Annotated in this window: 48 protein-coding genes, 1 tRNA gene and 1 rRNA gene (1 of these 50 only partly in view); 15 read left to right on the forward strand and 35 right to left on the reverse strand. The window is 70.7% G+C overall.

The features are described from left to right. On the reverse strand, positions 1-807 hold the start of the coding sequence (locus tag ACIPY8_RS18370) for a pyruvate carboxylase (RefSeq protein ID WP_400821321.1). 2,601 nt of this gene lie to the left of the window's left edge; 807 of the gene's 3,408 nt are visible here — the first part of the coding sequence; its start codon is at positions 805-807; its stop codon lies beyond the left edge, outside the window. A gap of 93 nt (positions 808-900) precedes the next feature. Here ACIPY8_RS18370 and ACIPY8_RS18375 point away from each other — a divergent pair, with 93 nt between their 5' ends. After that, complete coding sequence (locus ACIPY8_RS18375) at positions 901-1,713, forward strand: ParA family protein (RefSeq protein ID WP_400821324.1); 813 nt, start codon at positions 901-903, stop codon at positions 1,711-1,713. Positions 1,714-1,796: 83 nt separating this feature from the next. Here the strand turns inward: ACIPY8_RS18375 and ACIPY8_RS18380 are convergent, their stop codons facing one another. The 3 genes from ACIPY8_RS18380 to ACIPY8_RS18390 all read right to left on the reverse strand — a co-directional run bounded on the left by ACIPY8_RS18380 (position 1,797) and on the right by ACIPY8_RS18390 (position 3,612). Then, positions 1,797-2,342 carry a MerR family transcriptional regulator gene (locus tag ACIPY8_RS18380; RefSeq protein ID WP_050723717.1) on the reverse strand — a complete coding sequence of 182 codons (546 nt, stop codon included), beginning with the start codon at positions 2,340-2,342 and terminating at the stop codon, positions 1,797-1,799. Between the two features lie 98 nt (positions 2,343-2,440). After that, on the reverse strand, positions 2,441-3,127 hold the full coding sequence (locus ACIPY8_RS18385) for a MerR family transcriptional regulator (protein WP_400821328.1): 687 nt from the start codon (positions 3,125-3,127) through the stop codon (positions 2,441-2,443). Then, entirely contained in the window at positions 3,127-3,612 is a 486-nt protein-coding gene (locus ACIPY8_RS18390; RefSeq protein ID WP_400821331.1) for an FHA domain-containing protein, read from the reverse strand. The genes ACIPY8_RS18385 and ACIPY8_RS18390 overlap by 1 nt, the downstream gene beginning before the upstream one ends. 99 nt (positions 3,613-3,711) lie before the next feature. Here ACIPY8_RS18390 and ACIPY8_RS18395 point away from each other — a divergent pair, with 99 nt between their 5' ends. Further along, positions 3,712-4,386: a copper resistance protein CopC gene (locus tag ACIPY8_RS18395; RefSeq protein ID WP_400821333.1), complete on the forward strand. Its 675-nt coding sequence runs from the start codon at positions 3,712-3,714 to the stop codon at positions 4,384-4,386. 9 nt (positions 4,387-4,395) lie between these two features. Beyond that, positions 4,396-5,793, forward strand: coding sequence for a dihydrolipoyl dehydrogenase (lpdA, locus tag ACIPY8_RS18400; protein ID WP_400821336.1), 1,398 nt, complete (start codon positions 4,396-4,398; stop codon positions 5,791-5,793). A 72-nt stretch (positions 5,794-5,865) separates the two neighbouring features. Here lpdA and ACIPY8_RS18405 read toward each other — a convergent pair whose 3' ends face one another. The 6 genes from ACIPY8_RS18405 to ACIPY8_RS18430 all read right to left on the reverse strand — a co-directional run bounded on the left by ACIPY8_RS18405 (position 5,866) and on the right by ACIPY8_RS18430 (position 9,499). Continuing rightward, complete coding sequence (locus ACIPY8_RS18405) at positions 5,866-6,582, reverse strand: methyltransferase domain-containing protein (protein WP_400821339.1); 717 nt, start codon at positions 6,580-6,582, stop codon at positions 5,866-5,868. Beyond that, positions 6,579-7,730, reverse strand: coding sequence for a type III polyketide synthase (locus ACIPY8_RS18410; protein WP_400821341.1), 1,152 nt, complete (start codon positions 7,728-7,730; stop codon positions 6,579-6,581). Before ACIPY8_RS18410 ends, ACIPY8_RS18405 begins: the two co-directional genes overlap by 4 nt. 51 nt (positions 7,731-7,781) lie before the next feature. Further along, on the reverse strand, positions 7,782-8,426 hold the full coding sequence (locus ACIPY8_RS18415; RefSeq protein WP_400821343.1) for a CYTH domain-containing protein: 645 nt from the start codon (positions 8,424-8,426) through the stop codon (positions 7,782-7,784). Next, positions 8,419-8,634 (reverse strand): response regulator, encoded by a 216-nt coding sequence (locus ACIPY8_RS18420; RefSeq protein ID WP_400821346.1) that lies wholly within the window; start codon positions 8,632-8,634, stop codon positions 8,419-8,421. Before ACIPY8_RS18420 ends, ACIPY8_RS18415 begins: the two co-directional genes overlap by 8 nt. 34 nt (positions 8,635-8,668) lie before the next feature. Continuing rightward, on the reverse strand, positions 8,669-9,139 hold the full coding sequence (locus tag ACIPY8_RS18425; protein WP_400821348.1) for a prepilin peptidase: 471 nt from the start codon (positions 9,137-9,139) through the stop codon (positions 8,669-8,671). Between the two features lie 69 nt (positions 9,140-9,208). Continuing rightward, entirely contained in the window at positions 9,209-9,499 is a 291-nt protein-coding gene (locus ACIPY8_RS18430; RefSeq protein ID WP_400821350.1) for a DUF1905 domain-containing protein, read from the reverse strand. A 114-nt stretch (positions 9,500-9,613) separates the two neighbouring features. Between ACIPY8_RS18430 and ACIPY8_RS18435 the strand changes: the two genes are divergently transcribed. From ACIPY8_RS18435 to ACIPY8_RS18445, 3 genes are read left to right on the forward strand one after another with little or no spacing between them, the layout of a single operon-like run. Beyond that, positions 9,614-10,390, forward strand: coding sequence for a hypothetical protein (locus tag ACIPY8_RS18435; RefSeq protein ID WP_400821353.1), 777 nt, complete (start codon positions 9,614-9,616; stop codon positions 10,388-10,390). After that, a complete protein-coding gene (locus ACIPY8_RS18440) occupies positions 10,387-11,925 on the forward strand; it encodes a DNA polymerase Y family protein (RefSeq protein ID WP_400821355.1) in 1,539 nt (512 codons plus the stop codon). The genes ACIPY8_RS18435 and ACIPY8_RS18440 overlap by 4 nt, the downstream gene beginning before the upstream one ends. Continuing rightward, the gene (locus ACIPY8_RS18445) at positions 11,925-15,389 is read left to right on the forward strand and encodes an error-prone DNA polymerase (protein ID WP_400821356.1); all 3,465 of its coding nucleotides are present in this window, start codon (positions 11,925-11,927) and stop codon (positions 15,387-15,389) included. The genes ACIPY8_RS18440 and ACIPY8_RS18445 overlap by 1 nt, the downstream gene beginning before the upstream one ends. A gap of 23 nt (positions 15,390-15,412) precedes the next feature. Here the strand turns inward: ACIPY8_RS18445 and ACIPY8_RS18450 are convergent, their stop codons facing one another. Then, on the reverse strand, positions 15,413-15,808 hold the full coding sequence (locus tag ACIPY8_RS18450) for a hypothetical protein (protein ID WP_400821358.1): 396 nt from the start codon (positions 15,806-15,808) through the stop codon (positions 15,413-15,415). Positions 15,809-16,101: 293 nt separating this feature from the next. After that, positions 16,102-16,722, reverse strand: coding sequence for a TetR/AcrR family transcriptional regulator (locus tag ACIPY8_RS18455; protein ID WP_400821360.1), 621 nt, complete (start codon positions 16,720-16,722; stop codon positions 16,102-16,104). 187 nt (positions 16,723-16,909) lie between these two features. On the opposite strand from ACIPY8_RS18455, the gene ACIPY8_RS18460 reads away from it, so the two are divergent. Genes ACIPY8_RS18460 through ACIPY8_RS18470 form a run of 3 tightly spaced genes read left to right on the forward strand, consistent with a single transcriptional unit; the run spans position 16,910 to position 20,276 of the window. Further along, positions 16,910-18,145 carry an MFS transporter gene (locus tag ACIPY8_RS18460; protein WP_400821363.1) on the forward strand — a complete coding sequence of 412 codons (1,236 nt, stop codon included), beginning with the start codon at positions 16,910-16,912 and terminating at the stop codon, positions 18,143-18,145. Continuing rightward, entirely contained in the window at positions 18,142-19,731 is a 1,590-nt protein-coding gene (locus ACIPY8_RS18465; protein ID WP_400821365.1) for an amidohydrolase, read from the forward strand. The genes ACIPY8_RS18460 and ACIPY8_RS18465 overlap by 4 nt, the downstream gene beginning before the upstream one ends. A 41-nt stretch (positions 19,732-19,772) precedes the next feature. After that, complete coding sequence (locus ACIPY8_RS18470) at positions 19,773-20,276, forward strand: hypothetical protein (RefSeq protein ID WP_400821367.1); 504 nt, start codon at positions 19,773-19,775, stop codon at positions 20,274-20,276. Between the two features lie 34 nt (positions 20,277-20,310). Here the strand turns inward: ACIPY8_RS18470 and ACIPY8_RS18475 are convergent, their stop codons facing one another. The 3 genes from ACIPY8_RS18475 to ACIPY8_RS18485 form a co-directional block, all read right to left on the reverse strand. Further along, on the reverse strand, positions 20,311-21,588 hold the full coding sequence (locus ACIPY8_RS18475; RefSeq protein ID WP_400821370.1) for a sodium:proton exchanger: 1,278 nt from the start codon (positions 21,586-21,588) through the stop codon (positions 20,311-20,313). A gap of 364 nt (positions 21,589-21,952) precedes the next feature. Beyond that, complete coding sequence (locus ACIPY8_RS18480) at positions 21,953-22,306, reverse strand: hypothetical protein (RefSeq protein ID WP_400821373.1); 354 nt, start codon at positions 22,304-22,306, stop codon at positions 21,953-21,955. Positions 22,307-22,387: 81 nt separating this feature from the next. After that, positions 22,388-22,464 (reverse strand) — tRNA-Pro (locus tag ACIPY8_RS18485). Positions 22,465-22,582: 118 nt separating this feature from the next. Between ACIPY8_RS18485 and ACIPY8_RS18490 the strand changes: the two genes are divergently transcribed. The 6 genes from ACIPY8_RS18490 to ACIPY8_RS18515 are packed head-to-tail and all read left to right on the forward strand — an operon-like array spanning position 22,583 to position 26,442. Further along, positions 22,583-23,167, forward strand: coding sequence for a GNAT family N-acetyltransferase (locus tag ACIPY8_RS18490; protein WP_400821376.1), 585 nt, complete (start codon positions 22,583-22,585; stop codon positions 23,165-23,167). Beyond that, complete coding sequence (locus ACIPY8_RS18495; protein WP_400821378.1) at positions 23,164-23,358, forward strand: hypothetical protein; 195 nt, start codon at positions 23,164-23,166, stop codon at positions 23,356-23,358. Before ACIPY8_RS18490 ends, ACIPY8_RS18495 begins: the two co-directional genes overlap by 4 nt. Positions 23,359-23,378: 20 nt before the next feature. After that, positions 23,379-23,834, forward strand: a complete 456-nt coding sequence (locus tag ACIPY8_RS18500) for a hypothetical protein (protein ID WP_400821380.1) — start codon at positions 23,379-23,381, stop codon at positions 23,832-23,834. Between the two features lie 37 nt (positions 23,835-23,871). Beyond that, positions 23,872-24,558 (forward strand): lysoplasmalogenase family protein, encoded by a 687-nt coding sequence (locus tag ACIPY8_RS18505; RefSeq protein WP_400821381.1) that lies wholly within the window; start codon positions 23,872-23,874, stop codon positions 24,556-24,558. Beyond that, positions 24,558-24,953 carry an RNA-binding S4 domain-containing protein gene (locus ACIPY8_RS18510; RefSeq protein WP_400821382.1) on the forward strand — a complete coding sequence of 132 codons (396 nt, stop codon included), beginning with the start codon at positions 24,558-24,560 and terminating at the stop codon, positions 24,951-24,953. The genes ACIPY8_RS18505 and ACIPY8_RS18510 overlap by 1 nt, the downstream gene beginning before the upstream one ends. Before the next feature lie 28 nt (positions 24,954-24,981). Beyond that, positions 24,982-26,442, forward strand: a complete 1,461-nt coding sequence (locus ACIPY8_RS18515; RefSeq protein ID WP_400821385.1) for a DUF222 domain-containing protein — start codon at positions 24,982-24,984, stop codon at positions 26,440-26,442. A gap of 30 nt (positions 26,443-26,472) precedes the next feature. On the opposite strand, the gene ACIPY8_RS18520 is transcribed toward ACIPY8_RS18515, so the two are convergent. The 20 genes from ACIPY8_RS18520 to rrf form a co-directional block, all read right to left on the reverse strand. Further along, positions 26,473-26,994, reverse strand: coding sequence for a hypothetical protein (locus ACIPY8_RS18520; RefSeq protein WP_400821388.1), 522 nt, complete (start codon positions 26,992-26,994; stop codon positions 26,473-26,475). Further along, positions 26,991-27,935: an NUDIX domain-containing protein gene (locus ACIPY8_RS18525; RefSeq protein ID WP_400821390.1), complete on the reverse strand. Its 945-nt coding sequence runs from the start codon at positions 27,933-27,935 to the stop codon at positions 26,991-26,993. Before ACIPY8_RS18525 ends, ACIPY8_RS18520 begins: the two co-directional genes overlap by 4 nt. A gap of 87 nt (positions 27,936-28,022) precedes the next feature. Continuing rightward, positions 28,023-29,543, reverse strand: coding sequence for a ribosome biogenesis GTPase Der (der, locus tag ACIPY8_RS18530; RefSeq protein ID WP_400821392.1), 1,521 nt, complete (start codon positions 29,541-29,543; stop codon positions 28,023-28,025). Then, a complete protein-coding gene (gene cmk / locus ACIPY8_RS18535) occupies positions 29,536-30,240 on the reverse strand; it encodes a (d)CMP kinase (protein ID WP_400821394.1) in 705 nt (234 codons plus the stop codon). The genes der and cmk overlap by 8 nt, the downstream gene beginning before the upstream one ends. Next, positions 30,233-31,384, reverse strand: a complete 1,152-nt coding sequence (locus ACIPY8_RS18540) for a prephenate dehydrogenase (protein ID WP_400821397.1) — start codon at positions 31,382-31,384, stop codon at positions 30,233-30,235. Before ACIPY8_RS18540 ends, cmk begins: the two co-directional genes overlap by 8 nt. Beyond that, positions 31,381-32,178, reverse strand: a complete 798-nt coding sequence (locus ACIPY8_RS18545; RefSeq protein WP_400821400.1) for a pseudouridine synthase — start codon at positions 32,176-32,178, stop codon at positions 31,381-31,383. The genes ACIPY8_RS18540 and ACIPY8_RS18545 overlap by 4 nt, the downstream gene beginning before the upstream one ends. Positions 32,179-32,245: 67 nt before the next feature. Next, on the reverse strand, positions 32,246-32,854 hold the full coding sequence (scpB, locus tag ACIPY8_RS18550) for an SMC-Scp complex subunit ScpB (RefSeq protein WP_400821402.1): 609 nt from the start codon (positions 32,852-32,854) through the stop codon (positions 32,246-32,248). Then, positions 32,844-33,605 carry a segregation and condensation protein A gene (locus ACIPY8_RS18555; RefSeq protein WP_400821442.1) on the reverse strand — a complete coding sequence of 254 codons (762 nt, stop codon included), beginning with the start codon at positions 33,603-33,605 and terminating at the stop codon, positions 32,844-32,846. Before ACIPY8_RS18555 ends, scpB begins: the two co-directional genes overlap by 11 nt. A 115-nt stretch (positions 33,606-33,720) precedes the next feature. Further along, a complete protein-coding gene (locus ACIPY8_RS18560; RefSeq protein WP_400821405.1) occupies positions 33,721-34,611 on the reverse strand; it encodes a ParA family protein in 891 nt (296 codons plus the stop codon). A 128-nt stretch (positions 34,612-34,739) separates the two neighbouring features. Further along, complete coding sequence (xerD, locus tag ACIPY8_RS18565) at positions 34,740-35,642, reverse strand: site-specific tyrosine recombinase XerD (RefSeq protein WP_400821407.1); 903 nt, start codon at positions 35,640-35,642, stop codon at positions 34,740-34,742. A gap of 2 nt (positions 35,643-35,644) precedes the next feature. Further along, entirely contained in the window at positions 35,645-36,241 is a 597-nt protein-coding gene (locus ACIPY8_RS18570; RefSeq protein ID WP_400821409.1) for an NUDIX domain-containing protein, read from the reverse strand. Next, positions 36,234-37,928 carry a CTP synthase gene (locus ACIPY8_RS18575; RefSeq protein WP_400821412.1) on the reverse strand — a complete coding sequence of 565 codons (1,695 nt, stop codon included), beginning with the start codon at positions 37,926-37,928 and terminating at the stop codon, positions 36,234-36,236. Before ACIPY8_RS18575 ends, ACIPY8_RS18570 begins: the two co-directional genes overlap by 8 nt. 17 nt (positions 37,929-37,945) lie before the next feature. Further along, on the reverse strand, positions 37,946-39,637 hold the full coding sequence (gene recN, locus ACIPY8_RS18580) for a DNA repair protein RecN (RefSeq protein WP_400821414.1): 1,692 nt from the start codon (positions 39,635-39,637) through the stop codon (positions 37,946-37,948). Next, complete coding sequence (locus ACIPY8_RS18585) at positions 39,634-40,548, reverse strand: NAD kinase (RefSeq protein WP_400821417.1); 915 nt, start codon at positions 40,546-40,548, stop codon at positions 39,634-39,636. Before ACIPY8_RS18585 ends, recN begins: the two co-directional genes overlap by 4 nt. Continuing rightward, on the reverse strand, positions 40,545-41,342 hold the full coding sequence (locus tag ACIPY8_RS18590) for a TlyA family RNA methyltransferase (RefSeq protein WP_400821420.1): 798 nt from the start codon (positions 41,340-41,342) through the stop codon (positions 40,545-40,547). The genes ACIPY8_RS18585 and ACIPY8_RS18590 overlap by 4 nt, the downstream gene beginning before the upstream one ends. Further along, the gene (locus ACIPY8_RS18595) at positions 41,339-41,515 is read right to left on the reverse strand and encodes a hypothetical protein (protein ID WP_400821423.1); all 177 of its coding nucleotides are present in this window, start codon (positions 41,513-41,515) and stop codon (positions 41,339-41,341) included. The genes ACIPY8_RS18590 and ACIPY8_RS18595 overlap by 4 nt, the downstream gene beginning before the upstream one ends. A gap of 90 nt (positions 41,516-41,605) precedes the next feature. Continuing rightward, complete coding sequence (locus tag ACIPY8_RS18600) at positions 41,606-42,643, reverse strand: HAD-IIA family hydrolase (RefSeq protein ID WP_400821426.1); 1,038 nt, start codon at positions 42,641-42,643, stop codon at positions 41,606-41,608. Next, a complete protein-coding gene (locus ACIPY8_RS18605; RefSeq protein ID WP_400821427.1) occupies positions 42,644-43,456 on the reverse strand; it encodes a hypothetical protein in 813 nt (270 codons plus the stop codon). A gap of 38 nt (positions 43,457-43,494) precedes the next feature. Further along, positions 43,495-44,568 (reverse strand): hypothetical protein, encoded by a 1,074-nt coding sequence (locus ACIPY8_RS18610; RefSeq protein WP_400821430.1) that lies wholly within the window; start codon positions 44,566-44,568, stop codon positions 43,495-43,497. A gap of 176 nt (positions 44,569-44,744) precedes the next feature. Then, positions 44,745-44,831: ribosomal RNA gene (gene rrf / locus ACIPY8_RS18615) — 5S ribosomal RNA — on the reverse strand; the annotation flags it as partial.

The raw sequence follows: 44,831 nt of genomic DNA on the forward strand, positions 1-44,831 counted from the left end.
CTCGTAGCCGATCGACCGGGCGAACGCCACTGCGTAGCCGTGCAGAGCGGTGCGGATGGAGTCGTCGAGGTTCGGCGCGGGCGCGATCTCCACGACCTTCTGGTGACGACGCTGGACCGAGCAGTCACGCTCGAACAGGTGCACGGTCTCGCCGGTCTTGTCGGCGAGGATCTGCACCTCGATGTGCCTCGGGCGCACGACCGCCTGCTCCAGGAACATGCGGGGGTCACCGAAGGCGCTGGCGGCCTCGCGCATGGCCTCGGCGAGAGCGGGGGCGAGCTCGGCGGCGGTCTCGACGCGCCGCATCCCTCGTCCTCCACCGCCGGCGACGGCCTTGGCGAACAGCGGGAAGCCGATGTCGTCGGCCTGCGCGACCAGCGCCTCCACGTCGTCGGAGGCCTCGGTCGATCGCAGCACCGGGACTCCGGCCTCGATCGCATGGCGCTTGGCCTCGACCTTGTTCCCCGCCATCTCCAGGACCTTCGCGGGAGGCCCGATGAACACGATGCCGTTCGCGGCCGCCTTCTCCGCCAGCTCGGGGTTCTCGGAGAGGAAGCCGTAACCGGGGTAGATCGCGTCGGCACCGGACTCCCGGGCGACGCGGATGATCTCGTCGACGTCGAGGTAGGCGCGGACGGGATGACCGCGCTCGCCGATCTCGTACGCCTCATCGGCCTTGAGGCGATGGACCGAGCCCCGGTCCTCGTGAGGGAAGACCGCGACGGTCCTCGCTCCCACCTCGAACGCCGCACGGAAGGCTCGGATCGCGATCTCGCCGCGGTTGGCCACCAGGATCTTCTGGAACATGCACACCTCTGAAAGCTCGATGCGCGACGTTTTCGGCACGCACGGGGCGGGGCTGAGTGTGCACCCAGCCTAGGGGAAGGTAACGTGGAGTCCGTGCACGTACTCAGCGTCAGCTCTCTCAAGGGAGGCGTCGGCAAGACGACCGTGACTCTCGGACTGGCCTCCGCGGCCTTCGCCCGTGGTGTTCGCACTCTCGTCGTCGACCTCGACCCCCAGTCGGATGTGTCCACCGGAATGGACATCCAGGTAGCCGGTCGGCTCAACATCGCCGATGTCCTGGCGAACCCGAAGGAGAAGGTCGTCCGCCAGGCGATCACCTCCAGCGGATGGGCCAAGGTCCACCCGGGCACCATCGACGTGCTCATCGGCAGCCCGTCCGCCATCAACTTCGACGGCCCGCACCCGAGCGTCCGCGACGTGTGGAAACTCGAGGAGGCGCTGGCCGCCGTCGAGGCCGACTACGACCTCGTCCTGATCGACTGCGCGCCCTCGCTCAACGCCCTCACGCGCACCGCGTGGGCCGCGAGCGATCGGGTCATGGTCGTCACCGAACCCGGCCTGTTCTCGGTCGCGGCCGCCGACCGCGCGCTCCGCGCCATCGAGGAGATCCGCCGCGGACTCTCTCCGCGCCTGCAGCCGCTCGGCATCGTCGTGAACCGCGTACGTCCACAGTCGATCGAGCACCAGTTCCGCATCAAGGAGCTGCGCGACATGTTCGGCCCCCTCGTGCTCTCCCCGCAGCTGCCCGAGCGCACCTCCCTGCAGCAGGCGCAGGGCGCGGCCAAGCCGCTGCACATCTGGCCGGGCGACTCGGCGCAGGAGCTCGCGGCCGACTTCGACCAGCTGCTCGACCGGATCATCCGCACCGGCCGCATCCAGGTCCCGGAGACCGGCCCGCAGGCCTGACTCCCGCACGTCGCGCACAGCAGAACGGCCATCCTCTCGCGAGGGTGGCCGTTTCTCGTGTGCAGCGGGGCGCGCTGGTGTCGTCAGGCGGAGCGCTTGGCGCGACGGGCGCTGAGCTCGTCGACGGGATCGGGCGCCGTCGGGTCGAACTCGACGAGCGTCGACTCGACCTCGCGCAGGACCTTGCCGACGGCGATGCCGAAGACTCCCTGGCCGCGGCTCACGAGGTCGATGACCTCGTCGTTCGAGGTGCAGAGGTAGACGGACGCGCCGTCGCTCATGAGCGTGGTTCCGGCGAGGTCGCGGATGCCGGCGCGGCGGAGCTCCTCGACCGCGGTGCGGATCTGCTGCAGCGAGATGCCGGTGTCGAGCAGGCTCTTCACGAGCTTGAGCACGAGGATGTCGCGGAAGCCGTAGAGACGCTGCGAGCCCGAGCCGCTGGCGCCGCGCACGGTCGGCTCGACGAGCTCGGTGCGGGCCCAGTAATCCAGCTGGCGGTAGGTGATCCCGGCCGCACGGGCGGCGACCGCACCGCGGTAGCCGACCTCGTCGTCCATGGCGGGCAACCCGTCGGTGAAGAGGAGTTCGGTCACGAACCGCGGGTCGCCTGCACGCTCATCCGCATCCATCTGAATCCTCCTCGGGGCTGTTACCTCCACGCTAGAGCAGGCCCCCGGCAGCGGCAATGACATCCGCGTGGGCGTGAAGGTGTGTCGCAATCAGTTCGTTACGAAAGCAGGCGGGTCAGCGCGTCCTTGACGAACAGCGCGCGCACCTCGTCGATCGTCGCCGCCAGCGTGGGCGCCATCTCGCTCGCCTTGGCACGGGACGCGGCGTCGGTGCGACGCAGCAGCGCTGACATGGCGGACTCGATCAGCGCGACCTCGCGGTCGGCGCCCTGACGCAGCGACCGGAGGTGCCGGGGCTCGATGCCGTGACGGTCGAGGGCGACCAATCCGCGCAGCAGCGTGACGGTCGCCTCGGGGTACGACTCCTGCGCCGCGATGACACCGGTGCTGATGGCGTCGTTGAGCAGCTGGGGTCCGGCGCCCGCGGCGGAGAGCAGCTCGTCCCGCCGGTAGCGACGGGGGGTGGGCGTGATCGACGGCGGCGGCACGAGCGCCGCCGACTCGCCGTTCGCCTCGGCCTCGTCGAGCTGCTCCCTGATCACGCTGAGCGGCAGGTAGTGATCGCGCTGGAGCGTGAGCCCGAGGCGGAGGCGCTCGATGTCGGGGCCGGAGAACTTGCGGTAGCCGGACTCGGTGCGCGAGGGCGTGACGATGCCCTGGACCTCCAGGAAGCGGAGCTTGCTCGAGGTGAGGTCGGGGAACTCCGGCGTGAGCCTCGCGAGCACCTGACCGATGCTCAGAAGGCCCGCGGACGCTGAGCGTTCGCGGGCGGGTGAGGCCGCCATCAGCCGTTCGCCGAGACTCGATCGACCGGGGATGCGAAGAAGTTCAGGCGGAACTTGCCCACGCGGAGCTCGGAGCCGTCGACCAGCACGCTGCGATCGACGCGCTCGCCGTTCACGTAAGTGCCGTTGAGGGACCGCTGATCGATGATCTCGAACGACGAACCGGTGCGCGTGATCTCGGCGTGACGACGCGACACGGTCACGTCGTCGAAGAAGATGTCGGCCTCCGGGTGACGACCCACGGTCGTCACATCGGTGTCGAGGAGGTACCGCGCTCCCGCGAGCGCACCGGAGCGCACCAGCAGCAGGGCCGATCCCGCGGGCAGCGCTGCGATCGCGCTCTGCTCCACCTCCGTGAGCTCCACGCCGAACGGCACGAAGGAAAGATCCGAATCGTGCCCGAACGTCTGGGTCACGTCGTGCCTCTGCTCGCCGGAACGGTGGATCGCGGCGTCTTCCGCCGGTCGGCTCTCGCTGTCTGTCACTGTGCCCTCCTGACAACCCAGACTAACGGATGCGGACACCCTCGCGGGAGGCCGGTTCCCACTCAGCCGCCACAAACCGCGGACTCCTAGGCTGGAGACGTGAAAACCGCAGCCCGACGCCGTCCCGTCGCCCCCGTCGCCCTCGCCGCCGCCCTGTTGACGGCGCTCCTGATCCTCGTCTCCCCGCTGTCGGCGTCGGCGCACGACTCCCTGCTCGCCTCCTCCCCCGAGGCCGACGGCACGGTCGACACCCTGCCGGCGTCGCTGACCCTCACCTTCAGCGCCAAGCTGATCGACGGCGAGGGCGCGACCGAGGTCGTGGTGACCGACGCATCGGGCACGTCCGTGACGGACGGCGCCGCGACCGTGGACGGCGCGATCGTGACGCAGCCGCTCGTGTCCGAGGCCGCTGCCGGCGCGTACCACGTGGTGTGGAAGATCGTGTCCAGCGACGGCCACCCCACTTCCGGCGAGTACTTCTTCACGGTCGCGAACAGCACTGTTCCCGACCAGCCCGCCGAGACGCCGTCGACGACCCCGAGCGCCGCGGAGACGATCTCCCCCACCGCCGAGACGCCCGCGCCCACGCCCGCCGCGACTCCGGACGAGGGCTCGTCGGCGTCGAACTGGATCTGGCTGCTCGCGATCGTCGGGGTGCTGGTGATCGCCGTCGCGGTGGTCGTCGGGTTCGCCCTGCGGGGTCGCCGCGGCAGCGCGGACGAGGGCTCGGCGGACGGCCCGGCGACTGATTCCGACGACCCGGCGGAGCGCTAGGCTTAAGGCATGCCACACTACGACGTCGTCATCCTTGGTGCAGGTCCTGGCGGATACGTCGCTGCGGTTCGCAGCGCGCAGCTCGGCCTGTCCACCGCGATCATCGAGGAGAAGTACTGGGGCGGTGTGTGCCTCAACGTCGGCTGCATCCCCTCCAAGGCGCTCCTGAAGAACGCGGAGCTCGCGCACACCCTGAAGCACAAGGCCGACTTCTTCGGCATCTCGGGTGACTTCACGGTCGACTACGGCAAGGCGTTCGACCGCAGCCGCGTCGTCGCCGAGGGCCGCGTCAAGGGCATCCACTTCCTCATGAAGAAGAACAAGGTGACCGAGTACGACGGCCGCGGCACCTTCACCGGCCCGAAGGCGATCTCGGTCGCGAAGGCCGACGGTACGACCGAGGAGGTCACGTTCGACAACGTCATCATCGCGACCGGCTCCCGCGTGCGCCTGCTGCCCGGCGTCGAGCTGAGCGAGAACGTCGTCACGTACGAAGAGCAGATCATGACCCGCGACCTCCCGGAGTCCATCGTCATCGTCGGCGCCGGCGCCATCGGCATGGAGTTCGCCTACGTAATGACGAACTACGGCGTGAAGGTCACGATCATCGAGTTCCTCGACCGGGCCCTCCCCAACGAGGACCCCGACGTGTCGAAGGAGATCACGAAGCAGTACAAGAACTACGGCGTCGACATCCTCACCTCCACCAAGGTCGAGACCGTCGTCGACAACGGCTCGTCCGTCACGGTCACCTACACGGGCAAGGACGGCCAGCAGTCGTCGATCGAGGCCGGCAAGGTCCTCATGTCGGTCGGCTTCGCCCCGAACGTCGAGAACTTCGGACTCGACAAGACCGGTGTGAAGCTCACCGAGCGCGGCGCGATCGACATCGACGACCACATGCGCACGAACGTCGAGGGCATCTACGCGATCGGCGACGTCACCGCCAAGCTCCAGCTCGCGCACGTCGCGGAGGCGCAGGGCGTCGTCGCCGCCGAGACCATCGGCAAGGCCGAGACCCAGACGCTGGGCGACTATCGCATGATGCCCCGCGCGACGTTCTGCTCGCCGCAGGTCGCGTCGTTCGGGCTCACCGAGCAGCAGGCCAAGGACGAGGGGCACGACATCAAGGTCGTGACGTTCCCGTTCATGGCGAACGGCAAGGCGCACGGCCTCGGCGAGCCCGTCGGCTTCGTCAAGCTCATCGCCGACACCGAGCACCTCGAGCTCCTCGGCGCCCACATGATCGGCCCCGACGTCTCCGAGCTGCTCCCCGAGCTGACCCTGGCCCAGAAGTGGGACCTCACGGCGCTCGAGCTCGCGCGCAACGTGCACACGCACCCGACGCTGTCCGAGGCTCTGCAGGAGGGCTTCCACGGCCTCGCGGGTCACATGATCAACTTCTGATGCGGCGCGCGAAGGGCCCGGGTCGCCACGGCGGCGCCGGGCCCTTCGTCGTTCCCGGCGGCCGACGATCGATCAGCCCGCCGGCTCGTTCCAGCGCAGTTCGAGCCGTGCGGGCAGCGCTCGGCGCACGGTCCACCCCGGGGGCGCTACGGCGCGGAGCTCGCGCGGCGTGTACGAGCGGCGGATGCTGAGCAGGCCGTCGATCCGGATGAACGATCCGCGCAGGAACGTCGGAGCGAGTGCCCCGGTGGCGACGTCGAACAGCGTGTAAGCGGCTCTGCTCCGCGCGATGTCGCGGTGCACGACGACGCCGTCCGGGCGCACGAGGCGCCGCGTGTCGTCGAGCATCACCTGTCGCTCGGCGTCCGTGAGGTGGTGGAGCACGTGGTTCGAGAACACCACGTCGTACCGGTCGCCCTCCGCCACGAGCTCGGCGGCCAGCGCCCGGCGGTAGCGGACTCCCGCTCCGGCGTCGTTCGCCGCAGCCCAGCGCACGGCCCGATCGTCGGCGTCCAGCGCCGTGACCTCGGCATCGAGCCCCGCCCGGCGCAGTCGTCGCGCGATCATGCGGCTCACGTCGCCGCCGCCGGCACCGACGTCGAGGATCCGCACGCGACCGCGACGCGCGCGCGGGAGCACGTCGCGGCGCAGAAGGAGGTCCGGTCGGGCGACCGCGGCGTTGACGAAGCGGAAGCGGTCGTAGGTGCGTTCGAGCATCGCGAGGTCGGCCCCGGGATCGTCCATGAGCTCGACGAGCCCGTCGGCCCGCGTCGAGAGATCGACCCTCATCCGTCCGCCACGACCGTCAGGAGCGCGCTCTCCGCGGTGAGCCCTGGCCCGAAGGCCATCGCCGCGACGCGCGACCCGTCCGCGGCGCCGCGTTCGAGGATGTCTCGGATCACGAACAGCACGGTCGCGCTCGACATGTTCCCGTAGTCGTGGAGCACGCGGCGCGCGGGTGCCAGCTGGTCGTCGCTCAGGTGCAGCGCGCTCTGCACCCGGTCGAGGATCGCGCGGCCGCCCGGATGCACCGCCCAATGCGACACCGCGCGGGCGATGCCTCCGTCGTCGAACGAGCGGAGCAGCTCCCGGTCGGCGTCGAAGAGGGGACGGATCGCGCCGATGACGGTCTCCCCGATGATGTGCGGGACCCGTGTCGACAGGATCATCTCGAAGCCGGTGTCGCCGATCGTCCACGCCATGTCCTTCTCCCCCTCGGGGGCGATGGCGGTGTGGAAGCGGTCGAGGGCGACGGCGGCGGTGCGGGTGGGCAGGTCCCGCGCGGTGACGATGCCCGCGGCCGCGCCGTCGGCGAACAGCGAGGAGGCCACGATCACGTCGGGGTCGTCGGAGGAGCGCAGATGGAGCGTGCACAGTTCGACGCTGACCACGAGCACCACCGCGTCGGGGTCGGCGAGGCAGAACTGCCGGGCGGCCCGCAGCGCCGGCATCGCCGCGTAGCAGCCCATGAAGCCGAGGTGGTAGCGCTGCACGGAGTCGGCGAGACCGAGCGCGCGCACGATCTCGTAGTCGGGTCCCGGCGCGTGGAAGCCGGTGCACGACGCCGTGACGACGTGCGTGACGTCGGATGCGGCGAGGTCGGGGTCGGCCGCGATCGCCCTCCGCGCGGCCTCGACGACGAGTCGGGTCGCCTCGCGGGCGTAGAGGTCGTTGCGAGCCTTCGTGCCCGGTGCGAGCAGCAGACCCGATCCCCGGTCGTAGAACACCGGTTCGTCGACGTGCACCGACGACGAGAGCTCCTCGACCACGGTGTGTCGCGTGGCGATTCCCGACTCGGTGAACGAGGCCCCGATGAGGCGCTGCGCCAGGCGTCCGATCCCGGGTTGCGACGCGAAGATGTCCCGCACCTCGTCCTGGGGGATCACGGTCTCGGGGACCGCCGTCTCGATCGAGCGGAGGAGGGCGGGACGGATCATGGTGTCACTCAAGCACGCGGGGCTGGACCGGGGAAGGGGCTTGCGCCCGCGTCAGAATCCCAGCGCTCTCGCGAGCTTCGACCCGGATGACGCCTCGCGGCCGCCCGCGGCGGCGACGGCGCGCTCCACAGCGGCGAAGAGCTCCGCGCGGCCCGCGCTGTCGGCAGGGGCCCCCGGTCCGAGCTCGAACTCCCACTCGCGCCAGTCCCGCTCGACGCCGGCGCGGAGGTCCGTGGCGCGGACGTGGTCGTCGACGAACTCGGCGACCACTCCGCCGGGGCCCAGGAGGAGGAACGCCGTGCGGCTGTTCTCGATGCGGGCCAGGGGCAGCAGCTCCCCCGTCGTCCAGCGTGCGAGCGTCTCGGCGACCGCGGACGGCACGTCCTCGCCGTCACCGAGGGGCCAGCCGATCTCGAGACGGCCGTCGCCCTCGCGCGGGCCCTTGATGTGCCAGCCGGCGTCGGGTCCGCCCGTCCGTCGTCGCAGGGCGACCCCGGAACGGGAGAGCTCGGCATCGGCCGTGTCGAGGTAGCGCGCGTCGAGTTCGCGCAGCTCCCCCGGGGAGACCACGTCGACCCCGGGGAGGTCGGTCCAGTCGGGCAGCGGCGTGTCGTCGTCGACGTCGTACTTGCGCTCGACCTCGACGACGCGGGAGGGCTCGTCCGCGGAAGCGGCGTCGTGGTGCGGGTCAGTCATCCGCGGGATTGATGTCCTCGAGCGACTCGTCGTACCAGTAGTCCACCTCGGTGGGACCGTCGTCATCGCCCGTGTTCTGCGGCTCGCCGCGGCGGTTGTAGACGATCTGCGTCTCGCTGTAGGGGACGATCAGCTTGTCGTCGGCGTCAGCGTCGAGGGGGATGATCTGCCCGTCGAGCGGGCCTCCGTGGAGTCGTGCGAGTGCCATGTGCCCACCCTAGCCCCGTCGTCCGTGATCACGGTCACGCCACGAGCACGCCGAGCACGGCGCCGGCGATCATCCACGGCCCGAAGGCTATGCGCGTGTGACGGTCCGCGCGACGGAGCAGCAGGAGGACCGCGGCGTGCACGGCGCCGAGCACGAACGCCGATGCGGCGCCGACCGCGAGCGGCTGCCAGCCGTGCCATCCGAGGAGCAGGCCGATGGCCGCCGCGAGCTTGACGTCTCCCCCACCCATGCCGTCGCGGCTGAGCAGGCGCAGCGCGGCGTAGAAGCCGCCCAGCACCAGCAGCCCGCCTCCGGCGCGGAGCAGCGGTGCCGTGTCGGCGGTCACGAGCGCGTCGATCGCGATGAGGACCAGGAGCACGGCGAGCGTGGGCAGGACGACCCTGTCGGGCAGACGGTGCGTGCGCACGTCGATCACGACGAGGCGCACGGCGACGACGAGGAGCACCAGGTGCACGAGGACGATGAGCACGGTGCGCGGTTCCATGCGGGGAAGGCTAGGAGATCCCGCGGGGCGCCGAGTCGGCCGTGTGGATAACCGGGTGCGCGTCGGGGCTCAGAGGTCGATGACGTCGAGGTCGACGAGCACGACGTCGCCCTCGGAGATGTCCTGCGCGGTGCGGATGGCCTTCTTGAGCGGGAGCACGAAGGCCGCGCCGTCGAAGAAGATCGAGGTGTTCCAGATCGAAGCGCCGATCCGCGCCTGCACGCGCAGCGAGCCGAACCCTCGCGGCGGCGCGGGCAGCTCGCGGAGTTCGACGGAGATCTCCTCCGGCATGGTCGCGAAGAACCAGTCGTCGACGCGCTTCTCCCACCGCGTGACGGCGCTCTCGAACTCGATCCGCATGCTCTCAGCGTAGCGACGGCCGCCGACGTCCTCGCCGCGACGGCGATGTCGGAGGTTCGAATTAGCGTTGTTCCTCCAGTTGAAATATTAGAATATACGTTCGAGGATGGATGTATGGCGATCGATGCGATGGCGGCGATCTCTCCCGCGGGCGACTCCCGCGCCGGAGAGGTGCTGCGGCTGCGCCGCGAGATCAGTCGCATGCAGCGCCGCCGCAGCGAGCATCCGCTGCTCCCCCTCGACCCGGCGTTCTCCTCCCTGCTGCCGGAACAGGGGCTGCAGACCGGCACCGCCTACACCGTCTCCTCCTCGCCCAGCCTGGTCCTCGCACTCCTCAGCGCCGCCTCCGGGAAGGGGCTCTGGTGCGCGGTCGTCGGGATGCCGACGCTCGGCGTCGAAGCGGCGGCGGCGTTCGGCATCGCCCTGCCCCGGCTGATCCTCGTCCCCGATCCCGGTGAGCGCTGGCTCGCCGTGACCTCCGCCCTCGCCGAGGTCGTGCCGTTGATCGCCGTGCAGCCGGGAGGGCGGGTGCGCGACGCCGAGGCGTCGCGGCTGAGCGCCCGGTTGCGCGATCGCGGGACCACCCTGCTCGTCGCCGAGTCCGAGACCGCAGGCTCCTGGCCGCAGAGCGAGGGGTCGATCCGTCTGCACGATCAGCGATGGCAGGGCATCGGCGAGGGCTGGGGGCTGATCGAGGGGTCCACCGCGACCGTCACGGCACGCACCCGGAGCAGTCCGCTGGCGTCGAGCGTGCACGTGCGCCTGCCCGGCAGCACCGGCGCCGTGGAGGCCGTGCCGGAGGAGACCGTGACGGAGCTGGTCACGCTGCCCGCGCTGCGCGTCACGGACGCCGCCCCGCCCGAACGCCCCTCCCTGGCGGTGGCCGGATGAGCAGCCCTCTCCGCGTCCTGGTGCTGTGGTTCCCCGACTGGCCCCTGCGAGCGGCGCTGGGCGGCGCTCCCCCGCATCCGCCGACCGCTCTCGTGCATGCGAACACCGTCATCGCCTGCACGGCCTCGGCGCGCGAGCACGGCGTGCGGGCGGGGCAGCGCCGACGCGAGGCGCAGGGCTGCATCTCCTCACTGCGCGTCCTGCCTCACGACCCCGCCACCGACGAGAGAGCGTTCCTCCCCGTGCTGCAGCTCATCGAGAGGCACGCCCCCGGTGTCGCGCTGCTGCGTCCGGGACTCGCGGCGCTCCGCGCCCGGGGCATCTCCCGGTACCACGAGGGCGAGGAGGAGGCGGGGGCGGCGTTGATCCGCATCCTCGCCGAGGCCGGCTATCCCGAGGTGCGCGTGGGGGTCGCCGACGGTCCGTTCACGGCCGAGCTCGCGGCCAGGGGCCCGGGCCCCTGCACGGTGATCCCGGCGGGACGCGCCGAGGAGTTCCTGCATCCGCTCCCCGTCCGGGTGCTGCGCGACGAGCAGCTCACCGGCCTGCTCGTGCGCCTCGGGGTGCGCACGCTCGGCGACTTCGCGGCCCTCGACGAGATCGAGGTGCGCGACCGCTTCGGCGAGCGCGGCGCCCGCCTGCACGCCCTCGCGGCCGGCGCCGACTCCCGGGCGGTCGTCGCACGTCCTCCCGATCCCGAGCTCGTGCGCGCGGTCGAGTTCGACTCCCCGCTGGCCGGCGCCGATCAGGTGGCGTTCGCGGTGCGGCAGACGGCGGATGCGGTGCTGCTGGCCCTCGCCGACGCCGCGGTCGTGTGCACCGAGGTGCGCATCGACCTGACCGACGACGACGGACGGGTGCATTCGCGCACCTGGCTGCATCCGACGTGCTTCGACGCCGCCGACCTCGTCGACCGAGTGCGCTGGCAGCTCGAGGCCCTCGCCGCCGAGTCCGCGAAGGAGCCGGTCGACGAGGCCCGCGCCTTCGGCGGCATCGCGGCGGTGCGCGTCGTCCCCGTGGCCGTCGACGACGCCGCCCACCACCAGCCCGGCCTGTTCGGCTCCGGCACCGATGAGCGTCTGCACCATGCGGTGTCCCGCGTGCAGACGATGCTGGGCCATGAGGGCGTCGTGACCGCGGCGCTGTCCGGCGGTCGCTGGCTCGCCGACCGCCAGGTGCTCACGCCGTGGGGCGAACGGAGCGTCGCGCCGCGCGACCCCGACCGCCCCTGGCCCGGCAGCCTGCCCGATCCGCTGCCCGCCGAGGTGTTCCGACCGCCGCGGCCGATCGGCGTGCAGACCGCGAACGGCGAGACGGTGGCCGTCGACGAACGGGGCGCTCTGTCGGAGGCGCCCGCGCGGATCGACGGCGACGAGGTCCGCGCCTGGGCCGGGCCCTGGCCGATCCACGAGCGCCGGTGGGAGAGCTCGGGCGGCAAGCGGGGGCACCGCCTGCAGATCGTGGACGGTCACGACCGCGCCTGGCTGGTGTTCTCGGCCGGCGACCGGTGGTGGGCCGAGGGGCGGTACCGCTGATGGGCTGGCACAATCCTCCGCAGACCTGGCGCGAGCTCGAGCGCACGCTGAGCGGCGAGGAGTCGCCGTACCCGATCGGCGGCCCCGAGCCTCGACTCGACCGTCCGGATCCGGGACCGGTGAGCATGCGGAAGAAGCGCACGCCTCCGACCGTCGTCGACCGCCCCGAGGACGCCGTGCCGTACGCCGAGCTGCACGCGCACTCCTCGTACTCCTTCCTCGACGGAGCGTCATCGCCCGAGGATCTCCTCGCCGAGGCCGAGCGGCTCGGACTCTCGGCGCTGGCGCTCACCGACCACGACGGCTTCTACGGGGCCGCGCGCTTCGCCGAGGTCGCCGAGCTCATGGAGGTGCACGTGCAGACCGTGTACGGCGCCGAGCTGTCGATCGGCCTCGACGCACCGCAACGGGGCGCCGCCGACCCGATGGGCGACCACCTGCTCGTGCTGGCCGACGGGCTCGAGGGCTACCACCGGCTCTCCGCCGCGATGACGGCCGCCCATCTGCGCGGCGGGGAGAAGGGCCGACCGGTCTACGACCTCGACGAACTCGCCGCGACGGCCGAGGGTCACTGGACGATCCTCACCGGATGCCGCAAGGGCGGTGTCCGCCGCGGGCTCGAGGGCAGTGACGCGCTGACGCCGCTGCGTCGTCTGGTCGACCTGTTCGGACGGGATCGCGTCGCGGTCGAGCTGTTCGACCACGGCGACCCCCTGGACACGCGGCGCAACGACGCGCTCGCCGACCTGGCCCGACGGCAGCGCCTGCCCGTCGTGGCGACCAACAACGTGCACTACGCGACCCCCGATCGCGCCGCGCTCGCGGAGGCCGTGGCCGCGGTGCGGGCGGTGCGCAGCATGGACGACCTCGACGGCTGGCTGCCCGCGCACGGCGGCGCGCATCTGCGCAGCGGCGCCGAGATGGCCGCGCGGTTCCGTCGCTACCCCGGGGCGATCTCGCACGGGCTGGAGCTCGCCGCGGCCTCCGCCTTCCCGCTGCGTCGTGCGCGTCCGGCGCTGCCGCGTCAAGAGGTGCCGGAGGGGCACACGCCGATGACGTGGCTGCGCCATCTCGTGTGGGAGGCCGTGCCGACCAAGTACCCCCGCCTGGACGACGACGGCCGACGCCGGATCCACCGCGAGCTGGACGTGATCGAGGAGAAGGACTTCCCGGGGTACTTCCTCATCGTGCACGGCATCGTCTCGGAGGCGCGGGACCGCGGCATCCTGTGCCAGGGGCGGGGCTCGGCCGCGGCGAGCGCCGTGTGCTACCTGCTGGGCATCACCGCGGTCGACCCGATCCTCTACCGGCTGCCGTTCGAGCGCTTCCTCGCGACCACGCGCTCGGAGGAGCCCGACATCGACGTGGACTTCGACTCCGACCGGCGCGAGGAGATCATCCAGTGGGTGTACCGCGAGTACGGCCGGGAGCGTGCGGCGCAGGTCGCGAACGTCATCCAGTACCGTCCCAAGAACGCGATCCGCGACATGGCCAGGGCGCTGGGCCATTCCCCCGGGCAGCAGGACGCGTGGTCGCGGCAGGTCGACGGGTGGAGTCACGGCCTGGAGATGGCCGAGGAGCACGACATCCCGGCCACCGTGATCGAGTACGCGGGAGAGCTGCTGAAGGCGCCGCGGCACCTCGGCATCCACTCGGGCGGCATGGTGCTCACGGCCCGCCCCGTCGGCGAGGTCGTGCCGGTCGAGCACGCGCGCATGGAGGACCGCACGGTCATCCAGTGGGACAAGGACGACGCGGCGTGGATGGGGCTCGTGAAGTTCGACCTGCTGGGCCTCGGGATGCTCGCCGCGCTGCAGCACTGCTTCGACCTGATCCGCGACGCGACCGGCGAGGAGTGGACGCTGGAGACGCTGCCGAAGGAGGAGCCCGCCGTCTACGACATGCTGTGCCGTGCGGACTCGATCGGCGTGTTCCAGGTCGAGTCCCGTGCGCAGATCGGTCTGCTCCCCCGGCTGCAGCCCCGGTGCTTCTACGACCTCGCGATCCAGATCGCCCTCATCCGTCCCGGTCCCATCCAGGGCGGGGCCGTGCATCCCTTCGTCCGCCGCAAGATGGCGAAGGACGCGCTCGACGAGGAGAACCGCGCCCGCACGGCCCGAGGCGAGGAGGCGGTGGTCCTGGACATCCCGTACCCGCACAGCGACCTGCAGCCGATCCTGGAGCGCACGCTCGGCATCCCGATCTTCCAGGAGCAGCTGATCCAGATGGCGACGGCGATCGGCGACTGCACGGCCGACGAGGCCGACCTGCTGCGGCGGGCCATGGGCTCCAAGCGCGGGCTCGAGAAGATCGAGAAGGTGCGCGACAAGCTCTACGCGGGGATGACGCGGCGCGGCCTCTCGAAGGATCAGTCCGACCGCATCTACGCGCAGATCCAGGCGTTCTCGAACTTCGGGTTCGCGGAGTCGCACTCGCTGTCGTTCGCGCTGCTCGTCTACGCGAGCTCGTGGCTCAAGCTGCACTACCCCGCGGCCTTCCTCGCGGGGCTCCTGCGATCGCAGCCCATGGGGTTCTACTCGCCGTCGACGCTGACCTCGGACGCGCGCCGGCACGGGGTGGAGGTGCGTCGCCCCGACCTGCACGCCTCCGGAGCGACCGACATCCTCGAGGCGCTCGACGAGTCGCCCGTGCGGATGCCGACGGGCCTGGCCTCCTGCGGCGACCACGACCAGCCGGAGGTTCCGAGGTATGACCGCTCCCTCCCTGACGAGTCGGCCGCGCATCGGCGCGACGGCGGATACGCGGTGCGCCTGGGCCTCAGCGGCGTGCGGGGCATCGGACTCCCCCTGGCGCAGCGGATCGTCTCGGAGCGCGAGGAGCACGGTCCGTATCGCGACCTGCACGACCTGGTGCGGCGCACCGACGCCACCGCCGCGCAGTTGGAGTCCCTCGCCACTGCCGGCGCCTTCGAGTGCCTGGGGCTGCAGCGCCGGGAGGCGATGTGGCTCGCCGGCGCGGCGGCCGACGACCGCTCCCGTTTCCTCCCTGGCACGACGGTCTCGGTGCAGCCGCCCTTGTTCGCCGATCAGTCCAGCTACGAGCGGCTCTCGGCCGACCTCTGGGCGACGGGTGTCTCGACCGACGACCATCCGATGGCGCACTTCCGCGCGGCGCTGCGCGACCGGGGCGTGCTCTCCTCCCGCGATCTCCAGGGGCACGAGACCGGACGGCGCGTCGAGGTGGCCGGGCTCGTGACGCATCGGCAGCGGCCGGCGACCGCGGCGGGGGTCACGTTCCTGAACCTCGAGGACGAGAGCGGGCTGGTCAACGTGATCTGCTCGACGGGCGTGTGGGGGCGGTACCGGCGGGTGGCGCGCGACTCTCCGGCGCTGATCATCCGCGGCATGCTCGAGCGCTCGCCCGAAGGAGTCATCAACATCCTCGCCGACGCGTTCGAGGATCTCCGCACGGGGGTCGCGCATCGGTCGCGCGACTTCCGGTGAGCGGTGTCACCGGAGGCTCGCTGTCACCAGAAGCGCTCGGGCTCCGGCTCGGGGAGGCGGTCGCCACCGCCCCAGCGGTCGGCCTCGGCTTTCGCGGCGTCGACCGCGGCATCCGCTCCGTGCAGGGCGGTGCGCGCGCCGGTCGCCCCGGCGCCGCCGGCCTCGACGTCCGCGTCGACGCGCAGCGTGGTGTGCACGCCGGGTCCGCCGAAGGTGACCGTGCAGTCGACGACCCGGCCGGTCCAGCGCACGATCTCGCCGCGCAGCTCCTCGACGCGGCGGTAGCGGATGCCGGTGTCGAGATCGACGATCGACAGCACCGACGACTCGCCGGTCGTCTCGTCGACGTGCTCCGTGACGTCGACGCGATGACCGCTCGGGAGGGCGAGCTGGGAGTGCAGCACGAGCCTTCTGTCCATGCATCCACTCTAGAAGCGCGTGCCGCGAGGGCAAGCGTGAATGCGAACTCTCAGAGGACGCGCAAAACTCGGTAGAAACATTCGTAGATTTCTTTGTCCCCCAAATGGCGGACAAGACGAAATCGCGATATTCTGCTACGAGTAGCGGGGGCTACCGTCTGGAATCTGGGGAGATCCAGTCGATGGAAGCAGCGAGATCTTCGCCGCCTCCCCTGCCGTCCGGGAAGGGCGGTGCGCCCTCTCGAGCGATCCAACTGGGGCGGATGACTCGAGAGGGCTACCAGTCCGCATCCTCAGGGGGAGGATGCGGGTCGGGCACGCAGCAGGGCACGCAGCGAGTCGATCAGCAGCTCGACCCCCAGGTCGAAGGTGCGATCGGCTCGCGCGTCACCCCGCTCGGCATCCTCGAGGATCCGCCCGAGCGTGCGCGTGTCGCCGCCCGGCTCCCAGACGTCGTCCGGCGACGCGAGGTCGAGCCCGAAGCCGATCGCGAACGCGTCGATGATCGCGATGACCGTGAGCACCCGAGCCTCGGGGAAGCCCCCGTCGACGAGCACGGTCGCGAGATCGTCGTAGGCCGCGATCACGGCCGGATACGTGATGGTCTTGCCGATCAGCAGCGGCACGAGCTGCGGGTGATCGGCGTACATGCGGCGCTGCGCGCGCAGCAGGCTCACGACGAACCGGTCCCAGGCCTCCCCGTCCGGGACGACGCGGTAGTCCTCGACCAGACGTCCGCGCATGAGCTCGACGATGCCGTCCATGCCGTCCACGTGGTTGTACAGCGACGAAGGGCGGACTCCCAGGTGACGGGCGATCGCGTTGACCCCGAACGGGCGGCCGGAGCGCGACAACTCGAGCCCGGCGGCGCCGATGATGTCGGGCGACAGCAGGGGACTCGACGGGCGGGGCATGGTCTCTCGCTTTCGTTCGCGCGGATGCCGTGGGGAGAAGACGCTTCCCTCCGGTACTCCTCCTGTGCATAATAGTGAACACCGTTCGTTGACGAACACCATTCGTTTTCGCGACATGCGCCCGACGCCGGGCGCCTCCGGCCTCACACCCTCCGCACAGCGACGTGCTCTCTCCCTCTGGAGCCCCATGACCACCATCGACCTCAGCACCCGAGTCCCGCTCCGATTCCCGACCGCCTCCGCGACGTTCGCGATCGGGATCGCCGGCTACCTCGGTGTCAACCTGTCTCCCTACATGATCACGGCGGCGCAGAGCGGCCTCGGCATCGACGTGCTCGCCGCGAGCTGGCTCGTGACCGCGACGCTCCTCCTCACCGCCGTCACCGGGCTCGCGATCGCTCCCCTGTGCGCCGGCGCGCATCGCCGCACCGTGGCGCGCGCGGGACTCGCCCTCGCCGCCCTGGGCTTCGCGACGGCCGCCCTGGTCCCGACGCTCCTCCTCACCGCCCTGCTGCTGGGCGGCGCAGGTGCCGGTGGAGCGGTCGCCGCGTCCGGCGCTGCCCTCGCCGCCTTCCGCAACCCCGACCGCGTCGCCGGGTTCAACGGTCTCGCGAACCGCGGCGTCATCACGATCGTTCTCGCCGTCATCCCGCTCGTCGGCCTCGCCCCGATCGACGTGTTCGGCGCGCTGGCGCTGTTCGCGGTGATCGGCCTCGCCGTGTCGGCGTGGCTCCCCGCGGCCCCGGTCGTCGATCCGCAGGCCGCTGCCGCGGTGGGCGACGCCATGCCGATCGAGATCCCGCCGACCGGCACCGTGCGCACGGCACCCGCGAGGTCGCGCACCGTCACGATCGCGGGTTTCGGCCTCCTCCTGGTCTTCGCGCTGTGGGCGGCGAGCGAGGACTCGCTGTGGGCCATGGCCGGCGTCATGGGCGCCGAGCAGGCCGGCCTCACACCCGAGGGACTGGGCCTCGCGTTGAGCGGTGCGACGGCGGGAGGGCTCCTCGGCTCACTGCTGCTCATGATCGTGGGCGCCCGTCTCGGTCGGGCCCTGCCGCTGCTGATCCTCCTCGCGGCGGGCGGCGTCCTCAAGATCGTCGAGGGCTTCACGACCGACGCCACCGCGTTCATCGTCGTCTTCATCGCGTGGAACACCATCTACGCGATCGCGTTCATGTACTTCGTGTCGACGTCCGCAGCGCTCGACGCCGACGGCCGCTGGTCGGGTCCGCTCCTCGCGGTGTACCTGGTCGGCTCGGCGCTGACCCCGGTGATCGGCGCCGCCCTCGTGGGTGTGCTCGGCTTCCAGGGGTTCGCGATCGCGCTCGGCATCGCGAGCTTCGTGCTTGCCGTGCCCGCCGGAGCGATCGCCCTGCTGTCCACGCGCCTCGAGCGCGCCGTCACCCCGGAGGTCGTGTCATGACCCGCACCCTGTATCGCAACGCCCGCATCCTCACCGCCGACGACCCCGGATGGGTCGACTCGCTCGTGGTCGACGACGACGTCTTCGTGTTCGCGGGGGCGGTGGCGGACGCTCCGGAGGCCGATCACGAGGTCGACCTGGAGGGCCGCCTCGTGCTGCCGGGGTTCACCGACGCGCACACGCACCTGCTCATGATGGGCGAGGCGCTGGGTCAGATCGGCCTCACCGACGCCCGCTCTCTGACGGAGATCCAGAACCGGCTGCGGACGGCGCGCGCCGAGTCCGACGGTGTGCTGCGCGGACGCGGCTGGCTGTTCGACGCGGTGCCCGGTGGCGCGCCGACCGCTGCGATGATCGACGAGGTCGTCGCGGACGTGCCGGTCTACCTCGACGCGAACGACTATCACTCGTGCTGGGTCAACACCGCGGCCCTCGCCGCGCTGGGGATCGACCGCGACACCCCCGACCCGATCGGCGGCCGCATCGAGCGCGATACCGACGGCGAGGCGACGGGGATGCTGTACGAGACCGCCGCGCAGCAGTACGCGTGGGCGCACCGCGACGCGACGACCACCGACGCGCAGCGCGATGCCGCCGTCGACCGCGTCGTGCAGGCGTACCTCGCATCCGGGGTCGTCGGAGCCGTGGACATGGCCTTCGACGGGCTCGGCCTCGCCGCTCTGCAGAGGGCCGCGGCTCGCGGCGCGCTGCCGCTCCGCATCGCCGCGCACTGGTTCGTCGCGAACACGGGAGACGACGAGGCGAATCTCGCGCAGGTCGTGCAGGCCGCGGAGCACGCGGCGCAGGAGACGGCCGGCGTGCGGGTGGTCGGCATCAAGCTCGTGCTCGACGGCACGATCGACGCCTGCACGGCCGCGATGCGCGATCCCTACGCGAACGGCACGAACGCGGGGCCGATCTGGCCGGCGGATCGCCTGTTCCCGGTGGTCGCCGCGGCGGACGCGGCCGGCCTGCAGGTGGCGATGCACGCGATCGGCGACGCGGCGAGCACGCTCGCCCTGGATGCGCTCGAGCACGCGATCGCCGTCAACGGCGACCGCCAGCGACGTCACCGCATCGAGCACCTCGAGTACGCGGCGCCCGGGACCGCCGAGCGCATGGCCGGGCTCGGCGTGACGGCGTCGATGCAGCCGGTGCACGCCGATCCGGCGATCTTCACGAACTGGGCGGCGCAGCTGGGAGACGACCGCGTCGACCGTGCGTTCGCCTGGCCCGAGTACGAAGACGCAGGAGCGCTGCTCGCGTTCTCGACCGACGCGCCGACCGCCCCGCACGAGGCGCTGGCGAACATGTACGTCGCGGCGACCAGGGCGTCGGCCCTCGACCCGCACGTCGCCGCGGTGCAACCGCAGTTCGCGCTGCCGCTGGATCGGGCGATCGCGCACGCGACCAGGGATGCCGCGGCCTCGGTCGGCGACGGAGGCTGGCGGGGACGCATCGCGGCCGGGCAGGCGGCGGACTTCGTCGTGGTGGCGGATGATCCGTTCGTCGACGGCGAGGACGCGCTGCTCTCGACCCGCGTCGTGCGGACGGTGATCGGCGGCCGTACGGTGTTCGACGGCTGACGGGGCTGTATTCTCGGGCGCATCGCCGGGATCATGGGCGCATGGCATTCGACATCCAGGACGGTCCGCGCATCGAGGCGCGCGAGGCTCGGCCGACGCTCGGCATCCGTCTCGTCACCCCGTTCCGCGGCATGCTGGCGGTGCGCGACGCGCTGATCGCCGAGCTCGCTCTGTGGTGCGCCGATCACGGGGTCGAGCCGGGCGGGCCGTTCTTCCTGCGGCTGCACACGGTCGACATGGCGGGTGACATGGACATCGAGGTGGGCGTGCTCGACACGCCCGCCGTGGATGCCGAGGGCGGCCGTGTGCGCGGCGGTGAGGCACCGGCCGGGGACTACGCGCTGCTCGCGTACCGCGGCAGCTCGATGTCCGCGAACAAGACGCTGCTCGCCTGGGCTCCGGAGCAGGGTCGGGTGTTCGACAGCGACCCGGAATCCGGGGCCTGGGCAGGACGGTTCGAGATCCTCCGCACGGATCCGCGTCTCGAGAAGCGCAAGACCGCGTGGACGATCGAGCTCGCGTTCCTGCTGTCGCCCGCGGGCTGAGCACGCCACTCGCCCGCGGGCCGTCGGTCGGCGGTCAGCGGCCGACGGGCACCGTTCCGGTTTCGGCTGCGCGCTCATCCGCCGCCGCCTCGTCGCGAGCGATGGGTGCTGCTCGCCGGAAGGGGGCGGCGAGCGTGGGCAGGATGTCCTTGCGGTGCAGGACCAGCAGCCCCACGGCGATCGCGACCTGGATGATCGACAGCACATAGCGCCCGGTCGTGTCCGTGACGAAGAACTGCACCGCGAAGATCGCCGCGAGAGCGACGGCCGACCGCCAGTGGAAGCGCAGAGCCATGATGATCGCGACGCCCATGACGGTCTGCGTGCCCGTGAGCACGAACTCCTCGATCTGACGCGCGTCGAGGGGCAGGTCTCCCCCGCCGCCTCCGAAGAAGTGCGCGACCGGCAGCGACCCCACGAGCAGGCTCCACTGGTTGACCTTCGAGGCGATGAGGGTGCCGATCGCCGCCGCGCCCATGCCGCGCAGCGCGAAGAGCACGGCGATGATGAACTCGGGCGCCTCGGAGGCGAGCGGGGCGAGCCACTGCACGAGGAAGTAGCTGTCGATGCCCAGCGACGTACCCGAGTCGACGAGCGCCGTCGCGAACGGTTCGGCGCACGCGAGGATGATCGCAGCCGAGACGACGAACATCGTGACGACCGTGATGCGGCGGGCGCGTGTCGGCATCCCGGCGATGTCGGCCGCGGCGCCCACGAACTCCTCCTCGCCGTCGTCCTCCACGCGGCTCGCACGCCAGAGGTAGAGCACGAACCCGGCGATCAGCACGAGCCCGAACCAGATCGGGATGGTGCCGAGCAGCGGGATCGCGAACGCCAGCACGGCGAGGATCGCGAGGAAGCCGACGTCCAGTCGGGCCGTGACCGCGAGGCCGAGGCTGGAGACGCGGCGCCTGTCGCCCCGTTTCAGGCCGCGGTTGGCGACGAGCAGAGCGACGATCACGACGAGAGGCCAGCCGAAGCCGAGCAGCAGCCGGTTGGAGCCGGTCATGTTCGCGGCGGCGTACTGGGCGTAGTCGGGGTCGGAGCCCGAGCGGAAGGCGTAGTACAGGTCGACCGCGTACTCGGGGAGCACGGCGATCAAAGCGAGGATCGCGATCGCGAGCGCGCCGGAGATGTCTTTCTGGGCCGCCTCGGCCGCCCAGGCGAGCAGGAAGCTCGCCGCAACGACCGCAGCACCGAACACGATCAGGTCGATGACGGGATGCGGGTGGAATCCGAGGATGCGGAAGACGACGGCCGGCGCGGCGATCGTGAGGCACAGCACGACGCGGCTGATGAGGGCGCGAGGCATCGCGCTCTCCTTTCGGTCTGGGCGCGACCGAAGAGACGACACAGCGGAGCTCCGGCCACACAGAGGGGCCGAAGGTCTCGCTCATCCCGGATCGGGACGGGGCACCGGACGATCTCCGTGAACGTCAGTATGTCGATGCACCCTCGGGTTCGAGGACCCGGAGCTACTCCCCTTCGTTACCTCCAGTCTTCCGGGATGCCGGGACGCGATCCAAGCCAGGAGAAGGGATTCGGAGGGTTTCGGGAAGCCTGAAGCGGAATTCCGCGGGCGGGATTCGGGCGGTTCTTAAGGTTTCGGGGAGGCGAAACGTGGGATGCCTGGCGTGTCGAGATCTCGTCGTCACGTTGTCGTCTCGCGGGTGGCGTCAGAGGGCGAACCCGGGCGACCACGCGACGACGGCGTAGGAGACGAACGGGGCGATCGCGAGGAGGACGACGCCGGCCGTGGTGAGGATGTGCGCTCGTGGGGGAAGGATCGCGGCGAGGAGGGTGAGGACGTAGAGAGCGACGACGACGAGGGTCATGATCAGGGCGCTGCCCTCACGGTTTCCGGCGAAGCAGTTGAGCGGCGCCGGGTAGATCGCCGGGCAGACGACGGGGCCGACCGGAACGGCCACGAGCCACAGGAGCGCGACGGTACCGACGGCGAGGATCGTCGCCACGGTGAGGCGCATCCACGGGATGCGGTGCGTCGTCGCTGTCTCCGCAGTCTGCGTCATGGGGACAGGGTACGGGGTGGGGCCGGTGCTTCGGCGGGTATGCAGAAGGCCCGGAGACTCTCGCGAGTTCCGGGCCTTGCGTGGTCGGGCTGACAGGATTTGAACCTGCGACCCCTTGACCCCCAGTCAAGTGCGCTACCAAGCTGCGCCACAGCCCGTTGTTCTGCACTCTCGCGCAGGCAACTCACCCATCTTACCCTGACTCGCGGCGCCTCCGCGAACCGACGGTCCGCCGGGCGTTGCACAGTGTCGGAGGCCGGGCGTAGCGTCGCGTGCATGGCGACGATCACGACAGAGGTGGCGACGACCGCCCGATGGGATGACGTCCAGCATGCGCTCACGGGCGGCGGCGATGGCGCCAGCTGTCAATGCATCTGGCCGATGCTGCGCAACAAGGACTGGAATGAGACGACCACTCCGCAGCGCACCGAGATGTTCCGCGAGAAGATCGCCGCGGGTCCGCCGCCGGGGATCATCGCCTACGTCGACGGCGAGGCGGCAGGATGGGTCCGCATCGGACCTCGCCCGCGTCAGGCACGGCTCGCCTACACGCGCGCGATCGTCGCCGCGACGAACGAGTCCTTCGACGACGAGAGCGTGTGGGCCGTGACGTGCTTCGTGGTGCGACGCGAGCACCGCGGATCAGGACTCAACCAGGAGCTGTTGTCCGCCGCGGTCGGCTTCGCCCGAGACTCCGGCGCGCGGCTCATCGAGGGCTATCCGGTCGACACCCGCGGCGCGAAGCAGCACAGCAACGAACTGTTCCACGGCACGCTCAGCACGTTCCTCGCGAACGGCTTCTCTGCCGACGGAGAGCTCAAGCCCGGGCGCCCGCTCGTGACGCTCGACCTCGCCGCGTGATCGACTCCGACCTGCCTGCGGCGATGGGGAAGGTCGCTCGTCGGGAGCTCGCACACCATGGATTCACCACGCTCGACCAGTTCGACGGCGCCTCGGCGCGCGAACTCCTCGCGATCCACGGCGTCGGACCGAAAGCCGTCCGGATCCTGCGCGAGCACCTCGAACAGGAGGGACGATCGCTTGCACCGTGACTCGCCGCTAGCGTAGGAGCATGACCGACGAGCATCCGATCATTGACGACCCCGACCTCGGCACCCTCGTCCGCGCGACGACCGAGCTCAGCGACGGCACGGTCCTCACCCACGACTGGTACGCCGGCACGGTCACGGTCGACGACGCCGACCTCGAACTCATGCTCGAGGGCACTTCCGCAGACGAAGCCCGCGCGCTGATCCCTCGTGTCCGCGAGACGATCGCCGCTCTCGGCGGGCTGCGCCGCCTGGCATCGGATGCCGTCGTCACGGCCTTCAGCCAGGGAACGCCCGAACCCGCGGAACTCGACGCCGCAGCATCCGACCTCTCCCTCGAGACCATCGAAGCGTCTGCCGACGGCACGGTCGTGCTGCACCTGATCGACACGTGCGGCGACCACTTCCCCGAGGGGTACTGGCCTGCCGTGCACCTCGGCGAGGACGGACAGATCACGCAGGTGACCGTCGAGTCCTGAACCGCAGCGCCCCGGCATCCGCCCATACGATGGAGGGATGCAGCGCCGCACCGCCCTCCCGCCACTGGCCTGGGCGTTCCTCCCGTACGCGGTGATCTCCGTCGCGCATGTGGTGCTGCTCGCGATCGACAGCCCCGCGGCAGACCCGACCAAGCTGCTGCTCCTCCCCCTTCTCGCGCTGCCCGTGCTGGTCTCGGTGCGCCGTATCCCCGGCCGCGGGGCGCTCGCGCTCCTGCTCGCCGCGCTCCTCTTCTCCTGGCTCGGCGACGGCGCGGGCGCGTTCTTCCCGGACGGCCCGGAGTTGCCGCTCATGCTCCTGTTCTTCGGCATCGCGCATCTGGCATACATCGCGCTCTTCGTGCGACACCTCACCCGGCGACGGATGCCGTGGTGGGCGCTCGTGTACGCCGCCTGGTGGATCACGATGATGATCGGGCTCGGCCCGCACGTCGGCGGGCTGCTCATCGCGGTCGCGATCTACGGACTGGTACTCGGGTCCACGGCGGCATTCTCAACGCGCTGCCACCCGATCGTCGCGGTCGGCGGGACGTTCTTCCTGGCGAGTGACACGATTCTCGCGCTGCGGTTGTTCCTCCCGGATTCTCTGCCTGCGTGGAGCAGCCCCGCCGTCATGCTCACGTACACACTCGGGCAGGGCCTTATCGTCGCGGGAGCATTGATCTCCCTCCGCTCCCCTCTCTCGACACGACGGAAGGACGCCTGATGCCGGATGCCGCCCGGATCGACAGCTGGCTCTGGGCCGTGCGCGTGTACAAGACGCGATCGGCCGCGACGACCGCATGCCGCGCAGGGCATGTACGCCTGAACGGCGACAAGGTGAAGGCCGCGCAGCAGGTGAGGATCGGCGACGAGCTGCGCATCCGCATCGCCGGCTTCGACCGGATCATGGTCGTGAGGCAGATCCTCGTGAAGCGCGTGGGCGCCCCGCTCGCGGCTCTCGCGTTCGAGGACAGGACTCCCCCGCGCGAGCCTCAGGCGATGATCGGCGTGCGCGACCGAGGTGCCGGTCGGCCTACGAAACGCGAGCGACGTGACATCGATCGACTGCGAGGACGCGGTGACGAGGATGCCGGTATGTTCTTTGACGATTCCGCATAGATTCGAATCTTTGTTCTAAGCTGGGGGCATGACCCGGCGCACCGATCTCGACCTCGACCTGGAGGAGCGGTGCCGCCTGCTCGATGAGTGGGTCCAGACGCGGCGACAGATCGCGGCGCTCGAGGCGCGCGCCTCGGACCTGCTGGTCGAGCGGATCGACGTGCACGACGCCGATGTGGCGGAGAGCCCGTTCCACCGGGATGCGATCTACCGGTCGATGCTGTCCGAGTACTCCGCCGCCGGGCACCTTCCCCGCGGCACGGTGGAGCAGGCGTTCACCGACGCCCGCACCCTCTCCCGGGATCTGCCCGCGGTGCGGGCCGCGTTCCAGGCCGGGGCGATCACAGTCGTACACGTGCGGGAGATCGTGCGGGCGAGCATGGTCGTCTCCGAGGCGGTGCTCAACAAGGTCGTGGATGCAGAGACGCTGGGCCTGTACGAGCAGTCCGTCCTCGTCGTCGCCGAGCAGGACTTTGCCGCCCGCACCGGCACCCACGCCCGCAAAGTCGCCGCCGCTCTCGCGAAGCAGACCGTCGTCGAACGCCAGCGCCGCGCCTCCGACGAACGATGCGTGAGCGTCCGCTCCGTCGATGACGGCCTCGCGCTGCTCACCGCCGTGCTGCCCGAGTGGCTCGCCGTCGCGATCGCCGACCGCCTCACCCGCATGGCCCGCGAGATCGTCCGCACCCGCAACGACCGCGAACCCGTCCTCCCGCCACTCGAACCCTCTGCCCCCGACGACGAGTTCGCGCGCGGCCTCGTGCCCGGCGATCCACGCCTCGACGCCGACCAAAGGCAGAACATCATCCACGGCGAAGACGGAACGTACACGATCGACCCGCTCGCCGGACTCGTCGACCCGCTCACGGATCCGTCCAGCCCTGACATCGAGCACGTCCCGACCGATGAGCGCACTCTCGACCAGATCCGTGCCGACCTGCTCACCGACCTGCTCCTCGCCTCAGCCCCCTCCGAGACCCTCGGCACCGGACTGGACACCATCCAGGCGCGCATCCAGGTCACCGTCGCCGCGACCACCCTCGCCGGCACCGACGACCGGCCCGCGGAACTCGACGGCCACGGCCCGCTCGACCCCGACATCGCACGGAGCCTCGCCGGACGAAACACCGGATGGTCCCGCCTCTTCCTCGACCCCACCGGACTCGTCACCGAGACCGACACCTACACCCCCACCGAACCCATGCGCAGGTTCCTCCGCGCGCGCGACCAGCACTGCCGCTTCCCCGGATGCCGAATGCCGGTGCACCGCTGCGACATCGACCACACCCACGACCACGCCCTCGGCGGACGAACACGCGCCGACAACCTCAGCCACCTCTGCCGCACCCACCACACCCTCAAACACCCCGACATCGACGACCAATATCGGTGGACCGCCCGCCAGGGTCCCGGCGGCGACGTCACCTGGACCAGCCCCCTCGGACGCACGTACTCCGACCCCCCACGACGACGAGTCATGTTCGTCTGACGCGCCGCTCGGACGTATGGGACCGGCCGGTTAGAGGCTGCTCGCGCCCGGGCCCACCGCGCGGAGCACGATGTACACGGCGGCGATGAGAGCCGCTGCGATCAGGAAGATGACGGCGAACATCGGGATGACCGCGATCGGGAAGACGATCATGAAGAGAGCGTTGAGCACGGCGACGATCGCTGCTGCGCGCAACGCCCGACGCGTGACGGCCCCCGGAACGGCGACAGCGGCGAGCGGTCTCTCCACCGCCGGTTGCTCTGCCTGCGAGACGGCCGGAGCCTGTTCGCTCCCCTGGCCGGCGCCACGGAGCACACCCCAGGCGCGAGCTCGCGATGCTCGGACGATCGCGATCACGAGGAGCACGACCGTCACCAGGAACGCCGCGAAGGCGATGGGGTTGTCGACCGGGAAGACCAAGAACCGCAACGCGAAGTAGCGGTCGCCGCCGAAGAGGAACAGGTGCAGGGCGATCGTTCCCACCACGGCCGCACTGACGCCGACGACGTCGCCGATCCGGTCGGTGGCGCGCGATCGAGGCCGGGCGTTCATCGGCTCGTGCCGTCGAGCAGTCCGAGCAGCCATCCCGACGACCGGACCTGCGCCGCGCCGGCCGACGCCACCCGCGCCTGCAGCTCACCGTCGCTCGTCACGGCGACGACGTACCGACCAGCGTCCGCCTGTCGAGCGACCTCCCTGACGATCGCGTCATCCCCCGCAGCCTCCGCCTCGACGACCGAGACGTCCCCACCCAGGCGCAGGTCCGCGAAGTCCTCGACCTCGGTCTCCGGCGCATCGATCCCGCGGGCGGCGCCTTCGACCACGAGCGAGACTCCGGGGAACCAGTCGTCACCGCCGAGCTCGACCTCTCCCCCGGGCAGCGTCAGACCGCGGAGACGTTCAGCCAGTCGACGCGCCGCCCCGGCCCGGTCCTTCCACCAGCCGTCCGGCACCGATCCGACGACGTTCGCAGCGTCGACGACCACGACCTGTCGCACGGACAGGAGTTCGCGCAGCGCGGGCCAGGCACGCTCGAAACCCGGGTGCAGCGGCCGTCGATCGACCTCGTCGAGGGGCACCCACTCCAGGGCCACACTCTCCGGATCGCTGATCACCGGCTCGAACGGCGCCACGACATCGGCGATCACCGTCGTGTACGACCAGATGCCGAGATCGAGCACGCTCGTGAAGCGCGGACGCACGGACCCGTCCGGCACCCCGGCCTCTTCCTGCGCCTCGCGGACCGCGCCGACGATCGCTCTCTCGCCCTCGTGCAGAGCGCCCCCGGGCAGACCCCAGGTGCCACCGAAGTGACTCCACGCGACGCGGTGCTGCAGAAGGATCCCCCGCTCGGCATCCACGGCCAGGAGCCCGGCGGCGCCGAAACGCCCCCAGTACTTCTCCCCCGACGGCGCCACGACCCACGCGTCGCCGGGATTGCGCGGCCCGTCGGGACGACGGGGCTCACCGGCAGCAGGAGGTACGACAGTCACCCCTTCAGCTTTTCACAGCATCCGGGTATCGGCACGGTCTGCGGTCACACACCGGAACAGCGTGTCACCGCAGACCGCCTCGCGGGATCAGCGCTGACGCTTCTCGCGGACGCGCATGTTGACGACGATGGGCGTGCCCTCGAAGTCATACAGTTCGCGCAGACGACGCTGGATGAAGCGACGGTAGCCCGGGTCGAGGAATCCGGTCGTGAAGAGCACGAACGTCGGCGGTCGCGTCGACGCCTGCGTGCCGAACAGGATGCGGGGCTGCTTGCCGCCGCGCAGCGGGTGCGGGTGCTCCGCGACCAGCTCGGCCAGGAACGCGTTGAACTTGCCGGTCGGGATACGGCGATCCCAGTTCTCCAGCGAGGTCTCCAGTGCGGGGACGAGCTTGTCGAGGTGACGCCCGGTCTTCGCCGAGATGTTCACGCGCGGAGCCCACGCCACGTGCGCGAGGTCCTGCTCGATCTCGCGCTCCAGGTAGCGGCGACGGTCGGCGTTCTCGAGGTCGTCGTCGTTCAGACGATCCCACTTGTTGAACGCGAGCACGAGCGCACGACCCGACTCGAGCACGAGGTCGATGATCCGCACGTCCTGCTCGCTGATCGTCTCCGACACGTCGAGCACGACGACGGCGACCTCGGCCTTCTCGAGCGCGGCCGAGGTGCGCAGCGACGCGTAGAAGTCGGCGCCCTGCGCCATGTGCACGCGACGACGGATGCCGGCGGTGTCCACGAGCGTCCAGAGCTTGCCGCCCAGTTCGACGATCTCGTCCACGGGGTCGCGCGTCGTGCCGGCGAGGTCGTTCACGACCACGCGCTCCTCACCCGCGGCCTTGTTCAGCAGCGAGGACTTACCCACGTTCGGACGGCCGAGGATGGCGACGCGGCGCGGTCCGCCGATCTCCGCCTTCGCGACGGCCGACACGTCGGGGAGCTTCTTCAGCACCTCGTCGAGCAGGTCCGCGACGCCACGACCGTGGATCGCGGAGACCGGGTGCGGCTCTCCGAGACCGAGGTTCCAGAGCGCTGCGGCCTCGGGCTCCTGGCGGGCGTCATCGATCTTGTTCGCGACGAGGAACACCGGCTTGCCGCTCTTGCGCAGAAGGCGCACGACATGCTCGTCGGTCGAGGTCGCGCCGACCATGGCGTCGACCACGAACAGCACCACGTCGGAGAGGTCGATCGCGACCTCCGCCTGCGCGGCGACCGAACGGTCGATGCCGCGGGCGTCCGGCTCCCACCCTCCCGTGTCGACGAGCGTGAAGCGGCGATCGCTCCACTCGGCCTTGTAGGTCACTCGGTCGCGCGTGACACCGGGGGTGTCCTCCACGACGGCCTCACGGCGTCCGAGGATGCGGTTCACGAGCGCGGACTTGCCGACGTTCGGTCGTCCGACGATCGCCACCACGGGCAGAGCGGGCAGGAACTGGATGCCGTCCTCGCCCATCGTGATGCCGGCGAGGAGCGCCGCGTCCTCGTCGTCGAGCTCGTAGTCGGCGAGACCCTGGCGCAGGGTCTCCGCGCGCGCCTCGGCGAGCTGCTCGTCGAGAGCATCCATCTTCTCGGCGAGCTGGTCGGGGCCGCCTTCGTATTCGTCGTCAGCCATGCTGTGCTCCTCGGAGTCGTTCGATCACCGTGAGGACGGCGTCGATGGTCTGGGGGAAATCGAGCGCGGTCGAGTCGACGACCTCGACGCCGTCGGCGGCGTTCAGGAAGTCGACGACGGCGCTGTCGGAGGCGTCGCGCTTGTGCAGCGCCTCGGCCACCGCCTGGGCGTTCTCGCCCGCGAGCTCTCCCGCGCGGCGGGCGGCCCGCACCTCAGGAGCGGCGGTGAGCAGGATGCGCACCGGAGCGTCGGGGGCCACGACGGTCGTGATGTCACGACCCTCGACGACCACGGCGGGATACGGCGCCTCGGCGACGAGCTCGCGGAACAGACGGTTGACCTGCTCGCGCACGGCCGGCACACGTGCCACGCCGCTGACCGCACTTGACACACGAGGGTCGCGGATCGCGTCGGTCACGTCCGCATCGCCGACGAGCACGGTGCGCACGTCGGGGTCGAGGCCCAGCTGCACCGGGAAGTCGGAAGCCGCGGCGAGCACCGCCTCCGGCGACTCGGTGTCCGCTCCGCGATCGAGGACGTGCCACGCGAGCGCGCGGTACGCCGACCCGGTGTCGAGGTAGCCGAAGCCGAGCGTGCGGGCGACGGCCTTCGAGACGCTGGACTTGCCGGAACCCGCGGGACCGTCGATCGCGATGAAGTCCACGGGCACCGCGGAGGAAGAGGTCGTGTCAGTCATTCGTGTTCCCTGCGATCCGCCAGCCGCGCTCCTGGAGTCCGGTGATCGCACCGTGCAGCGCGGCCGGGTCGACGCTGATCTCGGCGAGGCCGAACTGGGCGCCCGGCGAGTGCTCGAGGCGAAGATCCTCGACGTTCACCGACAGCTCGCCGAGCTCGCCGAAGAGCCGTCCGAGCTGGCCGGGCGTGTCGTCCACCATGACGACGAGGGTCTCGAAGCGCCGGTTCTGACCGTGCTTGCCGGGCAGCCGCTCGACGCCGTCGTTGCCGTGCTTGATCGTCTCGGCGACCACGCGACGCGCGCCCGGGGCCTCCGGCGCGCGCAGAGCGTCGGAGACCTCGCGGAGGTCGGCGGCCAGTGCGTCGAGGATCTCCACCACGGGTTCGGCGTTCGCTCCGAGGATCTGCACCCAGAGCTCGGGCGCCGACGCCGCGATGCGGGTCGTGTCGCGCACACCCTGGCCGGACAGACGCAGCGCGCCCTCGTCGGCGACGGCGAGGCGCGCGGCGAGGAGACTCGCGACCACCTGGGGCACGTGCGAGGTGAGCGCGACCGAGCGGTCGTGCTCCTCGGGGGTCATCTCGAGCGGCATCGCCCCCACGTCGAGCGCCAGCGCCTCGACGAGGGCCAGATCAGCCGCGGTGGTCTCGCCGTCACGGCACACGACCCAGGGACGTCCGATGAAGAGGTCGGCGCGCGCGGAGATCGCCCCGCCGCGCTCGCGTCCCGCCAGCGGGTGCGAGCCGATGTAGCGGCTCAGGTCGACGCCACGGCTGCGGAGCTCGCGGAACGGCTCGAGCTTCACACTCGCGACGTCCGTCACGACGGCATCCGGGAAGCGCGCGAGCTCGGCCGCGATGACGTCCGCCGTCACGTCCGGCGGCACCGCGACCACCACGAGAACCGGGGCGTCGCCCTCGGCGGAGGCACGGCCGGCGCCGTAGTCGATCGCGAGGCGCAGCTGCGCGGGTGACGTGTCGTCGAGAATGACGTCGACGCCCTTCGCGCGCAGCGCATGACCGATGCTGGCACCGAGCAGACCGGCGCCGACGACGCGCACAGTGCCCGACAGCCGCGTCGCGACGCGTGCGGGCGCGACGACGCCGGAGGGCGCCGCGCTGGGCGCACTCGTCGTATCGGTCATGGGGTCTCCTGCTCGCCTGGCGCCTCGGCGACACCGGAATCACGGCGCGCGAGAGTCAGCAGCGCACCGAGTTCGATTTTACTCAGTTCGCGGGAGCGCCCAGCCGGGAGGGTTCCCAGGTGCAGCGGTCCGAACTGCCGGCGCACGAGCTCGGTCACCGGATGCCCGACGGCGGCCATCATCCGCCGAACGATGCGGTTGCGTCCGGAGTGCAGCGTCAGCTCGACGAGGCTCGACCCGCGCGAGGTGTCGAGCAGACGCGCCTTGTCGGCGGCGATGGGCCCATCCTCGAGCTCGATGCCCTTCGTGAGCTTCGCGATCGTCTGGGCGGTGACGGCGCCGTCGACCTTCGCGATGTACACCTTCGTCACGCCGAACGACGGGTGCGCGAGCACATGCGCGAGCTCGCCGTCGTTCGTGAGCACGAGCAGCCCGCTCGTCTCGGCATCCAGGCGCCCGACGTTGTACAGCCGCTCCTCGTAGTCCTTCGTGAAACGGCGCAGGTCGGGACGGCCGCTCTCGTCACGCATGCTGCTGACGACGCCCGTGGGCTTGTTGAGCATGACGTAGCGCTTCGAGACGTCGAGCTGCACCGCGGTGCCGTCCACGTCCACCAGGTCGGTCTCGGGGTCGATACGCCGACCGAGCTCCGTGACGGTCTCACCGTTCACTCGGATGCGCCCCTCGACGATGTACTGCTCCACGACGCGGCGCGAGGCCACGCCGGCCGCCGCGAGCACCTTCTGCAGACGGACGCCCTCGGGCGCCGCGTTCTCTGCGGGAAAACCGGTCATCGGACCACTCCTTCATCGAAACAGATCCGCTGACCGCCATGATCGCCCTCCGCGACCGACAGCACAGTCATCGGACCACTCCTTCATCGAAACCGTCGGCGCCGTCATCGAGCAGCGGGGAGATCGGCGGAAGCTCGTCGAGCGAGTTGATGCCGAGGTGCTGCAGCAGCGCGTCCGTCGTGCCGTAGTTGATCGCCCCGGTCTCGGAGTCGGCGAACAGCTCGGTGATGAGACCGCGGGCGAGGAGCGTGCGGACCACCGAGTCGACGTTCACCGCGCGGATCGACGCGACCTGACTGCGTGTGACCGGCTGCTTGTAGGCGATCACCGCGAGGGTCTCCAGTGCCGCCTGCGACAGTCGCGCCGGGGCCTGTCCCCCCACGAACTCGGCGACGAGGGCATCCTGATCCTCCCGGACGTACAGACGCCAGCCGCCGCCGACCTCCCGCAGCTCGAAACCGCGGCGCGGACCCGTCCCCCGGCCGTCGTAGTCCTCGACGAGCGCCTCGATCGTCTGCCGTACGGCGGGCACGGGCGAGCCGACCGCCGCGGCGAGGGCGACCAGTCCGATCGGCTCGTCGATCACCAGCAGAATCGCCTCGACGCGCTCGGTCAGCGGCGACTCGAGAACGGCGCTCTGTCCGTCCGTGAGGTCATCGGTCAGGTCATCGGTCATAGTCGGCTCCCAGCGTCGCCAGCATCTCGTCCGACCAGGAGTCGGCGGCCCAGCGGAGGGTGAGCTCCCCGAGCGGTTCCAGTTGTTCGAAGGACAGCGCCGCGTGCCGGTACAACTCCAGCACCGAGATGAACCGCGCGACCACGATCCCCGGCTCGCGGATGCCGGCGACGAGCTCGCGGAAGTTCAACGACTCCGCGCCGCGGAGCAGCGTCACGACGATCGCGGCCTGCTCGCGGATGCTGACGAGCGGCGCATGCAGGTGATCGAGGCCGACGTGCGGGATCTCCTTCGGCGCGAACGCGAGCAGTGCGATCGCCGCGAAGTCGTCGACGGACAGGGTCCACACGAGCTCCGGCGTCTGAGCGCGGTGCTTCTCGTCGAGCCGCACGGCGCGCACGTGTCGTCGATCCTCGCGCTGCAGGCAGCGGGAGAACCACGCCGACACCTCCTTGAAGGCGCGGTACTGCAGGAGACGGGCGAAGAGGAGGTCTCGCGCCTCCAGGAGCGCCACGGCCTCGGCATCCACCAGCTCGCCCTGCGGCAGCAGACCCGCGACCTTCATGTCGAGCAGTGTCGCGGCCACGACGAGGAACTCGGACGCCTGGTCGAGCTCCTCCTCGTCGTCGAGGTCGCCCAGATAGGCGATGAACTCGTTCGTGACGGCGCTGAGGGACACCTCGGTGATGTCCATCTCGTGCTTCGAGATGAGATTCAGGAGAAGGTCGAACGGCCCGTCGAAGTTCGTCAGCGAGACTCGGAATCCAGCGTCGGAGGTCTCCGGCTGCTCGACCGCAACTGCCTCGACCGCGCCTGCCTCGACCGCGACGGCGGGCGCGACCGTGTCGGTGTTCTCGGAGATCTCGTCAGGCGACGGCGCCACGGGCGACCAGCTCCCGCGCCAGCCGCAGGTAGGCCTGGGCGGCGGCGTGCTCCGGAGCGAACTCGGTGATGGGCACACCCGAGACCGATGCGTCCGGGAACTTCACGGTGCGGCCGATCACGGTCTCCAGCACATCGTCGCCGAACGCCTCGACCACGCGTTCGAGCACCTCGCGCGAGTGCAGCGTACGCGGGTCGTACATCGTCGCGAGGAGGCCGTCCATCGTGATCGACGGGTTCAGGCGATCGCGCACCTTGTCGATCGTCTCGATCAGCAGGGCAACGCCGCGGAGGGCGAAGAACTCGCACTCGAGCGGGATGATGACGCCGTGCGCGGCGGTCAGCGCGTTCACCGTGAGCAGACCGAGCGACGGCTGGCAGTCGATGAGGATGACGTCGTACTCCCCCGCGACCTGACGCAGCACCCGGGCGAGGATCGTCTCACGGGCGACCTCGTTCACGAGGTGGACCTCGGCGGCCGACAGGTCGATGTTCGCGGGCATCACGTCGAGACCCTCGACGTCCGAGTGCACGATCGCATCGTGCGCGTCGCGCTTCGTGTCGAGCAGGAGGTCGTAGATCGTGGGGACGTCGTGCGTCTGGATGCCGAGACCGGCGGAGAGCGCGCCCTGCGGGTCGAAGTCCACCGCGAGGACCTTGCGCCCGTACTCCGCGAGCGCGGCGGCGAGGTTGATGGAGGTGGTCGTCTTGCCGACGCCGCCCTTCTGGTTGCACAGCGCGATGATGCGCGCGGGCCCGTGGGATGCGAGCGGCTCGGGGGTCGGGAACCCGTGATACGGCCGCCCGGTCGGTCCGAGGGGTGTCTCGTCGGCCTTCTGTGCCTTCGCCCTGGACTTCGCCGCTTTCTCAGCCACCGGTTCTCCTGCTCCTTCGTGCTTGCTCGATTGTAGCGGGAGGCCCGGCGCCGGGCGTCCCGGCGCGCGGCGGGGCCGATCCCCGGGCGCGGCGCGCGACGTCGCTCCTCCCCGCGGCGGAGCGTCCCTCACCGGGCCCGCGGATGCGACGTCGCGTAGACGTCGCGCAGGGTGTCCACCGAGACGTGCGTGTAGATCTGAGTCGTCGCGACCGAGGCGTGGCCGAGGAGCTCCTGCACCACCCGCACGTCCGCACCGCCCTGAAGCAGGTGCGTCGCGAAGGAATGGCGCAGCGTATGGGGCGACACCTCGGCGGTGATCTGCGCGCGATCGGCCGCGGCGCGGATCACGAGCCACGCGCTCTGTCGCGAGAGCGGGGCTCCCCGCGCACCGAGGAAGAGTCGCGCGGAGGCGCGCCCCTTCGCCGCGAGACCGGGGCGCACCCGGGTGAGGTAGGCGTCCACGGCAGCGCGCGCGTACGAGCCGACCGGCACGATGCGCTCCTTGGAGCCCTTGCCGCGCAGACGCAGCACCTCGCCGTGCGACAGGTCGTCGACGTCCAGGCCCACGGCCTCGGAGACGCGCGCACCCGTGGCGTACAGCAGCTCGAGCAGCGCACGATCACGGATTCCGAGGGGCTCCTCCGCCGACGGCGCGGCGAGCAGACGTTCGACCTGGTCGATCGTGAGGGCCTTGGGCAGCCGACGGGGCGCCTTGGGCGGACGCAGCCGTCCGCTGGGGTCGTCGTCCTCGATGCCCTCGCGGGCCAGGAAGCGATGCCATCCGCGAACCGACGACTGCAGCCGCGCGAGGCTCGTCGCGGCGGGCGGAGGATCGGCCGCGGCGCGGTCGGCGACGAAACGGCCGATCACCGTCGGCGTGATGTCGGCCGTGTCGGTGATCCCCTCCGCAGCCAGCCACTCCCGATAGCCGGACAGGTCGCGTCGGTAGGCCGCGATCGTGTGCTCGCTGAGACCGCGCTCGATCGTGACGTGGCGCAGGTACGAGTCCACGGCGCGATCGAGCTGCACGCTCAGCCTCCGATGCGGCGTCTCTGCGCGGCCGCGAGCACGCCGATCCCGAGGATCCCGTTGCGCATCCGTCCGGCCAGCACGGCGTCCACCGCGTCCGACAGCGGAACCCACTCCACGCGGATGTCGGCTTCCTCATCCTCGCGCGCGTGCGCCGACGGCGCGGACGACAGCCCGGTCGCGAGGAACACGTGGATCATCTCGTCGTTGCCGCCCGGCGTCGTCCAGGACGACACGAGCGGCTCCCAGTGCGCGGCGACGAGATCGGCCTCCTCCGCGAGCTCGCGCTGCGCGGCCTCGACCGGTGCCTCGCCCTCGACGTCGAGCAGTCCCGCAGGAAGCTCCCAGTCGCGATGACGGATCGGGTGCCGGTACTGCTGGATCAGGAGAACCCGTCCGTCGTCGTCGAGCGCGAGGATCGCGACCGCACCGGTGTGAGCGACGTACTGGCGGCGGATCTCGCCGTCGCCGTAGCGCACGCGATCGTCACGGACGTCCCAGACGGCGCCCTCGAACGCGAGGACGCTGCTCAGCACCTCGGGTTCGAAGGGCTCGTCGCGGAGGTCGAACGCCGCCGGACGGGAGTCCGACTCAGGCATCTGCTTCGACGTCGAACAGCTCGCTCGCGCGGTGACGCTCGATCGCCGCGCCGACGAGCCCGCGGAACAGCGGGTGCGGGTCGGTCGGGCGCGAGCGCAGCTCGGGGTGCGCCTGCGTCGCGATGTAGTAGGGGTGCACGTCGCGCGGCAGTTCGACGAACTCCACGAGGTCGAGGTCCGGGTTCAGGCCCGAGAACACGAGACCCGCGTCGGACAGGCGCGCCCGGTAGGCGTTGTTGACCTCGTAGCGGTGACGATGGCGCTCGGACGCCTCGGCGGCGCCGTACAGCTCGCGCGCCAGAGACCCGTCGGCGAGGGCGGCCTGGTAGAGACCGAGACGCATGGTGCCGCCGAGGTCTCCGCCGTCGAGGATCTCGATCTGCTCGGCCATCGTCGCGATCACGGGCTCGGTCGTCTCGGGGTCGAACTCGCTCGACGAGGCGCCGACGATGCCGGCGACGTCACGGGCGTACTCGATGACCATGCACTGCAGGCCGAGGCACAGCCCGAGCGTCGGGATGCCCTGCTCGCGCGCGAACTTCAGCGCGCCGAGCTTGCCCTCGATGCCGCGGATGCCGAACCCGCCCGGCACGCAGATGCCGTCGAGCGATCCGAGCTGCTCCTTGGCGCCCTCGGGCGTCTCGCACAGGTCCGAGGGGATCCAGCGGATGTTGACCTTGGTCTCCTGAGCGAACCCGCCGGCCTTGAGCGCCTCCGTCACCGACAGGTAGGCGTCCGGCAGGTCGATGTACTTGCCGACGAGGCCGATGGTGACCTCGTGCTTGGGGTTGTGCACCGCGTGGAGGACCTTGTTCCAGCGCGTCCAGTCGACGTCGGCGGCCTTCGTGTCGAGACCGAGGCGCCGCACGATGTAGGAGTCGAGGCCCTGCTCGTTGAGCGTCGAGGGGATGTCGTAGATGCTCGGCAGATCGACGGTGTTGATGACGCCCTCGGCGTCGACATCGCACATCAGGGCGATCTTGTTGCGGTTGCTCTCGCTCACCGGACGGTCGCTGCGGAGCACCAGCGCATCGGGCTGGATGCCGACCTGGCGGAGGGCCGCGACGGAGTGCTGCGTGGGCTTGGTCTTCTGCTCGCCCGAGGCGCCCATGAACGGCACGAGTGACACGTGCACGAAGAACACGCTGTCGCGACCGAGCTCGTGACGCAGCTGACGGGCCGACTCGAGGAACGGCTGCGACTCGATGTCGCCGACGGTTCCACCGACCTCGGTGATGATGACGTCGGGCCGCGGGTCCTCGCTCGCCTGGAGGCGCATGCGGCGCTTGATCTCGTCGGTGATGTGCGGGATGACCTGCACGGTGTCGCCGAGGTACTCGCCGCGGCGCTCCCGTGCGATGACCTGCGAGTAGATCTGACCGGTCGTGACGTTCGCCGCCTCCGACAGGTTGATGTCGAGGAAGCGCTCGTAGTGGCCGATGTCGAGGTCGGTCTCGGCGCCGTCGTCGGTCACGAAGACCTCGCCGTGCTGGAACGGGTTCATCGTTCCCGGGTCGACGTTCAGGTACGGGTCGAGCTTCTGCATCACGACGCGGAGTCCGCGGGCGGTGAGGAGGTTGCCCAGGCTGGCCGCGGTGAGGCCCTTGCCCAAAGACGAAACGACACCACCAGTCACGAAGATGTGCTTGGTCGTGTCGTTCTTGGGCCCCGCAGAAGAAGAGTTCATCACGGGCTTCGATCCTATCAGGAGGCGGGGGCCCCGAGGCTGAGAAGCTCTCGGGCATGGGTGAGTGCGGCATCGGAATCCGTCAGACCGGAGAGCAGGCGGGCCATCTCGGCCTCACGCTCCTCCCCGTCCAGCCTGCGGACACTCGACGCCGTGACGGCTCCGTCGTGGGATTTCACGACGGAGAGATGATTGTTCGCGAAGGCCGCGACCTGGGCCAGATGCGTGACGGCGATGACCTGGGACTTCTCGGCGAGTCGGGCGAGTCGCCGCCCGACCTCGATGGCGGCGGCGCCGCCGATGCCGGCGTCGACCTCGTCGAACACGAACGTGGGCACGGGGTCGGTCCCGGCGATCACGACCTCGATGGCGAGCATGACGCGCGACAGCTCGCCGCCCGATGCCCCCTTCGACACCGATCGCGGTTCGGCACCGGGGTGCGGAGCCAGGAGGATGGCGACGTCGTCGCGGCCGTGCGTGCTCTCGGTGCCGCGCGTGACGGCGACCTCGAGGCGGGCATCGGGCATCGCGAGGGCGTGGAGCTCCTCGGTGACTTCCTCGCCCAGGCGGGCTGCAGCCGCGACGCGTTCCGCGGTGAGAGCGTCGGCGTGCGCATCGAGTTCGGCCCGCGCGGCGTCGCGCTCGGCCTCGAGCCTCTCGATGCGGTCGCCGTCGTCGTCGAGTTCGGCGAGCCGAGCCGAGCCGGTCTGCCAGAGCGCGAGCGCCTCGTCGAGGGAGCCGTGCGCACGGATCAGCGTGCTCAGGGCGGCGCGTCGCTCCTCGACCGCGGCGAGCTCGTGCGGCCCGGACTCGTCGAGATCGGCGAGGTACGCCGACAGCTGCGCGGCGAGGTCGGTCACGCGATAGCCGACGTCGGCCAGGCCCTCCGCGATCTCGGTGAGAGTGGGATCGGATGCACGCTCCAGCGCGCGCCTGGCCTCGGCCACGAGCGCCGTGACGTCGGGCTCGCCGTCCTCGTTCGACAGCGTGCCGTGCGCGAGCGAGGCCGCGACACGCAGTTCCTCGGCGTTCGTCAGGCGCTCCGAGCGTGCCGTGAGCTCGGCGTCCTCCCCCGGCTCCGGAGCGGTCGCCTCGATCAGCGCGAGCGCCTCGCGGAGCCGGGACGCCTCCTCGGCCCGTCGGTCGCGGTTCTCGGTGATGTCGACGATCTCGGCGTCGAGCTCGCGCCACCGGGCGAACGCGGCGGCGTAGGTCTCGAGCGCCGTCGCGATCGGCGCCCCGCCGAAACGGTCGAGGGCGTCGCGCTGCGCGGCCGCCGACCGCAGGCGCAACTGCTCCGACTGGCCGTGCACGACCACGAGCTCCTCGGCGAGGGCCGACAGGACCCCTGCCGGTGCGGCACGTCCACCGACGCTCGCGCGGCTGCGCCCCTCGGCGCTCAGAGTGCGAGAGACGTAGAGCTCGGCGGACCCGGCGCCGGCGGGCTCGAGGTCTCCCCCGGCATCCGCGACGATGTCCGCGACGTCGCCGGTCTCGGGAACGATCCACACGCCGGCGACAGAAGCCTGGCCCGACCCGGACCGCACGGCCCCCGAATCGGCGCGCTGTCCGAGCAGCAGACCGAGGCCGGTCACGACCATGGTCTTGCCGGCACCGGTCTCGCCCGTGATCGCGGTGAACCCCGACCCGAGGGGCAGCACGGCATCGGCGATCACGCCGAGTCCCTGCATCCGCATCTCCTCGATCATGCGCCGCCTCCCTGACCCCGCCATCCGGCGACCGGCAGCTGGAACTTGCGCACCAGCCGGTTGGTGAACTCGGCCGGATGCAGTCGTGCGAGGCGCACGGGGCGGGACGACCGGCGCACGACGACGCGCGCACCGGGTGGAAGGTCGTGCGAACGGCGTCCGTCGCACCACAGGATGCCCGACCCAGACGCACTCTCCAGCATCTCGATCGCGACGGCGGCGTCCGGGCTGACGACGAGCGGCTTCGCGAACAGCGCGTGCGCCGACAGCGGGATCACGGCGATCGCCTCGACACTCGGCCAGATCACCGGCCCGCCTGCGGAGAAGTTGTAGGCGGTCGACCCCGTCGGTGTGGAGACGACCATGCCGTCGCAGCCGAAGCTCGACAGCGGGAGTCCGTCGATCTCGAGCACGACCTCGATCATGCGCTCGCGACTGGCCTTCTCGACCGTCGCCTCGTTGAGCGCGAAGGTCTCGTAGACGACGGCGCCCTCGGCGTCCTTCACGCGGACCGACAGCGCGAGGCGCTCCTCGACCTCGTAATCCCGGGCGATCACCCGCCGCACGGCGTCGTCCATGTCGTCACGATCGATCTCGGCGAGGAAGCCGACATGCCCCATGTTGATGCCGAGCACCGGCGCCGAGCAGCCGCGGACGAGCTCGGCCGCGCGGAGGATCGTGCCGTCGCCGCCGAGGACGATCGCGAGCTCGAGGTCGTCCTGCTGGACCGTATCGCCCAGCACATCCACGTCGGCGAAGCTCGGATCGACCGCACTCAGGTCTAGGCTCTCGTCGGGCGCGAGCACCGGACGGGCACCCGCGTCGCGGAGAGCGTCGATCACTCGCCGCGCTGCCGCGACGGTGTCGTCACGGCGCGCGTGGGCGACGACCAGGATGTTGCGCTCGTTCATCGTCCCCCTGCCAGTTCGTTGATGCGTTCCGACCATTCTGACGGATCCGTCCCGCGGCCCGGCGCGAGATGCACGAGATACTCCGCGTTGCCGTGCGTCCCCAGGATCGGGGAGGACAGGATCCCGAGCATCCCGAGCCCGGCGTCCCAGGCGCTCCAGACCGTGCGCGCGACGGCATCCGCACGCGTCGCCGGGTCGGTCACCAGACCGCCGCGTACCGCGGTGCGCCCCACCTCGAACTGCGGCTTCACGAGGAGCACGATGTCGGCGGACGGCGCCGCGACCGCGGCGATCGCGGGGAGGACGAGCTCGAGGGAGATGAAGGAGAGGTCTCCGACCAGGAGATCGGGCGCCTCGGGCTCGTCGGTCGCCTCGGCGAGGCCGTCGGGCGTCATGTGCCGCACGTTGTACCCCTCGACGACCACGACGCCCGGATCAGCCGCGATCGAGGGCGCGATCTGGTCGTGCCCGACGTCGACGGCCAGGACTCTGCGGGCACCGCGCTCCCGTAGCACCTGGGTGAATCCCCCGGTGGACGCCCCCATGTCGAGGGCGAGGCGCCCCGCGACCGGGACGTCGAAGCCGTCGAGGGCGGCGATGAGCTTGTGGGCGGCACGCCCGACGTAGTGGTCCGCTCCGGCGACCGCGAGCTCTGACCCGTCGGCGACGGGAGTCGAGGCTTTCACGACCGGACGCCCGTCGACGCTCACGAGGCCCTCCGCGATCAGCGAGGCGGCGTGCGTACGGGAGCGGGCGAGGCCTCGGGCGGCGAGTGCGGCGTCGAGTCGCGTCATCGGGCGCCCGGCGCGTCGCGCTGATCGAGCTTCGCTCCGCTGTCGAGGCGTCGCGAGAGCTCGTCGTGCAGGCCGGAGTAGGCGTCGGCTCGAGCAGCGAGAGGCTGCCCTTCGATCAGACGCAGGCGACTCCACAGACCGTCGGTCGGCGCGTTCGTCGTCTCTTCGCTCACACTCCTACTGTACGCGGCGCGGCCGACAGCGCGGCAGAGCCACGGCGCGGGGCGGCACGGTCGCACGGAGCTCGCCGGCCCCCTGACGGCTCAGGGACGGTGGAACGGGTCGTCGTAGAGGCGCTCGGGGACCCGCAGCACGAAGACCGGGGTGCCGGACGCCCAGATCGCCGCGGCCCCGGCGCGCAGCAGATCGATCTGCGCGTGCCCCTCCGCGACGATCTCCACGTCGGCCCCGGTCACGCGCACCGACGCGCCGTTCACCGTGTGGACGCCGTCCGCGACCGTGACCTCGGGGTATGTCTGGTGGAGTTCGCGCAGGTCACTGAGGATGTACGTCGGCCGCGACCCCTCGGGAGCGGCGAGCACGTGCTTGGGCCGATCGATGCCGGTGAGGACGAGCGCGGACTCGATCCCGGCGCGCACGGCGCCCAGGATGTCGGTGTCCAGCCGGTCGCCGATGAAGAGGGGCTTCGTCGCGCCGAAGCGGGCCATGGCCTCCTCGAAGATCGGCACCTCGGGCTTGCCGGCGACCGTCGCGAGACGGCCGATCGCGGTGTGCACGGCCGAGACCAGAGTCCCGTTGCCCGGCGCGACGCCGCGCTCGCGCGGGATCGTCCAGTCGGTGTTGGTCGCGATCCACGGGATGCCGCCCTCGTCCTCCGGGACCTTGAGCGCGAACGCCGCCTCAGCGAGATCCGTCCAGGCGACCTCGGGGGCGAAACCCTGCACGACCGCCGCCGGGGAGTCCTCCGCCGAGCGCGTGACCGTGTATCCGGCCTTCTCGGCCTCGTCGACCAGGCCGTCTCCCCCGACGATGAGGAGAGTCGCCGGCGGTGGGACGATGCCGGCAAGAAGCCGCATCGCCGCCTGGGGGCTCGTGATCACATCGGCGGGGGCGACGCTCAGCCCGAGGCTGCTCAGATGCGCCGCGACCGACGCATCCGTGCGGGAGGCGTTGTTCGTGATGTACCCCAGGCGCGCGGTCTCGGCCGCCCGATTGAGGCTGTCCACCGCGTGCGGCAGCGCACCCGGGCCGGCGTACACCACGCCGTCCAGGTCGGCGAGGACAGCATCCACGCCGTCGAGCGGGGTGCGGGACTGGGCCCTCTTGGAGAAGAGTCCCATTCACGCGTCCTTGTCGGTCGACGACTCGGACGCATCGGAGGCATCGGAGGCATCGGAGGCCGTCACGGTGTCGTCGTCCTCGCCCAGGAGCTCTCGGACCTCGTCCTCGATCGACGGCTCGGGAACGCTGTCCTCCGTGTCCGCGTCGGCGTCGTTGGCGGTGTCTGCGGTGTCTGCGGTGTCTGCGATGTCTTCTGTGTCGGTGTGCTCCTCGGGTTCGACGGCGACACCGTCCTCGTCATCCTCCCAGTCCTCGACGAGACCGTCTTCGACGAACATCTCCTCGTCGCCTGCCTCGTCGACGCCGAGAGCCTCGGCAGCGACCTCGGCCCGATGGAACCAGAACGCGGCCTCGTCGGCCCGTCCGAGGTCTTCGAGCACGGCGGCGCGAGCGGCGAAGAGCGCCGGGCTCCACTCGAAGGCGCGGTCGGGGTCGAGCTCCGGGATCTCGAGCTCGCCGAGCGCGAGTTCGAGGTCGCCCTGGTCCAGACGCGCCCCCGACATGGCGATCGCCAGCGCGACGCGCACCGCGGTGTCGAGAGTCGTCCTGTCGACGGCACGGCCGGTCTCGAGGGCGCGGTCGGGTCGTCCGATACCGCGCTCGCTGTCGACCATGAGCGCGATCTGATCGTCCTTACCGGAGATGCGCCGGTAGGTGCGCAGCTCACGCAGGGCCAGCGCGAAGTCCTCGGTGGCGTAGGCGGTGATCCCGAGCGTCTCACGGACGATCGCGATCCGACCTGCACGCCGTGACGCGGCGAGAGCGTGCTTGTGGGCGAGCTCCGGGTCCTCGTCGATGAGACGGGATGCCATGGCGAGGTGGCGGGCGACGTGCTCGGCGTTCTCCTTGCTCAGCGTCTTGAGCTCGTTGCGCGCCGACGGGTGGAGGTCACGCGCCGTGACCTCGTCCGGAATGATCGGGTCGTTGTGACGCGGACGGTCGTCCGTCGCCTGGACAGGACGCTCGCGCCCTGCTCCCCCACGCTGAGGGAACGATCGCGTGCGGTCGCCACGGTCACGGGTCGGGGCACCACCGTCGCGGTTGTAGCCACCCTCACGACGCGGAGCACCACCGTCACGGTTGTAACCGCCCTCACGACGCGGAGCACCACCGTCACGGTTGTAACCGCCCTCACGGCGCGGGGCACCACCGTCACGGTTGTAGCCACCCTCACGACGCGGGGCACCACCGTCACGGTTGTAGCCACCTTCACGACGAGGCGCACCACCATCACGGTTGTAGCCACCCTCACGACGAGGCGCACCACCATCACGGTTGTAGCCACCCTCACGGCGCGGAGCACCACCATCACGGTTGTAACCGCCCTCACGGCGCGGGGCACCACCATCACGGTTGTAGCCACCCTCACGGCGCGGAGCACCACCATCACGGTTGTAGCCACCCTCACGGCGCGGAGCACCACCGTCACGGGAGTAACCACCCTCACGACGAGGAGCACCACCGTCACGGGAGTAGCCACCCTCACGACGAGGAGCACCACCATCACGGGAGTAGCCACCCTCACGACGAGGAGCACCACCATCACGGGAGTAACCACCCTCACGACGCGGAGCACCACCATCACGGGAGTAACCACCCTCACGACGCGGAGCACCACCGTCACGGGAGTAACCCCCTTCACGACGAGGAGCACCACCATCACGGGAGTAACCACCCTCACGACGCTGGCCCCCGTCACGGGAGTAACCACCCTCACGACGCGGAGCACCACCATCGCGACGCGGGGCGCCGTCACGGGAGTAGCCACCTTCACGACGCGGAGCACCACCATCACGGGAGTAACCACCCTCACGACGCGGAGCACCACCATCGCGACGCGGGGCACCACCATCGCGACGCGGGGCGCCGTCACGGGAGTAGCCACCTTCTCGGCGCGGAGCACCACCATCACGCGAGTAGCCACCCTCGCGACGCGGCTGCGAGGAGCGATCTCCGGAAGGCCGTTCCCGGCGCGGTCCCTGATCGTCGTTACGACGCGGGCGGCGCTGTTCGTCTTCCGGCATGATGCTCCTCTGTTGATGTATGTGTTGTTAACGCGAAATGGCCACCCAACGATGGGTGGCCATTTGCTTAAAAGGAGTCCGGCGGTGTCCTACTCTCCCACAGGGTCCCCCCTGCAGTACCATCGGCGCTGTGAGGCTTAGCTTCCGGGTTCGGAATGTGACC

It is taken from the genome of Microbacterium sp. NPDC089696 (assembly GCF_044749125.1).
Classification (GTDB): domain Bacteria; phylum Actinomycetota; class Actinomycetes; order Actinomycetales; family Microbacteriaceae; genus Microbacterium.

Excerpts from the sequence above, each read along its gene's own strand:
- ACIPY8_RS18380 (WP_050723717.1), bottom strand. The coding sequence starts at position 2,342 with ATGGATGCGGATGAGCGTGCAGGCGACCCGCGGTTCGTGACCGAACTC.
- ACIPY8_RS18385 (WP_400821328.1), bottom strand. The coding sequence starts at position 3,127 with ATGGCGGCCTCACCCGCCCGCGAACGCTCAGCGTCCGCGGGCCTTCTG.
- lpdA (WP_400821336.1), top strand. The coding sequence starts at position 4,396 with ATGCCACACTACGACGTCGTCATCCTTGGTGCAGGTCCTGGCGGATAC.
- ACIPY8_RS18405 (WP_400821339.1), bottom strand. The coding sequence starts at position 6,582 with ATGAGGGTCGATCTCTCGACGCGGGCCGACGGGCTCGTCGAGCTCATG.
- ACIPY8_RS18410 (WP_400821341.1), bottom strand. The coding sequence starts at position 7,730 with ATGATCCGTCCCGCCCTCCTCCGCTCGATCGAGACGGCGGTCCCCGAG.
- ACIPY8_RS18415 (WP_400821343.1), bottom strand. The coding sequence starts at position 8,426 with ATGACTGACCCGCACCACGACGCCGCTTCCGCGGACGAGCCCTCCCGC.
- ACIPY8_RS18420 (WP_400821346.1), bottom strand. The coding sequence starts at position 8,634 with ATGGCACTCGCACGACTCCACGGAGGCCCGCTCGACGGGCAGATCATC.
- ACIPY8_RS18425 (WP_400821348.1), bottom strand. The coding sequence starts at position 9,139 with ATGGAACCGCGCACCGTGCTCATCGTCCTCGTGCACCTGGTGCTCCTC.
- ACIPY8_RS18430 (WP_400821350.1), bottom strand. The coding sequence starts at position 9,499 with ATGCGGATCGAGTTCGAGAGCGCCGTCACGCGGTGGGAGAAGCGCGTC.
- ACIPY8_RS18435 (WP_400821353.1), top strand. The coding sequence starts at position 9,614 with ATGGCGATCGATGCGATGGCGGCGATCTCTCCCGCGGGCGACTCCCGC.
- ACIPY8_RS18440 (WP_400821355.1), top strand. The coding sequence starts at position 10,387 with ATGAGCAGCCCTCTCCGCGTCCTGGTGCTGTGGTTCCCCGACTGGCCC.
- ACIPY8_RS18445 (WP_400821356.1), top strand. The coding sequence starts at position 11,925 with ATGGGCTGGCACAATCCTCCGCAGACCTGGCGCGAGCTCGAGCGCACG.
- ACIPY8_RS18450 (WP_400821358.1), bottom strand. The coding sequence starts at position 15,808 with ATGGACAGAAGGCTCGTGCTGCACTCCCAGCTCGCCCTCCCGAGCGGT.
- ACIPY8_RS18455 (WP_400821360.1), bottom strand. The coding sequence starts at position 16,722 with ATGCCCCGCCCGTCGAGTCCCCTGCTGTCGCCCGACATCATCGGCGCC.
- ACIPY8_RS18460 (WP_400821363.1), top strand. The coding sequence starts at position 16,910 with ATGACCACCATCGACCTCAGCACCCGAGTCCCGCTCCGATTCCCGACC.
- ACIPY8_RS18465 (WP_400821365.1), top strand. The coding sequence starts at position 18,142 with ATGACCCGCACCCTGTATCGCAACGCCCGCATCCTCACCGCCGACGAC.
- ACIPY8_RS18470 (WP_400821367.1), top strand. The coding sequence starts at position 19,773 with ATGGCATTCGACATCCAGGACGGTCCGCGCATCGAGGCGCGCGAGGCT.
- ACIPY8_RS18475 (WP_400821370.1), bottom strand. The coding sequence starts at position 21,588 with ATGCCTCGCGCCCTCATCAGCCGCGTCGTGCTGTGCCTCACGATCGCC.
- ACIPY8_RS18480 (WP_400821373.1), bottom strand. The coding sequence starts at position 22,306 with ATGACGCAGACTGCGGAGACAGCGACGACGCACCGCATCCCGTGGATG.
- ACIPY8_RS18490 (WP_400821376.1), top strand. The coding sequence starts at position 22,583 with ATGGCGACGATCACGACAGAGGTGGCGACGACCGCCCGATGGGATGAC.
- ACIPY8_RS18500 (WP_400821380.1), top strand. The coding sequence starts at position 23,379 with ATGACCGACGAGCATCCGATCATTGACGACCCCGACCTCGGCACCCTC.
- ACIPY8_RS18505 (WP_400821381.1), top strand. The coding sequence starts at position 23,872 with ATGCAGCGCCGCACCGCCCTCCCGCCACTGGCCTGGGCGTTCCTCCCG.
- ACIPY8_RS18510 (WP_400821382.1), top strand. The coding sequence starts at position 24,558 with ATGCCGGATGCCGCCCGGATCGACAGCTGGCTCTGGGCCGTGCGCGTG.
- ACIPY8_RS18515 (WP_400821385.1), top strand. The coding sequence starts at position 24,982 with ATGACCCGGCGCACCGATCTCGACCTCGACCTGGAGGAGCGGTGCCGC.
- ACIPY8_RS18520 (WP_400821388.1), bottom strand. The coding sequence starts at position 26,994 with ATGAACGCCCGGCCTCGATCGCGCGCCACCGACCGGATCGGCGACGTC.
- der (WP_400821392.1), bottom strand. The coding sequence starts at position 29,543 with ATGGCTGACGACGAATACGAAGGCGGCCCCGACCAGCTCGCCGAGAAG.
- cmk (WP_400821394.1), bottom strand. The coding sequence starts at position 30,240 with ATGACTGACACGACCTCTTCCTCCGCGGTGCCCGTGGACTTCATCGCG.
- ACIPY8_RS18540 (WP_400821397.1), bottom strand. The coding sequence starts at position 31,384 with ATGACCGATACGACGAGTGCGCCCAGCGCGGCGCCCTCCGGCGTCGTC.
- ACIPY8_RS18545 (WP_400821400.1), bottom strand. The coding sequence starts at position 32,178 with ATGACCGGTTTTCCCGCAGAGAACGCGGCGCCCGAGGGCGTCCGTCTG.
- scpB (WP_400821402.1), bottom strand. The coding sequence starts at position 32,854 with ATGACCGATGACCTGACCGATGACCTCACGGACGGACAGAGCGCCGTT.
- ACIPY8_RS18570 (WP_400821409.1), bottom strand. The coding sequence starts at position 36,241 with ATGCCTGAGTCGGACTCCCGTCCGGCGGCGTTCGACCTCCGCGACGAG.
- ACIPY8_RS18575 (WP_400821412.1), bottom strand. The coding sequence starts at position 37,928 with ATGAACTCTTCTTCTGCGGGGCCCAAGAACGACACGACCAAGCACATC.
- recN (WP_400821414.1), bottom strand. The coding sequence starts at position 39,637 with ATGATCGAGGAGATGCGGATGCAGGGACTCGGCGTGATCGCCGATGCC.
- ACIPY8_RS18585 (WP_400821417.1), bottom strand. The coding sequence starts at position 40,548 with ATGAACGAGCGCAACATCCTGGTCGTCGCCCACGCGCGCCGTGACGAC.
- ACIPY8_RS18590 (WP_400821420.1), bottom strand. The coding sequence starts at position 41,342 with ATGACGCGACTCGACGCCGCACTCGCCGCCCGAGGCCTCGCCCGCTCC.
- ACIPY8_RS18600 (WP_400821426.1), bottom strand. The coding sequence starts at position 42,643 with ATGGGACTCTTCTCCAAGAGGGCCCAGTCCCGCACCCCGCTCGACGGC.
- ACIPY8_RS18605 (WP_400821427.1), bottom strand. The coding sequence starts at position 43,456 with ATGGCATCCCGTCTCATCGACGAGGACCCGGAGCTCGCCCACAAGCAC.